Genomic DNA, 44,683 nt, shown 5'->3' with positions numbered 1-44,683 from the left:
AGAGTTTCTAGAACTTAAACGATAATATCAACATTTTAAAACATAGCCTCCCGAACTGAAGGAAGTTTTAAATCAGTGTAAAAATCAACACTGATTTAAAACAGAGCCTAATATAAAAAAACAAGGCCTCACCCTGAATGGCACACCATATTCAGTATCTCCACTTTTAATATATAAAATAATTGAGGAAATCATCTCTTTGTGAGCCGATTTCTTTTAATTATAAGTTTATAAAAAATTCAGCAAGGCTGAATTTTTACCCTAGCTTTTTAATTTTTAATTTTTAATCATTAGCTTATTCTTATCTATTTCTCTTTAAAGTAACTTTATCTTCATTGTGCAACAAGTCTCATACCTAAACAAAAGTAGCTTACGCCACACTTATCCTTCAGAGAATAGTTATATTTCTGCAACTAGATATCTAGTTATTATCAAAAACTTCCTTAAGCGTGCTACTTATATCTTTATCTACGTAAAATAAAAAGCTATGCTATAAACATTTCTGCCTATAGCATAGCTTTTTATCTTATAACTACTTTGTTTTAAAACAGAGCCTTTTTATACTGAAGCTATTTCAGTTACATCATAGCCAGCATCTTCTACTGCAAATTTTATATCTCCATCTTTAACTTCTTCTGAAGCTTCTATTAAAGCATTCTTATTTTCAAGGCTGACTTCCACATTAGAAACTCCTTTAACTTCCTTTAAAGCTTCTGTAACATGCTTTACGCAATGTCCACAGCTCATGCCTTCAATTGATATTTTCTTTTTCATATAAATCCCTCCAAATTAATTATTATATATATTAATAGGGTTTAAACCCTCTTAATCTCAATGCATTTAAAAGTACTGATACGGAGCTGAAGCTCATGGCTGCTGCTCCAATCATAGGACTTAGAAGGGGACCTCCAAATAAATATAATATCCCCATAGCAACAGGTATACCCAAAGTATTATACCCGAAGGCCCAGAAAAGATTTTCTTTAATATTTTTTATAGTCTGTCTGCTGAGCTTTACTGCAGTTATAACATCCATTATGTTGCTTCGCATAAGAACTATGTCTGCAGATTCCATAGCTACATCTGTGCCTGAGCCAATTGCTATTCCTATATCAGCTTGAGCTAGAGCAGGTGCGTCATTAATTCCATCCCCCACCATAGCTACCACTTTTCCTTCCTGCTGAAGCTTCTTCACTTCTTCTGCCTTATCCTTAGGAAGCACTTCAGATAGAACTCTGTCTATTCCCACCTGTTTTGCAATGGCTTCTGCTGTCTTTCTATTATCTCCAGTTATCATTGCTACTTCTATCCCCATATCATGAAGCTTTTTAACGGCTTCCTTGCTGCTCTCTTTTAAAGTATCAGCTACAGCTATTATTCCAGCAAGTTTACCTGCCAGCGCCACGTACATAGGTGTCTTTCCTTCGCCTGCTAGCTTTTCTGATATTTCATCTAAGCTAGAAATATCTATTTGTTTTTCAAGCATTAATTTTCTATTTCCTAGCAGCACAGAAGAATTTTCCAAAATGGTTTCTATACCATGTCCAGGTATTGCCTTAAAGGAATCCATCTTTAGAAGTTCAATATCTCTTTCCTCTGCCCCTCTAACTATAGCTTCACCCAATGGATGTTCAGAACCCTTTTCAGCAGAAGCAGCAAGCTTAAGAAGATATTCTTCCCCTATATCTCCATTTGCCACTATATCTGTAACTTTTGGTTTTCCTTCGGTAAGCGTACCTGTTTTATCAAACACGATAGTCTGAAGCTTGTGGCTCGTCTCCAAAGCTCCTCCACTCTTAAAAAGTACTCCATATTCTGCGCCTTTTCCTGTGCCTACCATTATAGCTGTAGGTGTGGCTAATCCAAGAGCACAAGGACACGCTATTACAAGCACAGATATAAATATTTTAAGAACAAAGGTAGTATTCTCCCCATAGAGATACCAAGCTAAAGATGAAAGTATAGCTAGGGTTATTACTGCAGGCACAAAATATCCAGATATTATGTCAGCCATCTTTGCGATAGGAGCCTTAGAACCCTGGGCTTCTTCAACAAGTCTTATTATCTGAGAAAGCGCAGTGTCTTTTCCTACTTTTGTGGCCTTATAAACAATGCTTCCATTCTTATTTATACTTGCTCCAATAACTTTATCTCCAGGAACCTTTTCCACTGGTATGCTTTCACCAGTTAACATGGATTCATCTATTGATGTGTTTCCTGCTAAAACCTCTCCATCTACAGGAAGCTTTTCTCCAGGTTTAACTACCACCATATCTCCAACTTCAACTTCATCTATGGAAATTTCTATTTCCTTTTCATCCCTCATTATCCTAGCAGTCTTAGGAGAAAGTCCCATAAGCTTTTTTATAGCATCAGAAGTTTTTCCTTTTGTAACAGACTCAAGATATTTGCCAAGAGATATTAGAGTTATTATCACTCCAGCAGATTCAAAATATAGATTATATGCGTATTCCTGGTGTCCAATAATTATTTCATAAACCCCAAAACTGCTATATATAAATGCTGCTGCTGTACCTATTGCTATCAAGGAATCCATATTAGGACTAAGCTTTGCCAAAGCTCTAAAACCTACTGTAAAGAATTTTCTCCCTGCAATAAGTATCGGTATAACCAACACAAATTGCAAAACTGCAAAATTAATAGGATTTTCCATTGGATCTATTATCATAGGAAGGCTAAAGCCTAATTTTTCTCCAAGCATATGCGCCATGGATACAGCCAGAAGCGGAACAGCAAATATAAGTGCAATGATAAATTGCCTCCATTTCTTTTTTATAGCCGCTTCTTTCCTATCTTTATCTGAATCCTCTACCATTTCCTCTTCAATAGCCTTATATCCGGCTTTATCTATAGCTTTTTTAATGTCAGCTATTCTGACCTTTGAGGGTTCATATTTTATGTTCATTTTTTCTGTAGCTAAATTCACATTAGCTTCAACGACTCCATCAAGCTTTTTAGCAGCTCTTTCTACTGCTCTAACACAAGCGGCACAGGTCATACCTTCTATTTTCATGATTTTTTCTTTTGCTTCACTAATAGCTTTATATCCTGCTTTTTCTACCGCTATTTTTATTTTTTCTTCATCAACCTTTGAGTCATCATAGGTTATATTAAGCTTTTCAGTGGCTAAATTCACCGCAGCCTCTGAAACTCCATCAATTCTTTTAGTAGCCCTCTCCACCGCTCTAACACAAGCAGCACAGGTCATACCTTCTATTTTAAAAACTTTACTGGACAAAACTTATCCCCCCATTCTATATTAAACAAATATTATTTATCCATTATCTTTCCTAGAAGCTCTATTATTTCATCAACTTTTTCCTCTCCATTACCGGTAGAAAATGCATCTTTTACGCAATGCCCTATATGCTGTTTTAGAATAAGTAAGTTAGCTTTTTTTAACAAAGCCTGAGCGGCTATTATCTGATTGGACACATCCACACAATATCTTCCATCCTCGATCATTTTTATTATTCCCTCTATTTGACCTTTAGAAGTCTTAAGTGCTTGCACAGCTTTTTGTTTTTCCTCATTCATTTTTTCACCTCCCATACACCCCGTGGGGGTATCGCAGTTTTATTATATACCTATTGATAATAATTTTCAATAGGTTTTGATATTTTTTCTTTAGCTATATACTAACTCCTACTTATGTAGTTTTTATGAAGAAAGTTATTATAAATTTACTTCCTGCATTCTCCTCACTTTCAACTTCTATCTTTGCTGAATGAAGCTCTAAAATATCTTTTACCAGTGATAGACCTATACCCTTTCCCTGAATTTTTCCTTTGCTTTTATCTCCTCTATATAAATAATCAAATATATGCGGAATTTCTTCCTTGCTTATTCCTATGCCTGTATCCTTAAATTCTACAGCTACTGTTTTATTATCACCTATTACCTTAACCTCTATACTTCCTTCGCTTCTATTAAATTTTACAGCATTGCTCATAACATTTATAAGTACCTGCTTTATTTTCTTTCTGTCACCTACAATATAATCTTCTTCACATTGATTTTCATATAAAAGTTTTAAATTATTTTTTTGCATAATCCCTCTAAACTCATCCATTACTTCTTGAGTTAATTTTCCTATAGAAAACTCAGTCATATCTAATTTAATACTTTCAATTTCGAATTCTTTTAGCATATTCAAGTCATTCACAAGGTTTCCAAACCGTATAACTTCATTATTTAAATCAATTAATTTATTTTTGGATATAGGTATAATATCATCTATCATAGCTTCTAGGTTGTTTTGCAGCACATTCAGCGGAGTTCTTAATTCATGAGATATCTCTGAAACTAATCTTTTTCGGATTAAGGATATATGATTCAATTTTCTTGATAATGTATCCATGCTATTTTTCAAATTATTAATTTCTATTATGGAAATGCGCTCACTTTTATCTTCAACAAATTCTCCTCTAGCTAATTTCACAGATTTATTTGCCATTTCCTTTATAGGAGTAGAAAATTGCTTTACTAGATACATAGCTATTATAAAAGTTATGACAAGAGATACAAAGGTACTTATAATTATGCTTCTATTTATGGCTGTCTCAAAGCTTTTATCTTCAGCTGTCAAAATTATAGAAGAATACTGTCCTATCTGCACGTATCCAACAATTACATTATTATATTTTATAGGATATTCTTTAGATTCATAAATTCCTTCTTCAGCTCCATGAGCTTTTTTCATAGAATTTATATCCTTAAGTATATCCTTTGGATTCATCCCCCAAATAGTACTTCTGCTGGCATCTAATAATGTAACACAAAAATTTCCCATGTAAGCTTCATGCTCTACTTCTAGCCCTGTATTTTCATCCCATTTACCATTCTTAACATATATATCTCTTAAATAATTTACTATCCTTTCGTCTCTTTTAGCCTGATTTTCCTTTATATATGTATTAAAGCGCTCTTTTACAGCCACATTTACAAGTATAAAAACCAGTATTAAAGCCAAAGTAACGCAGGAAAGCATCATTACGCTTAGCCTTTTTCTTATAGTATGCACATTAAGCACCCCCAAATTTATAGCCTGTTTTATATACCGTAATTACATATTTAGGCTCCTTGCTATTTTCTTCTATCTTTTTTCTTAAATTTTTTATATGAACATCTATTGTTCTGTCAAATCCATCAAAATCCATTCCAAAAACTTTTTCAATAAGCTTTTCTCTTGATAGGACTACGCCTTTGTTTATAGCCAATTCATACAATATATTAAACTCATTAGGGGTTAAATCCACTCTATTGCCTCTTACCTCTACCACTTTTCTATCATTATCTATTATTAAATTTCCACTATCGAAAATAAGTTGATTTTCATATGCCTTGTTAATTCTTCGAAATACAGCATTTACTCTGGCTACTATTTCTCTTGGGCTAAAGGGTTTTATTAAATATTCATCCGCACCGATATTAAACCCTTCTACTCGATCCTCCAGAGAGCTTTTAGCAGTCAAAATAAATATATGGGCATTTGAGATTTTGCGTATTTCTCTGCACACTTCTTCTCCAGATATCCCTGGCAGCATAAGATCCAATATTATAAGCTGAAAATCCAACCTTTTGAATATCTCAAGACCTTCTTCTCCTCTAGTAGCTTTCATTACATTGTATCCTTCTTTAACAAGATAAGCTTCCATGATATCAAGCACATTTTTTTCATCTTCTATGATAAGAATATTTTTCATTACATCCTCCATGCAGCTATTTATAAAAATTATTAGCTTAATAATCTTTTCAATTCACCATTTATAATTATATAAAATAAATATAAATTTATTGTGAAGAATTCAACATTTCATCATATTTTTATAATTTCCTTTATGAATTTCAAAATTTTTATGAAATATTTATAAAATATATCTTGCATTTTTCAGCATGATTGTATGCTTTTTTGCAATATATATTGCAAAAAATAAGATAATACAAATCAACTTCTTATACTAGTGAATTTTTCATTTTTAAATCTTGCATTTTTTGCAATTTAGCACTATTATTTATATAGGGGCATAAAAAAAATTGTAAGGGGTTATAACATGGAAAAATCATTATTTAAAAAATTAATTTTGCCAAAAGAATTAGAAGAAATTTTAGCTTCAAAAGAAGTTATCTTAGCTGAAAGCCGAGAAGATCTTCTTGATATTGCTATGGGGAGAAATAAAGCTAATATTCACGAAGTTGGCTATGATACACCTGGAAAGGGTTATGTTGTAGAAGCTACAGTAGTAAGATGTAAAAATGGATTATCTGTAAATTACATTGATCCATACATGAGAAGAAGAGATCCTGATTGCATGGTTATATCCGATGACAAGCCTACAGACAAACCTACTTTTAAAAATAGATTTGGAAAAGATTTTTGTGATTTAAGAAATGCTACTTTTGACTGGCTTAATGGTCAAGATGAATTGCTGCTTATACCTTTTATGTCTGGAGGAGACGATGATGGCTATCCATCTCTTTTAGTTGCTCCAGCAAATGCTGGTTTCTTTGCTGCAGCTTTAGGAGATTTGCAAGGATTTATTCCAAGAAGCAAGATTCCTTATGACTTTAAACCTAGAGCTATACTATACTTGGCACCGCCTTTTAGACACACTGAATTTAATGGTAGGCAGGTAGTTGTGCATAATAGATTGGACAAAATGCATGAACTCTTCTGCTATAACCTTTACCCAGGACCAAGTGCTAAAAAAGGAATTTATGGTGTTCTTTTAAACATAGGAGAAGAGGAAGAATGGACTACTCTCCATGCTTCTGCGGTTAAGATCACTACTCCTTATGAAAACCAATTTACTATAATGCATGAAGGTGCCAGCGGCGGCGGAAAAAGCGAAATGACAGAACAATTCCACAGGGAACCTGATGGCAGATTGCTTATTGCAAAAAATATAATTACTGATGAAAAATTTTATATGGATATAAAAGAAGCTTGTGAACTTCAACCAGTTACAGATGATATGGCTCTAGCTCTTCCTTCACTTCAAAACGGAAACAAACTTGTTGTTAAAGATGCTGAAAATGGATGGTTTTTAAGAATAGATCATATAAATGAATATGGAACAGCTCCTGATATTGAGAAAATGACTATTTATCCAAAGAAGCCTTTAATATTCCTTAATATTGACGGTAAACCTGAAGCTACCTGTTTGATATGGGAGCATACTCTAGATGCACCTGGCAAACCTTGCCCAAATCCTAGAGTAATACTTCCTAGAAACTTTATAGATAATATAGTAAATGAGCCGGTAGAAATTGATATAAGAAGCTTTGGTGTAAGGACTCCTCCTAGCACTAGAGAAAATCCTAACTACGGTATAATGGGTGTATTTCATATACTTCCTCCTGCTTTGGCTTGGCTTTGGAGAATGGTGGCACCTAGAGGACATGCAAATCCAAGCGTAACAAGTTCCGATGGTATGGCAAGTGAAGGTGTAGGTTCTTATTGGCCCTTTGCTACAGGAAGAATGGTAGATCAGGCTAATCTTCTATTGAAGCAAATAATCAATACGCCTGCCACCAAATATATTCTTATACCTAACCAAAATATAGGAGCTTATAAAGTTGGATTCATGGGACAATGGATAGCTAGAGAGTATCTTTCTAGAAGAGGTAACTTCCATTTTAAGAAAGAACCTTTAGTTTCTTCTAGATGTCCACTTCTAGGCTACGCTCTTGAATCTTTAAAAATCGACGGTCAGTCAGTTCCTAAGTCGTTACTGCAAGTGGATTTGCAGGAAGAAAATGGTGTTGAGGGTTACGATGCCGGCGCAGATATATTAAAAGATTTCTTCAAGAGAGAGCTTGAGAAATTCTTAGTTCCAGATTTAGATCCTTTAGGAAGAAAAATAATAGAAGTATGTTTAAGAGATGGATCTCTTCAGGAATATGCTGATTTGATACCCTAAAAAGGGCAGTGACAAAAAGATTATTTATTTTAAGATATTAAGATAAGGCTGGTAAGAGATAAATTTCAATTAAGAAGTAAAAATTAACAAGTAATAATTATTGAGGAAATCGGCTCTTTATTAGCCGATTTCTTTTAATTTATTTTATATCCTTGTACTGTTTAGCATAATTTCTCTTCATGTTGTATTCAAATTTTTTAGCATAAATGCTGGCAAATTCCTCTGGTGTTACATGAAATCTATTAAGTGCATCTATATAATACATCATAACATCTCCCATTTCTTCAATGAAATGTTCCCTTATCTCTGGAACATTCATTATATCCTCTTCGCCCTTTTTTTTAATTATAGCAATTGCTTCACCTAATTCCTCAATCATATAAAGGATAGAATAATGTGCATACTCTGGCTCCATGGGAGACCACTTTTCCTTGTGTTTTTCCCACAGCTCCATTGACATCTTTTGCATTTCAGATATTTTTAAGTCTTGCAATTTATAGCCCCCTAACATTTATTATATAGCTTCTTTAGCCGGTTTTATAACCGAATGTCTAAGCCATTTTCCGCTTTTGAACCTCATGAGATACAATATTCCTCTGACAAGCCAATCTATAAACATACCCATCCATACTCCTAGTAGGCCAAGCTTTAAAGGAACTCCTAAAAGATATCCCATAGTTATTCTGAAAGCCCACATACCAATCATTGTAGTTACCATGGTATATTTAGCGTCTCCAGCGCCCTTTAAGCCAGCTGGCATTACGAAAGCTATGGACCATATAGGTATGCATAATGAATTTGCAATAACAACAATACTTGATAATTTTATTATGTCATGATTGTTAGTATATAAAGCTGATACTGTTCCCGATAATGGAATCATAATAAATCCGACAATAACTAATAGAACCGTAGCTAGCTTCACTATATAATTCAATACTTCGCTGGCTTCTTTCTTGCTTCCCCTTCCCATTTTTTGACCTACCAGAGCAGTGGCCGCTGTGCATAAAGAATTGCCAGGTACATTCACTAGATTCGCTATGGAGCTTGCTATGGAATTAGCAGCAATAGCCGTTGTTCCCATATCTACAATAAATATCTGAGTTATTAGTTTTCCGCCATTAAATAAAAGTGATTCTACACTAGCTGGAATTCCAACACTAAATATTGGTCTTAAAAGTTCCCTATCAAATCTAAATTCTCTTATTTTATTAAGCTTTATTATCTTAGAGCCTCTTATTAAAATTATTAAAATTATGATTCCTCCAGTAATTCTAGCTATGGCTATTCCCAAAGCTGCCCCAGTTATGCCCATGTTAAACACGTTTATAAATAAAAATGTAAATATAACATTTATAAAATTCATAAAAATAGTTATTTTCATAGGAGTTTTAGTATCACCAGCTCCTCTAAGTATTCCATTAGACACTAAATCTATCGTTATTAGAGGGTAAGTTAAAAGCGTTATGCCAAGATATATGTGGGTATCACTTATTATCTTTTTATCTGCTTGCCCAAAAAGTACAGATATCAATTGAGATTTAAATATCCACATAGCTATCGTTATTACAAATGATATAAGAAGCCCTGAAAAAAGCGCCTGTTTCATGGCGTCATTAGCTTTTTTTACATTCTTTTGTCCTATATATTGAGCAACTACCACCGTGCCTCCTACTGCTAAAGCAGAAAAAAAGGCTATAAATATATTATTAACTGAATCCACCATTCCCGTGGCGGAAACTGCTTCTTTTCCAATATGGCCAGCCATCATAGTATTAATTGTACCTAAAGATATTACAAATAATTGCTCAGCAAATATTGGTAAAGTAAGTTTAAAAACATCTTCCCTAATCCATTTCATAAAATATTCCTCAACTCCAAATAAAAATATGCTTTTTCTTTTGTAAAATTGCATAGTAATAATTATACACCTAATTATGTATTTATCAAACTTCGGTATTTGTTATCATGTCCTTAAAAAATCATGTTTACTACAATAAACTCCATGAAAGCAGGCGTATATTTTAAAAATATATTTAAGTTATTTCCTTTGTTTTTCAAAGGTAATTAAATTTGAATAGTTAACTGCCCACTTGCATAAGTCGTTCAAAATTGGCAGTAAACTTTTTCCATAGTCAGTAAGAGAATATTCTACTTTAGGTGGTATCTGTGTATAAACATACCTGTTAACTAATTTACTTTCTTCTAAAAATCTAAGTTGTTGAGTTAACATTTTATGAGATATATTAGGCATAATTTTTTTCAGTTCATTAAATCTCATAGTTTTGCTCCCCAAATGCCATATTATTACAGACTTCCATTTTCCTTCCAAAATATCTAAAGTTAATTCCATTGAACAATTATATTCAACACCATTTAATTCTAACATTTGCAACCTCTTCTCCTAAATTTTCTAACTATCAAGTATATAACTAGTAACTACGTTACTAAAAAGTACGTACTTGTTAATAATAAGTTTATGGTATAAATTATATTTTATCATAATACTTGCAAATTTATATAATAAAAAAATATAATTAGCGGTTATTTAACTGACTGCAAACTTATTATACGAGGAGTGAAATTAATGAATTTAATTGACGTTAACGAATCTAAATGTGCCAAATGTGGAATTTGTGTAAGTGTGTGCCCCAGCAGCGTTTTATATATGGATAAAAGCGGGCCTAAAGTGACTTCCACAAGCAACTGTATTGCTTGTGGACAATGTGTTGCAGTATGTCCTCATGAAGCATTAGATAATGTTAAAACACCTGCAGCTAATCAAACTTCTATAGAAAATTTTTCAGTAATAGATTCTAAAACTGCAGAATATTTCCTTAGGTCTCGGCATTCAATCCGATGTTACAAAAATATATCCGTTCCTAGAGAAAAACTATTAGAATTAGTTAATATTGCTCACTATGCACCTACGGCAAGCAATAGCCAAGGCATTTCTTATATTATTGTTGAAAGTGAAAGCATACTAAAAACTGCAAGCAGAATTGTATTTGAATGGATGGAAAGCCAAATTGAAAATCCATCTCACTGGAGTTTTCCAAGGCATGTTGAAAACTATAAAGCTACTGGTATAGACACCATATTACGAAATGCTCCAAATCTTATTTTAGCTACAGCTCCAAAAAACTTCAAAAACGGGAGAGAAAATACTATTTCTCAACTTACTTACGCCGAGTTATATGCAACAAGTATTGGATTAGGTACATGCTGGGCGGGATTATTTGAAATGTGTGCCTTCTCAAATTATTCACCATTGCTTTCTCTCTTTAACATACCTGAAGACAGGGGTATTACAGGCACTATTATGGTTGGATATCCAAAATATAAATTTAAAAAAATTGTAGATAGAAATCAATTAGATGTTTCCTTTATTGGCTAGTAATCTTGGATTAAATATATAACTTTTGAATAATATTAATTCTACTATCCAAAAAATAGGGTACTGGTTTTCCAGTGCCTATTTTTATTAAAGGTTTTGTTTTAAATCAGTGTTGATTTTTACACTTATTTAAAACTTCATTCAGTTCGGGGGCTATGTTTTAAAATGTTGATATTATCGTTTGAGTTCTTTTACGAAATACGCCTTTATCAACATCCTTTTAAAACATAGCCTTATTAAAAGTTCAGTTTCAGATCCATCAAAGTCTTTATCAATATTCTTTTAAAGCATAACCTTATCAGAAAGCAAAATTTCCATTTTCAAATATCTTTATTTCTTTTCCATCTTCAGTGATTCCAGTTATATTCAAATCTTGACTGCCTATCATAAAATCCTCATGCTGAAGAGAATTGTTAACTCCAGCTTTTTCTAATTCCTCATTAGTCATGTTGTCTCCATTCTTAAGACAAGTTGGATAAGCTTTACCAATAGCTAAATGACAAGCTGCATTTTCATCGAATAGTGTATTATAAAATAATATCTTTGAATTCGATATAGGAGAATCATAGGGCACTAAAGCTACTTCACCAAGATAATGACTTCCTTCATCAGTATCAATCAGTTCTTTCAGCACATCATAGCCCTTTTCTGCAGCAGAGTCAATTATCCTTCCATCCTTGAAGGTAAAAGAAAAGTTCTCAACTAAATTTCCATTTAAATTAAGAGGTTTTGTACTTACCACTTTACCATTAACTCCATTCTTTAATGGCAGCGTAAATATTTCTTCTGTAGGTATATTAGGTATAAACTCCAATCCGTTTTCATTGGTTGAAGAAGCTCCAATCCATATATGATCCTTGGGAAGCTCTATTTTAAGATCTGTTCCTATAGAATTTTTATATATAAGATATTTTAGTTTATAGCTATGTAATATTTCTATTCTTTTCTTTAGATTTCTCTTATGTTCTTCCCAAGCAGCTACAGGGTCTTTCTCCGTTGCTCTTGTTGTTTTAAATATTGCTTCCCATAGCTTTTCTACAGCTTCATCCCTATCTGAATCGGCAAAAACTTTTTTAGCCCAAGCTTCTGTAGGTATGGATACAACGCACCAGCTATTTTTATCACTCATAACTCTTTCATAATACTCTACTAAAGCTTTACCTCTAGCTTTCGAAGCTCTAGCGATCCTTTCACTGCTGATACCCTTCATAAGCTCTGGATCCTCTGAAAAAACACTTAAAAATGCAGCGCCCTTTTTAGCGTAAGATACAAGCATTTGCTTTGACCATTCCGGAAATTCATCAAATATTTCATCCTTACCATATAGATATTTGATTCTAGAAGATACTCCATCATTCCATACTATTTGAACTTCTCTAGCTCCAGCCTTATAAGCTATTTCTGAAAGCATTCTAGTAAATTCTGCACACTCTATTGGAGAATTTATTATCAAAATTTGGTTATCTTGTACATTAATACCAGATTTTATAACTAATTCTGCATACTTTTTTAGATTTTCTTTATCCATAAATTTATCCTCCTTAACTATATCCTCTTAAACAAAGTTGTAATCCATTCATTGCTCTGTGCCTTTTTGGCACATTTATAACCATATTCAGCTATCTTATTGAACACCTCATCATAGCTCCATTCCACAAGTCCAGAAACTAATAGATGACCCTGATTTTTCATAACAGAATTGATGAAATTCATAGCCTGCAATGTTTCTTCTCCACCTATATTGATAAAAACATTGTCAAACTTTTCATCCATTTTAAATTCATTATATATAACATCCGCTTCCATAACTTCTATGTCACTAATGTTATTTAAATTAGCATTATACGTCACTTCTTCCTTAACATCACGAATATCAATAGCCTTTATGCTTTCAGCTCCCTTGATAGCTGCAGCTATGCTTAGTATTCCAGATCCAGTTCCTAAATCCAATATATTTTGTTCATGAAAATCCATATCAAGAATTGTCCTTAAGCAATCTTGTGTAGTTTCGTGAATGCCTGTACCAAACGATCCTTGAGACTCAAATTTTATTATCTTTTCTGATTGTAAGCTTTCTTTAGGATTCGCTATAATCCATCCATTTTTAAGATCTATGGTCTCAAAAGGCTGCTGCCAATTTTTTTGTTCTATAATTTTATAAGTTATCCCATCATTTATAGATAGTTCTCTTGAAATTTTATCAGCATAAAATTCAGCATTTTCATTATCTGTTTCTATAAAAACGCTTAAACTCGCGTTTACGTTAACCTTTTCATAATAACCGTATCCGTTATTATCTTTAGTTACTTCAATAGGAGCACTATAGCACACATTGTAGTAATCCATGGCTGCCAGCTTCTCAGTTATATTATCTGCCTCTTCTGACTTAACAGGTATAATTATTTCAATCATACTAATTCCTTTCATTAACATACTAATGATTATAATTTTATATCTTTTATTATAACCAAAATACACGTTAAGGTGCAAATAAATTTAACTATTCTACTATTTTTTTATGTAGTTTTCTTTAATATATGAAAAAAGCCGCAAACTCTATACTTTTTTATATTATTATGAATTTACAGCCTTATATTGAATTTTCCTTATAGCAAAATACACATCTTTACCGCTCTAATATAAAATATGTTTCAAAATATATCAATAGTAGCTTTTACTTTAGAAAGCTTCTCCATAAATTTAATAGTAATATATGCAATCACACAGTATAATGTTCCTAAAATAAATTCTCTAAATATATAGTAATTTACTTTACTATAATCTAAAGCCGCATTTTCTATAATATATTTAGCAGCTTTTAATGCGTTGGTTAATGGTAACACATTGCTTATATATCTGAGAATCAGCGGTAATTTTTCCGTAGGAAAATTTATGCCGCATAAGCACATAAGTAAATTTGAACAAAGATTTAAAAGCAAATTAATATCTCTTGTAACAAGTCCTATTGCACCTATAAACATTCCCATGGAGCAGGCAGTAAATATAGCACATATAAGGCACAACAGCAAATAGGGTATTGCTGTTGCTGAAATTCTTAAATTAAATAGAAGCACTCCTGTACATATGCCCACTAAAACCATGAAAAAGGCATTAACAATATAAAAGGATCCTTTTGTAAATACGAGTTTATAAGTGCTTGAAGGGGATGCTAACAATAGCTTTAATGTATCATAGCTTCTTTCCGTAATTAAATTATTCCCTACTCCAAAAAATGCATCATAATAACATAATACCATGGCATTTCCTAAAACATATACAGTTATATCTCTGTCCCCATAGGCATACTTAGCCATAAGAGAAAAACATATAACCTGAAGAATAGGATTTACCACTTGAAGCAATATATAAACTTGAGGTCGTAAAAATCCAAATAATCCTTTAAAGGAATAAAATCCGTTTCTATATGCTCTTTTTAATTCCTCCATTTAACTCACCCCCAAGGATGCATCGATTCTAGTTTTTCTATCTATGCATTTAAATAAAGCTCTGCTTATTACAGCATATATCATGCATATAATGCATAATACAGCTATCTTCATATAAAAATTATGCAAATCACTTATGCCAAGAGAACTTTCCTTCAAGATTTCAGTGGACCAGGATGGTGATAATATATAGCTTATGGGTCTTATGAAGGATGGCAGCATATCTATAGGAAAGACAAAGCCGCATAAAATATACATTGGAAACTCCATACAATTCATAAGTGCTCTAGCATTTTTAGATAGAGTAAATACGGGCGAAATAAGCATTGATATGCTTATAAATGAAAGTATCATCAAAATAAAACTTAAAACAAATAAAAAAACATGCTTTATATATAAATTCTGATTAAAAAACACCTTAGTAAAAGCTATGCTTATGACTATCCCTGATAATCCAAGAAAAGTATTAGCTAAAACTTTTCCTATAATTATTGATGTAAACTTAGAGGGACAGCAAAAAAGTGTTTCTAAAGTTCCCATGTACCTTTCTCTTTCTATGTCTCCTGCCGAAGAAAAGCATATTGCACTCCAAAGAGTACTTAATCCGCTGCCTAGTATAACATAGTTAGCATAATTTGCATGCTTTGAATCTTTATACATCATACACATTATGAATGTAAATATTATAGGCTGCACAATTATGCAGAATTTAAAAGTAGCTCTCGAAAAGGATTGAGAAAGATGCAACTTAAAGGTAGAATAAATCACTCTTATCTCACTCATTTCTATCACCTCCTATAAGCTTTATATACACATCTTCCAAAGTGCCTTCATCGCTCTTAAGATACTTTATCTTAAGCCTGTCCAAAGTATCTACATCTATTATCTTTCCATGATTAATAAGTGCAATTCTATCGCAAAGCTCCTCTGCTTCCTGCATATAGTGAGTAGTTAAAAGAATAGTCTTTCCATGCTTTTTTAGATTTAATATTATATTTCTTAAGTCTTTAGCTCCGACTGGATCCAAGCCTAAGGTAGGTTCATCTAGAAATAATATTTTTGGATCATTTATAAGTCCTCTGGCTATTTGCAATCTTTGTTTCATTCCCTTAGAGAAGCCCTCAACTTTTTCTTCTTCCCTTCCCTTTAAGCCAACTAAATCTAAAAGCATTTCTATTCTATTCTTCAATATTTTTTCAGAAACCTTATATAAATCTCCGAAGTACATTAAATTTTCATAAGCTGAAAGTCTCCAATAAAGTCCTCTTTCTCCTCCAAATATAAAGTTTATATTTGGACGTATAAATTTTTCTTGTCCAAAGCAGTTATATCCGAATATTTTAGCTTCTCCCTTAGAGGGAGCTAACAGAGTAGTCAATATTTTTATAGTTGTAGTCTTCCCTGCACCGTTTGGACCTAAAAGTCCAAATATCTCACCTTCTTTTACACTAAAGGATATATCATTCACTGCTTGTATTACTTTTTTCTTAGTCATGCTCAAGGTTCCTTTATAATCTCTAAATAAATTGTTTACCTGTATTACCTCACTCATGAGTATCCCCCTTATAATATAATCAACTAATTAGACATTAATCTAATTAGTTGATTATATTATAAAACCAGTTTTATTTGCTGTCAACTTTTAGTATTTTCTTAATTCTAACCAGCATCCTATATTTATGCGTACTTTCTTCAATAGCATAATACTTTTTATGATATAATTAATTCAATATGCATGTTTTATGATATAGGAGATTAAGTATATGAATGATAACATAAAAGTTATAGTAGAGAAGGTAAGAATAGAAGGGAATGGAGTGATAATCCTCACTGGTCCTTCAGGCTGTGGCAAAGGTGAAATAGGGTCAGCTCTGTGTAAATTTTTATCTCTTCCTAAGGAAAGGCATTTATCCATGGGCAGCATTCTGCGCCAAACCATAATTAATGCAGAAAAAGATGAAAAATTTAAAACTGCTTTATCTGAAAAATATAATATCAGTGATTCTATAAGTATTTTTGATATGGAAAATAATAAAAATGAAATAATTACAAAAGCGGAAAAACATAAAGCTACTATTAAAAGTTCTCTTAGCTTAAAAGATAATTTTATATCACAGTTTCACTGGCTGAAATATTGTGTTAAAAATGGGCTTTTAATTCCTGATGAATGGACGATAAAAATCATAAATGCTATGCTTGAAAATTCTTCTGAGTTTCATAAAGGTATATTTATCCTTGATGGATATCCTAGAACTGTAACCGCTGCAGAAGAACTTTTAAACAGTCTAAATACTTTAAATATACCCGTAATAAAAGTCCTTCATCTATTTATAACAAAAGAGGAAATGAAAATAAGAGCATTAAACAGGAACCGAATGGATGATACTTTAGATTGTCTTGAAAGACGATATCAATTTTATATAGAAAAGGTTCAACCTAGCATAGATTATATGAAAAAGCGCTTAGGTACTGATAAAATATCGCTAATAGATGCCCATCAACCTATAATTAATCAAAATAATAAAATAGATATAAAAGCATCCATTAATCAAGTAGTATTAAGTGTGATGGAAACCTTAGGGCTTCCTAAATTTTTATTTGATCTTCAGGAATTTTAGCATTTCTAGTAAACATAGTGCTAAAAAACTTCATAAATTTATCCACTGCATTAGAATTTATACTGTAGTATTTCGAATTTTTAACTCTTTCTTCATTTATAAAACCTATTTCTTTAAATTGGTCTATATGATGGGAAATAGTAGGAGTGCTAACTTTCAAAGCTTCCGCTAGCTCTTTTCCCATCATGGCGCCATTCTTCGATAACAGCTCCACTATTTCAAATCTAGTATCGTCTGAAATCACTTTTAATATTTTAGTAATCTGCTCTTTTGTCATTTCCTCTTTTATTAATAGATTCGAATAAATTAACACTTGATTTTTGCTAAAAAATCTCATAGCTTTTCTATTAATAAATTTGCTTGGAACAAAATAATATTCCTCATAAGGTCCTCTATTTTTAAATTTTTTTCCCATGATAAGCTGAGAAGTTTCTATAGGACTTAACTTTGATAAATGCTGTTCAATAATATAATAATCCTCATAGCTTGACTTTTCCATTTCCTTATATTTTTCTTTAAAAGCTTCTGTATAAAGTAGATCCAAGCAGTGGAGATATTCTTTTTTAAATAATTCAGTATCATAAAACAAGCTTCTGAAGGCTATATAGCTGTCACTAACATAACTGTATTCTTCATATACTTCTGCTAACTTCTCTTCATCTTGCATGCATTCACGAAGACGGTCTTTCGGTATGACTTCGCCATAAAATTTATATAAAAAATGATCTTTATCTAAATTAGATACATACTCACTAAAAATGGATAGATCATTAAAAGCCTTGCACTCCTCTAAGAACTCCAGCATTCTATAATCATTAAAATTAGTATATGTTATCATATCACTTAAAAACCTATGATTTTTCTTTATATCCTCTATATATTTTTCATTGTATATATTATATTTATCTTCAAATTTATCTTTTTCAAAAATTGACGTTAAAATGGCAACTAAATCTACTATCAGCGAAGATGTGAAATAGCAATTATCTTGGTTGGCAATATTTTTCATTCTTTCATTTCTCCTCAATATTTTCTTACTGCTAATTATATCATCACGGATAAAAATCACAATAAAAAAACAGCTAGAAGGGGGGACAACTAACTGTTTTTCTATGTATTTATTTCGTTTATCGGGGGGTTCATTTCCTTGCTATGTTTATATATTAATATTTAATTGTGTCATATTGTTGTCAATATTGAAACCTATTTGTTAATAAATCATTAATCCAAGAATAGCACTGATTAAGCTCCTCTTCTGTAATAATTTCTGACTTATGTTCAAACATTATAAGTGCATTGCTGCATTCCTGTTTTATTATTTTCATATATTCCTCTATTGGACCCCAACCCTCTTCTACCTTTAGTGAAGGCAGTGCCGGAAAATGACTGTTTTCTAAATTTCCATTAACCTTTACATTCCATAGATGAATAACCTTAGTGTATTTTGCAAAACGCTTAATTATATTAATTTCATCAAACTCATTATCTATTTTATGCTGAAGATGAAGCCTTCCTGTATCCAAACATATTTTTATACTTTGGTATTTATCCAGTAAATTTTCAAGAAAATTATCCTGTTGAACATATTTATTTAATGCGTCAAATTCAAGAACAGGAGTAAATTTGTATTGTATACTTTTTTCTGAAAGCCATTTAAATAAAGCTTCACTGTCACTTTTGAACCTATCAAAAGAATAGTCCTTCTCATAGACATATTCACTCTTATCAGCAAATCTCCAATTGGTCATATCAAAAGCTTCTTTTATGATAACAGGCTTAGGATAATGAATAAGCACATAGGCTGGATTAATTTGTTTATTTTCAATATATCTAAATTCTTCCTCCATGTATTCATAAGCTTTTTTTCTTACAGCCTTATCTAAAGAAAAGAATTGAGGATCTCTAAATCTAGCTATTCCGCTCCTTAATGGAAAATGTATGCCTATTTTAAAGGAATTCTGCTCTGCTTCTCTGCAAAGTATATCTATTTGTGCTTCATCTACAAACTGACAAACTTGTACACCATAAAAGCCTTTTCTAAAGTCTCTTTTGAATTTCTGAAAATTATACTTTCCATCCATACCTATCATAAAATTATTCATAAGAATCACCTCATTTATAATTACGATTCTTTTTTAATAATCGTTGCTTTTTACACTGATTTAAAGTTGCCTTCAGTGAAGGGCCTATATCAACATTCTTTTAAGACATAGCCTTTTCAAAGCAATAAAATTTCCCTTTTCTAAAATTAACTAGTCCTGCTTTTTCAAAACCAACCTTCTCATACAAACTGCAGGATATTGAATTTTCAGTAAAGGCATCCAATCTCATGAAATTATAATTATTTTCAATCGCAAAGCTTTCCGCAAAACTAATAAGAGCTTTTGCAACTCCCCTTCCCTGCGCCTTAGGATGAACACATAATCTATGAATAACAAGCGGCTTTCCTTCTGTATATCTCCATTTTAAATCAAAGTACTCTTTATCTTGAAATTCATTCAGCACTATGATTCCTTTTATATCTTCTTCCGCTGCCACATAAAGATTTTGTTTTTTTATATCTTCCTCAATAACTTCTTTATTAGGATAAATATCATCCCATTGATTTATATTTTTATCATTCAAATCCTTCACTGCAGCTTTGATTAAATCCATTATCGTATCTGCTTCTTCCAATCTAGCTTTTCTTATCATACTTCTTCTCCTTTTATATCAAACATACTTTTTCATTAATTCAATATTGCCATTTAAAAAGCGTAATATTCCATGTTAAATTTGTATTTATTCAATAATTTGCAAATAATTTCTTATCACTGTCTTTGCTAAGCAGCTTGCAGAATCAACTATTCTAACTTCTGTTTTAACCTTATCTGTAACCGCATTTAAATCTGTACAAGCTATTATAATACTTTCTATACCCTCTTCTTTTACTTCATCTAAAATTTCTTTCCATATTTCAATATTTTCAGGATTGTCTCTGTTTAGTTTTATACTTTGAATAAGCCTATCTATTGTAATTTGCCATTGATTGCTGAATATAAAATCATGTCCAGAAGTTATTATTTCCTTTTGATAAATTTGTGCTTTAAAAGTCGAAGCTGTAGAAAACAAAGTTACTCTTTTAGATTTCTTAGGCAAGCTATTTAAGGTTTCTGTAACTATATTTAGTAACGGTATGCTGATTGAGTTCTCTAATTCTTTAAAGTATATGTGAGCAGAGTTGCAAGGCATAGCTATGAAGGCTGCTCCAGTTTCCTCCAGCTTTTTTAATCCTTTTATTATAGTTTTTTTCATAAGCTCATCATCAATTGGCCTGTCTACATAAAATGGTGTAGGCAGAGAATATATCATCATAGGCGGAAATTCTTCATCGTATACAGCCCCATATTGATATTGGCATTCATCCACTACCAAGTCTATAAAAGGAGCTGTAGACCTTGGCCCCATACCTGCTAAAATTCCAATTAAACCATTTTTCATCCTGATTCACCCCAATTTATTATTTTTGCGATAAATAAATTTGTACTCATGTTTTAAGCTATTGATTTCCTATAAATTATTATTACTATTTTACCATAAAACTGCAAAACCTATTAATTAATAATTTTTAAACAGAATATATTTTTAATTCAGCAAAAATAAAAAGGAAGATAATTATCTCCCTACTATCAGAATAAAGTTATTTGTCTCTGTTTTAAATCAGTGTTGATTTTTACACTGATTTAAAACATTCCTTTTGCGGGTCAGGATATGTTTTAAAATGTTGATATTATCTTTGGAGTTCTAGAAACTCTTAGGAATTGCGACTTATAATTGGCGTAATTTTGCCCAGGAAGGGCAAAGCCATTTTAGTGCTAGGACGGCACATTAAAATGGGTAGCCAATTATAATAAAGCAAGCCTTAGAGTTTCTTACATGGGTTCTGAAAGAAACCATGCCTAGACGACCAAAGCCTATATCAACATTCTCTTAAAACATATCCAATTATTTTATTTTCTTACATTCTTTTATTGTTACAAACAATGTGACTTCTTTTCCATTGTCAAAATAGTTTTCTTTCCTATTTAATAGGTCTACAGTTACATTTTTTTCCATAACCTGCACGTAATATCGTATTACATTCCCTAATACCACATTATCTTTTATGCTTCCTGAAAAATATAATATATTTTCTCCATCTTCATCTATAGCTTCATCGCACATAGAAATTGTTTCAGGTCTAACAGCAAAAATTTCTCCTTGAAGCCCCCTATTTGCCAATTTAATAATTTCTTCTTTGGTGAATATGTTATAATTTCCAATAAACTCTGCCACAAATTTGCTTTCGGGACTTGTATATATTTCCTTTGAAGTTCCCATTTGAGCTATATGACCTTTATCCATTATAAATATTCTATCTGATATAATTAAGGCTTCTTCTTGATCATGAGTTACAAAAATTGTGGTTATGTTAAGCTTTTTTTGTATCTCTCTGATCTGCATCCTTAAACTTTTTCTTATCTTTGCATCTAAAGCGCTGAGAGGTTCATCCAGCAATAATATCTTAGGTTCCATAACTAAAGCTCTCGCAAGTGCTACCCTCTGCTGCTGTCCTCCTGAAAGCTCATGAGGATATGCCTTATCCTTACCTGAAAGCTCCACCAGTTCTAGCATTTTAGCTATCTTACTTTCGGCTTCTTCCTTGGGCACCTTTTTCATTTTTAATCCAAAACCTATATTTTCTCTAACTGTCATGTTAGGAAATAGCGCATAGGATTGAAAAACCATGCTGATATTTCTATCCTTAGGGCTTAATCTGCTGATGTCCTTATCTTCTATGTATATCTCTCCGCTATTTATATCCTCTAAGCCTGATATACATCTTAAAAGAGTAGTCTTTCCGCAGCCGCTTGGACCAAGCAAAGTTATAAACTCCCCTTTTTCTATTGTAAAATTTATATTTTCAAATACCTTGGATTTACCGTAGCTCTTTTCTAATTTATTTACTTTTACAAAACTCATCATTATCCTCCTACCTAGTTTTAGTTACAAGCTTGTTTATCTTTGTGCTGACAAAAGATAATATTAAAACGCATACGAAATAAATTATTACCACTGCACTGCTTATGCTTCCGCTGTTTCCTTGCATGTTATATAGATATATCTGTACAGTTTCATAGGCTCCTCCTGCTAAAATATTAGTGAGAGCAAATTCTCCAAATATTATAGAAAAAGATAAAAGTGCAGAGACAGTGACCCCTTTAATCATATTTGGAAGTATGACATGTATAAAAGCCTGGAATCTATTAGCATTCAAAATCTCAGCAGCTTCCATAAGCTTTACTGCGTCCACTGTTCTCAAGCTGTTTCTTATACCTTGGAACATATAAGGTAATATCAGTACAAAAAAAGCTCCTATAAGTATCCATATGGTACCAGATATAACTATTGGGCCTGAAGAATATATCTTTATTAGTCCTACTGCATACACCACAGCAGGAACAGTAAAAGGAATTATTGATAATACGCTTATGATTTTTTCAAACTTTTTAAAATACACTGCAACAATAAATACCGTAGGTATCATAATCACTATGCTTATAAGCAAAGTTAATATGCTTACGGCAAAGGATCTTTCTATGGATTGCAAAAATCTTGTATCTGAAAACAGTGTGGTATACCACTTTAAGGTCAATCCCTCCGGCAATATGGTAGCCTGCCAGGTTTTTGCTATAGAAAATACAAAAGTAGCTACTAGAGGAATAAACAGATATATAAGTATTATTGCTGAAATTATATAATATTTTATTTTACCTTTTTTCATTAGCTCATCCTCCTCTTGCTAGAAATAAACTCATTTACTAAATTAGTGAATACTACTATAGCTCCAAGCATTATTCCTAAGGCAGATGCTAATTCTGGATTTAGATACATATCGCCTGATATCAACGCAGCAATCCTTATAGACAGCAAATTATAATTTCCGCTGGTAAGTGCTACGGCTGTAGAGTAAGCTCCCATAGCATTAGCAAAAAGTATGCTGAAAGTACCAAGTATACTGGGAAGCACCAGTGGAATCCCTATGTATCGCCAAAACTTTAATTTTGAAGCTCCTAAAACAGTAGCAGCTTCCTTCCATTCACCCTTTAAAGCATCATAAGAAGGATACAGGAGCAGAATTCCTAAAGGAATTTGAAAATATATATATGACATAATTAAACCAGTAACAGAATATAAATTAAAATTTCCTAAAAAGCTGATTCCAAATCTTTTTCCGATAAGAGTCATGATTCCATTGTTTCCAAGCAATATCATAAAAGCAAAAGCAAGAGGTATTCCAGCAAAATTTGAAGTCATATTTGAAAGCATTAAAACTCTTTCTTTTATTTTATTTGATAATCTGCTTATGGAATAAGAACCTATCACCGCCACAATTATTCCAACAAAACTAGAATAGAATGATATCTTTAAGCTGTTGGTGAAGCCTTGAATATAAAATTTATTTGTAAATATAGTTCTATACTGAAGAAAAGTAAAATTTCCTTCACTGTTTTTAAAGCTCCCTAAGACTACCGAAATTAATGGTAATATTTCAAAGCCTATTACTAAAATAACAAAAGGTAATAAGAAAAGAAGCATAAGTTTATTTTTTTTGATTTCCATTTTATTTCTCCCTTTAAACACCTATCATAGTAAAATTAAAAATTATATCTAACAAACTATTTTAAAAAGGAGTAGACAGAGTTTAAAACTCTGTCTCATCCTCCTATTTATAGCTCAGCAGAAGATAGATACCTTATTTAACGTTTATAAGAACTTTTTCCTGCCAATCCTGAGGTAATTGTGCGCTAGTTTTTTCCCAAGCGCTGTAATCTTTTATATTTTTAACATTACTATATTGAGAATCAGGCAGCATATTAGTTTTAACATCATCAGGCAGTTTTACATTGCTTCTTATAGGTCTTGCATAACCCTTAGCTAAATTTATTTGTCCTGCATCACTAAGTATATATTCTCTGGCTAATTTTGCTGCGTTTGGATCTGGAGCATATTTATTTATTATTGAGACATAAGCGCTCATAAGGCTTCCATCCGATGGTATACATACATCAAAATCATCTTTATTAATTTTATCTCTATAACCCAACGCATTAAAATCCCACATTATTGCTACTGCAACTTCGCCTTTTTGCATATTAGCAATATCTGCTTTTACCATGGAAAGTCTTCCCTGCTTAGCAATCTTAGCAAAGTAGTCTAGTCCAGGCTGTATATTAGTTTCACTTCCTCCATTAGCCATAGCTGCTGCCAAAACAGTAGATTGAGCCTGAGCTTCCTTAGTTACATCTCCTATGGATATCTTGTAGTCTCCATTTAATAAATCAGCCCAGCTTTTAGGAGGATTTTTTACTAATTTTTTATTAGTTATGATAGCTATGGTTCCAGTATATTCTCCTACCCAATTACCATCTTTATCTTTTGCCCAGCTAGGTACATCATTCCAGTATGTAGTCTTATAAGGCTGAGTTACACCTTTTGATATTGCAATGGACCCAAAATTTATTCCTACATCACCAATATCCGCAGTAGGGTTATTTTTTTCTGATAAGAACTTGCTTATTTCTTCTGCACTGGACATATCTGTATCTGTATGACTTATTCCATATTGGCTTTTTATTCCGTCCCAAGTATCCTTCCAATCAGCCCAAGAATCAGGCATTCCAACACTGACTACTTTTCCTTCTTTTTTAGCTGCTGCTGTAATCTCTTCTATTGATTTTTCATTATTCCCAGCATTGCTAGCATTAACGTTTTTGCTGCTGCATCCGCCCATGGTAAATAAAATGCTCATGCTTACTGCAGCTAATACCAATACCTTTGCAATTTTCATTTTTTTCATGCTTCAATCCCCCAATTTAATAAAACTTTGCTTTATTTCCTTCAACAATTTCAGTTTACTTCTCTTGTGTAAATTTCATATTTATTCCACGTAAATTTTATGTTATGTTGTTGAATTTGTTTGTTTCTATTTGTTTTTCTTTGTTTTCATAAGGGTATTGCAATAGCAAGTTGTATTTTAAAGCGGAATCTAAAAGTATCATTACAAAAAATATTGAATATTATTAATATGGAACTAATTTTAGGAGAGCTTACATGCATATACTTTCTATAATATTGTTTGCATTAACTTCTAATATTGATAATTTCACAGTTGGTATTGCCTATGGTATTAAAAAAATTAAGGTAGGTACAATAAGTAATTTGCTCATTGCTTTTATAACAGCTTTAGGTACATTTATCTCAATGTCTTTAGGATTAGTAATAAATAATTTTATTTCTAATGATGTGTCTAATATATTGGGTTCCTTGATTCTTATATTTATAGGTTTGTGGTTTGTTAAAGACTTTTTTACTAATAAAAGCTTGAATACTTCAAATAATAATCAATTCATAACTCTTTTAAGCGATCCAGAAAAGGCCGATATGGATAATTCAGGTTATATAGATATAAAAGAGTCTCTTACTTTAGCTTTTTCCTTAGCTATAAACAATCTTGGTCTTGGAATAGGTGCCAGCATAACAGGTTTGAACGCTGTTGCAGCTAGCATAAGTGCCTTTGTTTTCAGCATTTTAACCATTTCCTTGGGAAGCCTGATAGGTAACAGCTATCTTTCAAGGCTTTTCGGCAAATATGCTTCCTTGATATCCGGCTTAGTAATTATTATATTAGGAATTTATGAAATAATAATATAGGGAGAATTAAAATTCTCCCTATCTAATCTGCAGTAATCCATTTTACATCCTTATAATTTAATTTTTCTTCCCATTCTATTGGATAGGCTTCGTCGCACACTATAACATCTATATCATCTAATTTTGCTATCTGAAAATAATTTCTAACTCCAATTTTCGAATGATCTGACAGCACTATTACCTGCTTCACATTTTCAATTATTTTTTTAGACAGCATGCACTCATTAGGTTCATATCCAGTTATACCATAATCTATAGATATGCCTCCTATTGCTATAAAAGCTTTATCTATATAAAAGTTTTCCATAAATTTTTCAGATATACTGCCAGATACAGATAGCTGCTTGGTGTTTATTTCTCCGCCAATGAAAAGTATCTTTCCTGTAAATATACCTTTATTTATATAATCCACAAGCTCTGTTAGAACTGCAATCGAATTAGTTAAAATAGTTAAATTTTTCTTTCCTGCTAAATGCTTTATTATCTGAAGCGTAGTTGTGCCTACATCTATAGCTATCACTTCATTATCGTAAATAAGTTCTGCCGCTTTTTGCCCTATTTTTCTTTTCTCTTCCAGATAGCGAATACTTCTTTCATAATAGGGAGGCTCTTCCTTTTCAAAAGAGATTTTAACTGCTCCTCCATATACCTTTTTAAGCTTATTTTCTTTCTCCAATTCTTCCAAATGTCTTCGTATCGTCTCCGTAGATACTTTTAATTCTTCCGCTAAACTATTTACTTTAACCTTTCCTTTGGTATCTAGGACATGTAATATGTATTTTTTTCTTTCCTCGCCCACAAGAGACATGTTCTTATCCCTCCTTGTACAGGTTCTAATCTATATTCAGCATTTTTTCTGATTTATTAATTTCTAGAAGTTTGCATATAAGAGGTGCTATTTCTAATTGACTGTATTCATTCTTAAAGAGCTCTTTATTAATATTTTTCTTTACTATCCAAAGCGGAACTGTTCTTTCATCCTCTTCTATGCCATTGTGAAGCCCCAAGAAATCCATGCCATGATCAGCGGTAATTATAACATAATACCCAAGTTCTATCCATAAAGGAACCAAACTTCCAAGTATATTATCTATCTCTATAATTTTTCCTCTATATTCTCTGGAATCGCATCCATGTGCATGTCCAACATAGTCTACGCCCATTGGATGTATGAATAAGAAATCTGGATCATGCTTTTTCCTAAGCTGCTCTCCATCTAAAAACAAATGACTATCGGGGTAAGCATCATCAAAATAGAATCTTCCATATTGAATATTTGCATTCTCATCCTCCTGATCTCTATCCTCTAAAGGATTGAAGGGAGCTTTATTGTATAATTCGCTTACCCAATGATAGGCAGCTGCAGCAGTAGTCAAGCTATTTTCTCTTGCCAAATCAAAAACACTTTTTTCATGGGATCTTCTAACTATTTGATTATTGAATATTCCGTTCACAGAGCAGGGTGTGCCTGTCAATATTGTTTCATAAAGCGGTCTAGATAGCGTTGGAAGCTCTGTCTTAATTCTATAGCCTATAGCTAAATTACTATCTGTAAGATGCTTCATAATTCCCATAGCAGAGCTTCCTATTTTATAATTTAATGCATCTACCAGTATCATTATAACTTTATTTCCCATTTCATCCACCTACTTTGTTTTTATTTGTTGTTACACATAATAATGATAGCATTAGTTGCATATTTATTCCATGTATTTTTATGTTTTGTTGTTGTATTTAGTTGTTTGTGTTTGCGTTTTACTTAATCCACTAAGCTTATTCCTAATTTCTTATAAAAATCAAAGTCTATGTCATGAGATAGTGGAAGATTATTATCATTTCTGAATTTTATCACATAGTGTTTCATACCTTCTCCATATATTCCATCTATGGTATATGGATAATATCCTTGATCTTTCATTCTCCTTTGAACTTCATATACATCAGCTCCTCGATATCCCGGAGTTAAAATCCTCATGCCTTTTTCAAAAGGACCATTGGTACCTGCATATATAGCCACAGGCATTCCATTGGTTACATACTTATACAGCTCCTCTATATCCTTATTAAACATCCTTATGCATCCATGAGAAGCCTCGCTGCCTATGCTATTAGGCCTATTAGTGCCATGAATACCATACTTTCCCCAGGGCACGTTAATTCCTATCCATCTGGTTCCAAACCCCTCTCCCCATTTTCCCATGCTCACTACCTTCCAGCTTCCTACCGGTGATGGAGTTGATGATTTTCCGCTAGCTATACTATATCGTTTTAATATTTGATTTGAGCTTTTATCAATTAGATATAGTCTTTCATCATTTAAATCAACCAATATTGAAAGACTGTTATTTTTAGATGCTGCAGAACTTATCCGCAAATTATAAAATGGAAATTTAAAAATTATAAATAACATAATAAGTATCATTGCTGCTCTTTTTAATTTATTCAATCTCTTCACCCCAAATTGCCGTATTTAACTCTTTACTTTAGTTATGTTTTAATCCATGCTTTTTATACATAATAAAAAGAGATGATTTAAATCTCATCTCTTTCTCAACACTTTACAGTACTTTAATATCATTATTCCAAACTATAATTTTATTCTTTCCCTTATTTTTAGCTGCACTGTTAGCTTTTTCAGCTTTCAATATAATATCTTCCATAGAGTCGCCGTCCAAAGGATAATTTGATATGCCTATAGAAATAGTAGTCGGATATATATAATCTTTAGTCTGCTTTTGAACCTCTTCCTTAATTATATTTGCTTTTTCCAATGCTTCCTTTTTCTCCATTCCTGATAAAACAATTAAAAATTCATCTCCGCAAAGCCAGCGAAAAACTCTGTCCTCAGTTCTTATAGAATTTCCTATGATTTCACTAAGCTTCCTGATCATATCATTCCCAGATTCATAGCTTATTTTGTTATATCTTCTAAGATCATCACCATCTACAAATAACAAGCTAAATTTTAACTTAGTATTTTCATATTGTTCAATCAGTTTTTGTATATAAAGCTTCGCTGATCTATGATTTGGCAGTCCAGAAATATCATCTGTTAATGCCAAATCTCGAATATCATTATAACAAGAAAGACTTTTTCTAACATTAGTCATAAAATTGTATATCATATGTTTTATAACTCTCTCCGAATTATATATATCTTCTTTTTCTTTAGACTTAGCCAATAAACTGTTAATTAATATAAAGTAAAAATCTTCTACAGATTCAAGTTCCTTATCATATTCTATAGTCAGGCTATTTATTTTAAAATATTTATAACCTAAATTAATCATGCCTCTTTTAAATTGATCTTCCAGCTGTTCCTTTATGTAATCATCCCTTATATTTAAATAACTCGGTAACGGAATTAAAAAATCATTAGCACCAAATCTAAAGGAACATATTTTATCATTTTCAGACATAATCTTAGCTATTGCTTGTATCAATATTCTTATACATGAATCCCCGATATCAATACCATAATTTTCATTTATATCTGTTAGATTAAATATATTGCATACAATAAATTTCCCTTTGCTGCCAAATATCTTCTTAATATCTTCTTTCATAAAATCAAAAAAATTAGGTAATCCTTTGATTTTTTCTTTGTATAATTGTTTTTCTAAAAACAGATTATCCACTCTTATCCCTCTTTGCCCCATTTTTTACATTAATTGTATAAATCAAATTAGTATAATTGTAAATATTTTTTAAGTATAAGTCAACTAAAATAAATATCTTTGTAATATATTTATCAATGTATCCATCTCAAAAGGCTTAGTAATATAATCATCCATTCCTGCTTCTACACACATTTCCTTGTTTGCCAAAAGGAAATAAGCAGTCATAGCAACTATTGGAGTGTGCTTTTTTTTATTTTTTTCTTTATGCCGAATTATTTTTGTAATCTCAAATCCATCTAGCTCCGGCATTTGAATATCCATTAGTATAAGATCCACATCTTGATTTTCTAATACATTCAAAGCCTGTTTTCCACTATATGCACATATAAATTCGCATCCTATTTCCTTTATCATATCACATATTATTCTTAAGCTAATCTCATTATTTTCAATAATAAGAATTTTTTTATTTTCTCCTATTGATAGATCAATTGATATTTCCTTATCATATATTCTTTCATCACTGCCTTTATAATAATCCAGCAAAAAGTCTGCAGTAAAATAAAAGGTACTTCCATGCTGTTCTTTACTTTCAAACCATATATTGCCGTTCATTAATTTTACTAATTCCTTTGAAATAGCAAGTCCAAGTCCCGAACCCAAATATTTTTTATCATAAGACATATCTTGCTGGGTGAACTTATTAAATATATCCTTTTTAAATTCTTCTTTAATACCTATACCAGTATCAGCAATAGAAAATTCTAATGTTAACCTATCATTAAGCTGAGCTATTTTTTTTGCAGATAGTGTTATAGCTCCTCTTTCTGTAAACTTTATAGCGTTATTAATTATATTTAATAATATTTGATGAAGCTTTACTTCATCTCCAAGGAGATATTCATCAATCAATGGATCAAGCATGTATATAGGCTTTAAATCTTTACTTGTACACATTGCTGATAACTCTGCAGTAACCTTTTCCAAAAATTTTTTCAAATTAAAAGGTCTCATGTCCAACTCATATTTTCCTGCTTCTATTTTTGATATATCTAGTACACTGTTTATAACATCTAAAAGCAATCTTGAGGAATTTTTTAATATTTTTACATATTGCCTTTGATTTTCATTAAGTTCTGTGATGCTAAGTAAATCTATAATCCCAATTATACCATTCATAGGTGTCCTAATTTCATGACTAACACTGTCCAAAAATTGGTTTTTTGCTAAATTAGCTCTGTCTGCCTCATCTTTAGCTTTCTCCAGCTCAATAAAATTCTGTCTTAATTCCTCTTCTGCCGCGGTAAGTTCCTCATACACTGTGCTAAGTTCCTCATATTTTTCTTTTAGTGCTTTTTCTTGCTGCATTTTTTCTGTTATATCTCTTGCTATGATTGATGTACCTATAATTTTCTTATCCATATTATAAATAGGAGATATCCCTAATGATACATTTATAATCTTCCCATCCTTACCTACCCTTAAAGTCTCATATTTTTCCATTCCAATACCATTAATGACTCTACGTAATATCAAGTCAACATCTCGTACATTTTCTTTTGGTATTATAGTAGAAACATGTTTGCCAACAATTTCCTCAATACTGTACCCATATAATTTCTCCGCTCCCTTATTCCATGCCGTAATAATTCCATTTAAATCTTCGCTCAATATAGCATCTTCTGAAGACTCAACAATGGCAGCAAGATTTCTAAATTCAGCTTCACTTTGCAATCTGTGAGTTATGTCTCTTATTATACTTATAAGCATCTTTCCAGAACCTGTGTTAATTCCTACAGAATTTACTTCCACAGGAAATTTTGATCCGTCTTTTTTACAATGAAAAGTAGTAAATTGTATCCCTTCTATTTTTGCTATTTCAAATTGATTTTCCACGAATTCATCTTGCTTGTAATATCTTATCTGAAAAATATTCATATTCATAAGCTCTTCTTTAGAATAGCCATATACAGTAATCGCCTGATTATTTGCTTCAATAATTTTCCCATTAGAATCCATTAGAAGTATTATATCATTTGCCTTCTCAAAAGCAGTTTTATAAATTTCAAGCTTCACTCCAAAATCATTATCATTAGTTTTTTTCAATCTTAAAAACCTCCACTTCATTTTCTAATAGTGGTTTACTAAAATAATAGCCTTGAATTATATTTCCGCCGAGTTCCTGCAATAGTTCCAATTGTTCTTTTGTTTCAACTCCCTCGGCTATAATCTTGTATCCCAAGGCTTTAGATAAATCAATAATAGTCTTTACTACCGCTTTGCTGCTTTCACTTGTTATTTTATCAATAAATGATTTATCTATTTTTAATGTATTAATAGGCAGCACGGTTAAATAAGTCAGGGAAGAATATCCTGTTCCAAAATCATCCACAGCTACCTTTATTCCTTTTTCTATGGCTTGATTTAAAACTTCAGCTCTATAATGATGAAGATCTATTAAAGTTCCTTCAGTAATTTCAATTTCTAATAAAGAAGGCTCCACTGAATTTTCCTTGCATATTTCTAGAAATTTATCTATGAAATTTTTTCTTTTAATTTGTATGGGCGATATATTTACAGACATTATACCAAAATCAATACCTTGGCTTTTTAGATAATTAATCTTTTTGCACACAGTCCTCAATATCCATTCTCCTATTTTTAATATGGTTCCAGAGCTTTCAGCTATAGGAATAAACTCAGCAGGAGAAACAAAGCCAAGCTTACTGCTATTCCACCTTATTAAAGATTCAAAGCCTATTATTTTTTTATTGACACTGTCAATTTGCGGTTGATACATCATATATAATTCACCATTTTCTACGGCTAGCTTCAGCTCTTGTTCAATCATCAATTTTCTATAATATTCTTCAGCCATAGACTTATGAAAAAAAGTAATAGTGTTTTTCCCATTAAGTTTTGATTGATACATAGCCAAATCTGAATATTTGTACAATTCAAACTCTTTAACAGAATCATCAGGAAATATGGCTATACCAAAACTTGCAGTAATATATATCTGCTTTCCTTTAATTTCAAAAGGATACTTAAAATAATAAATTATTTCATAACATATATTGCTTATATCTTTTATGTCCTTTATATTGTTAATAAGTATTATAAATTCATCTGCTCCTAGTCTATGTACATTTCCAATGCCTCTTACCAAGGTTGTTAATAATTTAGAAAATACTTTTAATAGCAAGTCTCCATAATCATGACCATAAGTGTCGTTAATCAATTTAAAATCATCTATATCTATACATATCAAAGCTCCTCCTTGATGACTTGCTTGAGCTTTTTCCAATGTTTTTTTTAAGTTATTCATGAACAATACCCTATTTGGCAGCTCCGTTAAAGAGTCATAATAAGCTAAATATTCTATTTCCTCTTCTAATTTTTTATTGTAGGTCACATCTGTTAAGGCTCCTGACATTAATTCTAGCTCACCCTGAAAATTTCTTATGGTATTCCCTTTAATTAGTATCCATCTTAGCTTCCCTTTTCTGGTGACAATTCTAAATTCACTTAGATAAACAGTACCGTTACCACTTATAAATGAATTCAAATCCAGCTTAACATTCATTTTGTCTTCACTGATAACAACCCCATCAATAAATTCAAACAAACTATTAAATTCACTCAAATTCTTTTCAAGCATATCTTGAGCATTAGAAGAAAAAAACATATTCTCATCCTTTAAATTCCATTCCCAAACAGCTATATTCGCTCCATTTAGCGCTCTTATATATTTTTGATCATTATCACCTAGCTTCATATTGCACTTCCTTATGTATCAATTACTATGATTTTCAAAATATAGGATTCCCTCAGAATATTTCTTGATAAACTCATTGTTTAATAGAATTTTTAAAATTATATTAGCAAACTTATTATTGAGCAGGTTAAATAGATTAGTCACAAGTGAAATATATACAATAATGTTACAATTTTTTCTTTATTTTTTGAATTTATTGTACTTTTTTATAATTTTATCATAATAATGATTAATATTCAATTTATATCATAATTTTAAAATATACCACTTAATTTATTATTTTTTAGCATGGTTTTAAATCGGTGTTGATTTTTATACTGATTTAAAACTTCATTCAGTTCGATAGGCTATGTTTTTAATTTTGTAATAAAAAAAGCCATAAGAAATTAAATTTTCTCATGACCTTTTTTATAGTTCTGTTTTAAATCAGTGCTGGCTTTTACACTGGTTTAAAACATTTTTTATAAAATATAAGTTTTAAAGCTAAATTCTTTCAATAACCATTGCAGTTCCTTGTCCACCACCTATACATAAGGTAGCAAGACCAGTTTTTAAATCTCTTTTCTCTAAAGCATGCAGTAATGTAACAATTAATCTTGCTCCAGTAGCTCCTATAGGATGTCCCAGTGCAATAGCTCCTCCATTTATATTTACTTTATTTATATCAAAGTTTAAATCCTTTGCTACGGCTAAACTCTGAGACGCATAAGCTTCATTTGCCTCAATCAAATCTAAATCTTCTACTTTTAAATTCGTTTTTTCTAATGCAGCTTTTGTAGCATAAAAAGCTCCATATCCCATTATTGCTGGATCTAATCCTGCTGATCCATAGGAAAGTATCTTAGCTCTAGGTTTTATTCCTAATTCTTTAGCTTTATCTGCACTCATTATAATTAGTGCTGCTGCACCATCATTTAACCCTGATGAATTTCCTGCAGTTACTGTACCATTTTCCTTAAATATTGGTTTTAGCTTCTTTAATGCCTCAATAGTGTTTCCGAATCTAGGAAATTCATCCGTATCAAACACTATTTCTCCCTTTTTCGTTTTTATTGTTACAGGAACTATCTCATCTACAAACTGTCCTGACTTTATAGCTTCTTCTGCCTTCTGCTGAGATAAAAGAGAAAATTCATCCTGTTCTTCTCTGCTAATCTTCCATTGCTCTGCTACATTTTCCGCCGTAATTCCCATATGATAGTCATTAAAAGCATCCCATAGTCCGTCTTTTAACATTTCATCCACAGCTGCAGCATTTCCCATTCTATATCCCCATCTAGCTGAATCTAGCAGAAAAGGTGCTCTTGACATATTTTCCATGCCTCCTGCTACTATCACATCAGCGTCACCTGCTTTTATAATCTGTGCTGCTAAGCTTATACTTCTAAGCCCAGATCCGCAGACCTTATTGACAGTCATGGCTGGTATTTCCACAGGAAGTCCTGCTTTTACAGCTGCCTGCCTTGCAGGGTTTTGTCCTAATCCTGCTTGCAATACATTTCCAAAGATAACCTCATTAATCAGCGTTGCCTCTATTCCAGCTCTTTTCACAGCTTCCTTTATTGCTATTGCACCTAAATCTACAGCGGGTACATCCTTTAATGTTTTTCCGTAAGCTCCTATAGCCGTTCTAACTGCGCTAACTATGACTACTTCTCTCATTTACAATTCCTCCTTATTATCCTCATATATATCAATAAGATCCTTTTGCATCCTTCTTAATGCGTCTATTTCTTTACTTATTCTGTAATATACTAAATGTCCTTCATAAACAGCAAATTCTTTATTAGCTAAAACTTGTGCTTTATCTTCTGGTATTCCTGAAAATTTTAATACATTAGTAAAAATTAATGTAAGTTTTTTCATAGACTTAGCATAATATTCTGCAATATCAGGTTCTGAAAAAGCTATTTCTAAGCCAAGAACTGCAAAAGGGCATCCCATATGTTTATTCTGTTCCGCACCTGATATCATTTGATTTGTTAATTCAATAACAAATTCATTCCAATTTTTATTTTTAGATATTTCCAATATCCATTGACTTATTTCCTTTTCGAAGTAGGCTGCCACCTCTATGGCTAAATTTTTTTTGCTGGAAAAGTGAAAATAAAAGGATCCCTTAGGCAAACCGGCATAGCCTAAAATATCGTTTATACCTGTTGCATTATAGCCATTTTTCAAGAATAGATCTGCAGCGCATTCTATAAGTTTATATTTTGACTGTTCACCTTTGGTATTTTTTATCACCCTATCACCTCCAATTTTTTATTTAATTTTCCTTACAATTAAATAATAGACCAGTCTGTCTATTTTGTCAATAATATTGTTAAAAAATATACAATCTATTTAATTAATTTATTAAAGCTATTATCATATTTAATATATAAATGGTATAATATAGTATATAATTTCTATTTTTCATTGCTTCTATTGGCACAGGAGGTATTCAAATGTATATACATATAAGTGCAACTGCCATATTTGTTTCTGGCTTTGTTCTTGGCGTTATAGTTGCTTTATTTATTATATCCTTATTCAAAAAACATTGAATTAAGAAATTGCACAATTGTATTAAAATGCTTAACCAATTATGCAATCTCTGATATACTCATTCCTTAAAATAAGCATTAATTTCTATTTTAAAGCTTCCTTAAGCGCTTTTATTTTTTCTACCAAAATATTATACTCTTTATCTAAAGCTTTAATATCATCTTTTTTCGATGGAGCAGACAATCTTCCTATAATTTCCGACATGCGATTTTGGAGTATTAATATTTCATTTTTTATGTGCTTATTATCCTCATGAGAGCTTTTATCTTTTCTCGCTAAATATTCATCATATCTACCCTTAAAATTTATAATTTTATTATTTTCTATAACCATTATTTCATCAGCTATAGACTCAATAAACCGCCTATCATGAGAAACAAACAACAGAGTTCCGCCATATTCCTTCAGGGCGCTCTCCACCGCCTGCAATGAAGCTATATCCATATAATTAGTTGGTTCATCTAGTATTAGCATATTAATATCACTTAGCAAAATTTTTGCCAAAGAAACTTTAACTTTCTCGCCTCCGCTTAGCACAGAAACATTTTTGTAAATATCTTCTCTCTTAAATAGAAGCCTAGATAATAGTATTCTAGAAAATGTTTCATCATATATGCTATCCTTCATAACATTTTCGATTATGCTTAGCTCTTCATCCAAAATACTCATATCCTGGCTGAAATATCCTATTTTTGCCTTTTGGGTGATTTTTATAGCGAAATCATTATTCATAATCATCTTTATTAAAGTACTTTTTCCACATCCATTACTCCCAATGAGCGCCACCTTGCTGCCATTATATATTTTAAATTCTGCATTATCAAAAATAATCTTATTATTAAACTTTTTTCTTATATTATAGCCTTCTAGAATAATCCTACTATAGAGCTTGCTTTCTTCTGAAATATCTACATTAATGTTTTCTTTAACCTTAGGTTTTTCTTTTATTTCTAAATTTTCTATTCGCTTTTCTACATTTTTTACTGCTCTTTCTATTGTAGCCTTAGCTTTTTGTCCTCCCATCTTATGAAGCCTGGCTTCAGAATTGCCCATTCTTTTGGGAGTTTTTCTTATGCTTTTAACTTTCTGCTTAGATTCTAATATAACATCCTCAAGGCGTTTCTTTTCTTTTATATATTCCTCATATTCAAATTCATTTCTTTTTAATTCCTCAGCTTTCTGACTATAATATTCACTAAAATTGCCATTATATATTTTTACCTTTCCATCTTCCAGTTCCCAAATTTTATTGCATACCTTATCTAGAAAATCTCTGTCATGTGAAATAATCACTAATGCTCCTTTATACTCAGCGAAAATTTTTTCTATAAGTTCTATGCCTTCAATATCCAAGTTACTTGTGGGTTCATCAGCGAATAACAAATCAGTATTATCAGAAAAAGCCTCAGCTAATTTAAATCTGGTCTTTTCTCCTCCACTCATATTTTCTTTCCATAGACTTGGAGCACCGAATTTTGAGGACATTCTGCTATTAATGCTTTTATTTTCAGGTTCCTCCAGCTGTGATACATAGGAAGCTTTTCCATATAGTTTAACTATTCCTTCATCAGCCTGATTTCTTTGATTTATTATATTTGTCAATGTGGTTTTCCCTGCACCATTTACCCCTACTATACCTATTCTATCTTCTGAATATATCTTTAAACTCTCTATTTCTAATATTTTTCTATTTCCAAAATACTTTTTTATATTCTTACACTCCATTAAAAGCATAAAAAAATCTCCTCCTTTTTTCTCCGGAGAAGATAGCTTCTTACAACTGCCTATAATATAAATTTAAATAGACATAGAAACTAAAAGTAACTAATAAAACATCAATTACATCAACAAAATTTCTACATAAATTTAAATTTTAAGTTCTCTTTTAAATCAGTGTTGATTTTTACACTTCTTTAAAACATTCCTTTATATTAAATACAGGTAAAATATACGCAGCTATAAAAATGCTATCCATTCTCAAAATAATAAAATTCATACGACGATAATCATCGCTATAAAGTTTTTAATTAAACCTCATTTATGATTTTAAATAATTTTGAAGCGAATTACATTCTCATTTCTGCAAATACCTTACCCTTTCTTTAAATTCCATCTAAAACAAATTATATAAATTAATTGTTACATATAACCAATTTAATTGATTACAATATCAAAATATCATTAATTAAAATCAATGTCAATATAAAATATTTTCATCCAATCTATACCTTAAATTTATCTATGGAATTTTGAAGTTTAATTGATAATTCTGCAAGATTATTTATAGCTTCTCCAACCTGCTGTATGGATGCAGTCTCCTCTTCTGAGGCTGCTGCAACCTCCTCTGTGCTAGATGCATTTTCTTCAATAATATTTACAATATTTTCTAATGATTTCTCCACGGATGATGCATTAGCATTAATGGTTTTTGTCTCCTCTGAAACTTTCTTTATATTGTCAGCCACTTGAGAAACTGAGTTTTTGATAAGCTTGAAAGCCTCATCCGTAAGCTTGAGCGCATCAGTTTGGTTTTTTACGGATTCCTTTGTATCAGCAGCTTCCTCAACTGCTTTTTTTATATAATTCTGTACTTCTGCCATAATTGAACTTATCTTTTTTGTGGAATTCTGTGATTGCTCTGCCAAATTTTTAACTTCGTTTGCTACAACACTAAATCCCTTACCAGCTTCACCTGCTCTGGCAGCTTCTATGGAAGCATTTAAAGCTAAAAGATTTGTTTGTTCTCCAATTGAATTTATAAACTCTACTACCTCCCCTATTTCTTCTGACTTTGAAGATAGCCCCAAAATAACTTCTGTAACATTATCTGCTTTGTATTTTGTACTATCCATTTTATCGCTTTGAGTTTGTAAACTGGCTATTCCATTGTTAACTGAAAGCATTGCTTCATCAGCAAGTTTATTTATGTGAGAAGTATTTTTTGCTATATTGTTTATACTGGATACAACACTTTTAAGCGAATTATTGCTATCTTCAACTAATTCGGATTGTTTTTGCGAGCCTTCTGCCACAGCTACAATTGTTTGAGATACTTCTTCAGCTGTCCTATTAACATCCTGGGAAGCGCTCTTTATTTCATTGGAGGAAGCTGCTACTACATGACTTGTATTTTTAGCTTCAGAAATTACATTTTTTATTTTACTAATAAATATATTAAACCGTTCTATTAAATCTCCAAGCTCATCTTTTCTATATGGTTTTCCTTCAACTGTAAGATCTCCATCTTCAGCTTTTTCCATTAACCATTTAATTTCTTCTATGAATTTAGTAATACTCTTATAGGTGGATATTATGAGTATAGTAAATATTATAGTTAAAACAATTCCTATTATTACTACTATTACAAGACTTCTTATGAAATTTTTAAAATCATTGTCTGCCTGCAGCATGGCATTTTTACTCTGCATTTTTGCCTTATCCTGTATTTGCTTTACCAAGGTATCCATATCGTCTGTAGGCTTTCTATCTATACCTTTAACAAGAGTATCAACTATATTGTAGCTTTCCTTATTATTTACATCATAACTTTTAATTGCAGTGCTATATTTATCAAACAGCTCTTTTAAAGTATTCGATAAATTGTCCACAGAAGATGTATCTAAACCTTCTTTAGACATATCTGATTTCAGTTTTTCCAATTCAGCTTGCACATTATCATTATCATCAGAAAACTGCTTATAGTATTTTGCAAAATCTTGTGAGTTATTACCTCTCAGAAGAGTGTCCTTCCATTCCTGAACCTGCTTTTTGAAATATACTTGAGCTTGTCTAGCTTCATCTACCAAATTTATATATTCATTGGCTGTCTGCAATCTCTCCTTTGAATTTTTATCAAAATTTCTAAATGTAATCCAGGAAAATGTGCTTATGCTTAATATTAAAATTATTACAAAAGCTATCAATCCATAAAGCTTACTGCCTATCCCTTTGTTATTCTTCAAATTTTTCTCTCCTTTTAATTATATTATTCCGTTTTAAATCAGTGCTGATTTTTACACTGATTTAAAACATTCCTTTAGTGCGGGCATGCTATTTTTTAAAACATAGCCAATTATCATTAGTATTTTAACATCATCAGCTCATAAATTTCAACGTTTTTAAAAATTTATTTAATATAATTAATATGTATATAAAATATAAGTTTTAATATCTTTTTATATTGTAAATGTATTATTTATACATTAATATTAGATTGTTTTATGTAACTTTAAAAAGGATTTTGTATGTTTATGTAGAAATATTATTACGTAACAAATCTTAATATCTATTTTATATGGAGGAATTGCTATGTCTATAAAAAAATCTGATTTAGAAAGTTTCAAAGCTTTTGCAGAAATGCAAGTGAATCTAATTCCAAGTGGCATAATCTATCTAATAATTGAAGAGGATACTTTTGTATGGAAGGCCGCTTCCCAGGAATTTGATTTAGATATTTTTGATGTAGGCGTAAAAATTAATAGTAAAAGCGCTACTCTTCGAGCAATTAAAGAAAATAGAACAGTCACGGAAAAATTTCCTAGATCCTTATATGGAATTAGATTAACTGTTACCTCTACCCCTGTTGTAAATGAAGATAACAAAGCTATAGGTGCAGTATCTGTGGTGCTTCCAAATCTTCATCCAGTTGCTGCTGCTTTTAACAAATTTGCTCCAATGCTTTCAGATATGTTTCCGGAAGGTGCTTTTATATACATGAGCGATTTAGAAAAAATCGCCTATAGACAAGCTTCAAAAAAGTTTGATATTCCATCGATACCAATCGGATATCAACTAAAAGAAAATGATAATGCTACAAAAGTAATAAATACAAAAGAACCTCAAATAACCGAATTTGATGCCAGTAAATGGCAAGTTCCAACCCTTTTTATAACCTATCCTATTTTTGATGAAGAAAATGAAAATGAATTAGTTGCAACTTTTGGTATCGTATTACCAAAAAGTAATTCTTTTAAATTGCGTAAAATGGCAGATGATATAAACAACACCATAACAAATATATCTTCAGCTATTCAACAATTAGCTTCTTCAGCCTCAGAAATTCACTCAAATGAAATTAGGCTTAACTCCTACATAAAAGAAATTTATACATTATCTGAAGAAATTAATTCTGTATCCTTGCTTATAAAACAAATTTCTGATCAAACAAATATGCTAGGCCTTAATGCGTCAATTGAAGCTGCACGAGTTGGCGAGTTAGGAAAAGGGTTTAGTGTAGTAGCTAAAGAAGTAAGAAAACTTGCCGAACAATCAAGAAACTCCGTACCTAAAATCAAAGATTTAACAAATAAAATTAATGAAAAAATAGATTATATAGTAAGCGAAAGTAATTCAGTTTTGGATTCTAGCGGCGAGCAAGCTTCTGCTTCCGAAGAAATAACTGCCAGCATAGAAGAGATAACTTCTCTAATAGCTGAGTTAGATAAAATAGCACAAACAGTATAATTGATAAGGTATGAAACAAGTAATAAAATGCACTGCAAACATAAAAGTTAAGTCAGTGCATTTTTATTTGTTCTGCTTTTGTCATAATATGCATCATTGTTTAGCTCAGTTTTTTCTTATATTTCTATTATAATTACTATGTAAAAACATCTATTACATAATTTATTGACACAATATAGCTAATTTATGTAATAATATAGTTATACAAAAAAAATCACAGGGAGATGAATACGTGAAATTTGTAAAAAAACTTTTATTTCACCGAGCTACATTTGTATTTTACTCTATAGCAATACAACTTTTAGTTTTAATATGGGTGATTTTCAAGTTTAAAGAATATTTCGTCCTATTTTATGGTCTTAGTATTGTTGTAAGTTTTTTTGTAATACTATTAATTTTAAATAATAAAAGTAATCCCGCTTATAAAATAGCATGGATTATTCCTATACTGCTTTTTCCTATTTTTGGTGGATTATTTTACATATTCTTTGGACGAAATAAGCTAAATAGATTAACTAAGAAAAAAATGAAAAGTATCTCCTCTAAAAGTAATGAAGCATTATGCTTCAATGATAATATTTTAGAGGAAATCCAAAGCAAAAGTAAAACTGCGGTAAATCAATCAAGATACATTCATAATTATGCTAATTGCCCTCCATATATAAATACCTCAACAAAATATCTTTCTTCGGGTGAGGAGGCTTTTGAAAAATTAAAGGAAGAGTTAAAAAATGCTAAGCATTTTATTTTTCTAGAATATTTTATTATAAATGATGGTATTGTTTGGAATAGCATACTTGATATATTGATAGATAAGGTTAAAGCTGGTGTAGATGTTAGGTTAATCTATGATGACGTTGGCTGTCTTTTAACTTTGCCCCATAGATACTATAAAAAATTAGAGCGTTTGGGAATCAAATGCTGCGTTTTCAATCCATTAATTCCTCTTTTATCCTTTAGATTAAATAATCGCGATCATCGTAAAATAGCCATAATTGATGGATACACCGGATTTACAGGAGGAATGAATTTAGCGGATGAATACATAAATGCCATAGAAAAATACGGTCATTGGAAAGATAGTGCTATCATGTTAAAAGGTGAAGCTGTGTGGAGCCTTACAGTAATCTTCTTGTCAATGTGGGACTATCTTAAGGGCATATCTGAAGATTTTAGCAAATTCAGAAATGAAGCTGCATTTAGTGATAGTATATGTCCAGATGGCTATGTTCAGCCTTTTGCCGATAATCCTTTAGATGATGAGCCTGTGGGAGAAATAGTTTATCTTAATATGATCAATAAAGCAAAAAAATATATTTATATTACTACTCCATATTTAATTATTGGTAATGAAATGACAATAGCTTTGACTTCTGCAGCTAAGAGCGGAGTTGATGTTAGAATCATAACCCCTCACATTCCTGATAAAAGATTAGTGCATTCCGTTACTAGATCATTTTACCGAATACTTGTAGAAAGCGGCGTAAAGATATATGAATATACTCCTGGTTTCATGCACTCCAAAATTTACGTTGCCGATGATGCTTATGGTGTAGTTGGCACCATAAACATGGACTTTAGGAGCCTATATTTGCATTTTGAATGTGGTATTTGGTTATATGAAAATAGCTGCATTCCAGCAATGAAAGCAGACTTTCTTAAAACTTTAGATAAATGTAGACAAATTACCCTTGAAGATATAAAATCTTTAAAATGGTATAAGGTACTAATTCGTTTGGTGCTTAGAGTTTTCGCTCCATTGATGTAAGTTATAAATTATGCTTAGAATATTTAAATATTTTAAGATTAAACTATTATTAATAAAAAAAGTATTATACGAGGAGGAATAATCATGAGCAAAATATTATATATTAAAGCAAATGCCCGTCCTAATGGTACGTCTAGAACCTATAAGATTTCTGAAGGTTTTATACACAAGTATAAAGAGCTTCATCCACAGGATGAAATAATAACTCTAGATTTATATAATGAAGGAATAAACTTTCTCCCTCAAGGAGAGTTAAGTGATCTTCATATGCCTGCACCTGGAGAAGGCAGAAATCATCCCATACTAAAATACGCTTTTCAATTTGTGGAAGCGGATAAATACGTAATAGCAGAGCCTTTATGGAACTTAAGTATTCCTGCTATATTAAAGGCATATATAGATTATATATGCGTTACTGGAATTACCTTTAAATATACCGCTGAAGGACCTGTAGGTTTGTGTAAAGGGAAAAAAGCCATTAACATCACTTCAAGAGGAGGCGCATATTCCTCCGAGCCAATGTCAGGCTTTGAGATGGGAGACAGATACCTAAGAACAATTTTAGGTTTTTTAGGCATTACAGATTTTACAACTGTTGCTGCTGAAGGATTAGATGTAGTTGGCAGCGATGTGGATGATATTGTTGAAAAAGCCACAAAAGAAGCTGAAGAAAAAGCCAAAAGCTTTTAATAGGATATTTCAAACTATACTAAAAAATGTTGATATTACCTTGGAGTTCTCTAGGTCATATCAACATTCTTTTAAAGCATAGCCTTTTTAAAGCAATTTTCCTTGTTTAATAAAATTATTAAATTGCTTTCCTCTTATAGTTTTTATGATATAATAAGCCAATATTATGAATCCTATTGTTTCAGGTAAATAATAGAATGGATCTGTGATGAGCCTTATTATATCATTATTTAGCCAATTTCCTTCCGGTCTTTCAGGAAACTTCCATCCGTAATAAGGCCAAAATAATATCTTAGTATAAAGCCACATACTATCTAAAATTAAATGAATGCTGCTGCTTATTCCTAATAATAATATTCTATTTTTTCTTTCCTTTAAGAGCCTAAATAATCCTATCAATATCAAAATTAAAGAAAATAGCAGAGTATGACCGAATATACGGCTATTGTGAAAGGTGCTTCTAAATAAAAACGCTCCTATAGGTTTATCTATTATATCTGGCAATATTGATCCCACCAGTACGATTCTATAATCTATCAATGGCTTACTTTCTCTATCCTCATTTTTATTAAATATGCTTTCATAAACTTTAAAAGCCCCTGTAGTTATACCCAAATGTCCAAAAAATATCATCTGTTTCTCCTTCCCTCTTATGTAATTCTAATGCAAAGTGTATA

39 protein-coding genes are annotated in these 44,683 nt (G+C 31.4%); 7 read left to right on the top strand and 32 right to left on the bottom strand.

Annotated elements, in window-relative coordinates:
* Positions 1-558 precede the first annotated feature (558 nt).
* The 5 genes from IAI10_RS05065 to IAI10_RS05045 all read right to left on the bottom strand — a co-directional run bounded on the left by IAI10_RS05065 (position 559) and on the right by IAI10_RS05045 (position 5,726).
* Positions 559-774 (bottom strand): copper ion binding protein, encoded by a 216-nt coding sequence (locus IAI10_RS05065; RefSeq protein ID WP_315672196.1) that lies wholly within the window; start codon positions 772-774, stop codon positions 559-561.
* A 31-nt stretch (positions 775-805) separates the two neighbouring features.
* Positions 806-3,259, bottom strand: coding sequence for a heavy metal translocating P-type ATPase (locus tag IAI10_RS05060; protein WP_315672195.1), 2,454 nt, complete (start codon positions 3,257-3,259; stop codon positions 806-808).
* A gap of 32 nt (positions 3,260-3,291) precedes the next feature.
* Positions 3,292-3,558, bottom strand: coding sequence for a metal-sensing transcriptional repressor (locus IAI10_RS05055; RefSeq protein ID WP_315672194.1), 267 nt, complete (start codon positions 3,556-3,558; stop codon positions 3,292-3,294).
* A 112-nt stretch (positions 3,559-3,670) separates the two neighbouring features.
* Positions 3,671-5,044 (bottom strand): HAMP domain-containing sensor histidine kinase, encoded by a 1,374-nt coding sequence (locus IAI10_RS05050; protein ID WP_315672193.1) that lies wholly within the window; start codon positions 5,042-5,044, stop codon positions 3,671-3,673.
* Position 5,045: 1 nt separating this feature from the next.
* Positions 5,046-5,726 carry a response regulator transcription factor gene (locus IAI10_RS05045; protein WP_315672192.1) on the bottom strand — a complete coding sequence of 227 codons (681 nt, stop codon included), beginning with the start codon at positions 5,724-5,726 and terminating at the stop codon, positions 5,046-5,048.
* Between the two features lie 348 nt (positions 5,727-6,074).
* Between IAI10_RS05045 and IAI10_RS05040 the strand changes: the two genes are divergently transcribed.
* Positions 6,075-7,943 (top strand): DUF4914 family protein, encoded by a 1,869-nt coding sequence (locus tag IAI10_RS05040; protein WP_315672191.1) that lies wholly within the window; start codon positions 6,075-6,077, stop codon positions 7,941-7,943.
* Between the two features lie 139 nt (positions 7,944-8,082).
* On the opposite strand, the gene IAI10_RS05035 is transcribed toward IAI10_RS05040, so the two are convergent.
* The 3 genes from IAI10_RS05035 to IAI10_RS05025 all read right to left on the bottom strand — a co-directional run bounded on the left by IAI10_RS05035 (position 8,083) and on the right by IAI10_RS05025 (position 10,332).
* Positions 8,083-8,436 carry a MazG nucleotide pyrophosphohydrolase domain-containing protein gene (locus tag IAI10_RS05035; protein WP_315672190.1) on the bottom strand — a complete coding sequence of 118 codons (354 nt, stop codon included), beginning with the start codon at positions 8,434-8,436 and terminating at the stop codon, positions 8,083-8,085.
* A gap of 21 nt (positions 8,437-8,457) precedes the next feature.
* On the bottom strand, positions 8,458-9,804 hold the full coding sequence (locus tag IAI10_RS05030) for an MATE family efflux transporter (RefSeq protein ID WP_315672189.1): 1,347 nt from the start codon (positions 9,802-9,804) through the stop codon (positions 8,458-8,460).
* 180 nt (positions 9,805-9,984) lie between these two features.
* Positions 9,985-10,332, bottom strand: coding sequence for a helix-turn-helix domain-containing protein (locus IAI10_RS05025; RefSeq protein WP_315672188.1), 348 nt, complete (start codon positions 10,330-10,332; stop codon positions 9,985-9,987).
* A gap of 198 nt (positions 10,333-10,530) precedes the next feature.
* On the opposite strand from IAI10_RS05025, the gene IAI10_RS05020 reads away from it, so the two are divergent.
* Complete coding sequence (locus IAI10_RS05020) at positions 10,531-11,340, top strand: nitroreductase family protein (RefSeq protein ID WP_315672187.1); 810 nt, start codon at positions 10,531-10,533, stop codon at positions 11,338-11,340.
* A 298-nt stretch (positions 11,341-11,638) separates the two neighbouring features.
* Here IAI10_RS05020 and IAI10_RS05015 read toward each other — a convergent pair whose 3' ends face one another.
* From IAI10_RS05015 to IAI10_RS04995, 5 genes are all read right to left on the bottom strand, one after another.
* Positions 11,639-12,868: an aminopeptidase gene (locus tag IAI10_RS05015; protein WP_315672186.1), complete on the bottom strand. Its 1,230-nt coding sequence runs from the start codon at positions 12,866-12,868 to the stop codon at positions 11,639-11,641.
* Positions 12,869-12,885: 17 nt separating this feature from the next.
* Positions 12,886-13,752, bottom strand: a complete 867-nt coding sequence (locus IAI10_RS05010) for a 50S ribosomal protein L11 methyltransferase (protein WP_315672185.1) — start codon at positions 13,750-13,752, stop codon at positions 12,886-12,888.
* Between the two features lie 239 nt (positions 13,753-13,991).
* On the bottom strand, positions 13,992-14,786 hold the full coding sequence (locus tag IAI10_RS05005; RefSeq protein ID WP_315672184.1) for an ABC transporter permease: 795 nt from the start codon (positions 14,784-14,786) through the stop codon (positions 13,992-13,994).
* Positions 14,787-15,569 carry an ABC transporter permease gene (locus tag IAI10_RS05000; protein ID WP_315672183.1) on the bottom strand — a complete coding sequence of 261 codons (783 nt, stop codon included), beginning with the start codon at positions 15,567-15,569 and terminating at the stop codon, positions 14,787-14,789.
* Positions 15,562-16,338, bottom strand: coding sequence for an ABC transporter ATP-binding protein (locus IAI10_RS04995; protein ID WP_315672182.1), 777 nt, complete (start codon positions 16,336-16,338; stop codon positions 15,562-15,564). The genes IAI10_RS05000 and IAI10_RS04995 overlap by 8 nt, the downstream gene beginning before the upstream one ends.
* Positions 16,339-16,549: 211 nt before the next feature.
* Between IAI10_RS04995 and IAI10_RS04990 the strand changes: the two genes are divergently transcribed.
* Positions 16,550-17,404, top strand: coding sequence for a nucleoside monophosphate kinase (locus IAI10_RS04990; protein WP_315672181.1), 855 nt, complete (start codon positions 16,550-16,552; stop codon positions 17,402-17,404).
* Here IAI10_RS04990 and IAI10_RS04985 read toward each other — a convergent pair.
* The 8 genes from IAI10_RS04985 to IAI10_RS04950 form a co-directional block, all read right to left on the bottom strand.
* A complete protein-coding gene (locus IAI10_RS04985) occupies positions 17,373-18,413 on the bottom strand; it encodes a metalloregulator ArsR/SmtB family transcription factor (RefSeq protein WP_315672180.1) in 1,041 nt (346 codons plus the stop codon). The genes IAI10_RS04990 and IAI10_RS04985 overlap by 32 nt on opposite strands.
* 181 nt (positions 18,414-18,594) lie before the next feature.
* A complete protein-coding gene (locus tag IAI10_RS04980; RefSeq protein ID WP_315672179.1) occupies positions 18,595-19,506 on the bottom strand; it encodes a sugar phosphate isomerase/epimerase in 912 nt (303 codons plus the stop codon).
* Between the two features lie 100 nt (positions 19,507-19,606).
* Positions 19,607-20,098 carry a GNAT family N-acetyltransferase gene (locus tag IAI10_RS04975; protein WP_315672178.1) on the bottom strand — a complete coding sequence of 164 codons (492 nt, stop codon included), beginning with the start codon at positions 20,096-20,098 and terminating at the stop codon, positions 19,607-19,609.
* An 87-nt stretch (positions 20,099-20,185) separates the two neighbouring features.
* Positions 20,186-20,884: an amino acid racemase gene (locus IAI10_RS04970; protein WP_315672177.1), complete on the bottom strand. Its 699-nt coding sequence runs from the start codon at positions 20,882-20,884 to the stop codon at positions 20,186-20,188.
* 504 nt (positions 20,885-21,388) lie between these two features.
* On the bottom strand, positions 21,389-22,405 hold the full coding sequence (locus IAI10_RS04965; protein ID WP_315672176.1) for an ABC transporter ATP-binding protein: 1,017 nt from the start codon (positions 22,403-22,405) through the stop codon (positions 21,389-21,391).
* Positions 22,406-22,415: 10 nt separating this feature from the next.
* A complete protein-coding gene (locus IAI10_RS04960; RefSeq protein WP_315672175.1) occupies positions 22,416-23,207 on the bottom strand; it encodes an ABC transporter permease subunit in 792 nt (263 codons plus the stop codon).
* On the bottom strand, positions 23,207-24,046 hold the full coding sequence (locus IAI10_RS04955) for an ABC transporter permease subunit (protein ID WP_315672174.1): 840 nt from the start codon (positions 24,044-24,046) through the stop codon (positions 23,207-23,209). The genes IAI10_RS04960 and IAI10_RS04955 overlap by 1 nt, the downstream gene beginning before the upstream one ends.
* A 133-nt stretch (positions 24,047-24,179) precedes the next feature.
* Complete coding sequence (locus IAI10_RS04950; RefSeq protein WP_315672173.1) at positions 24,180-25,283, bottom strand: ABC transporter substrate-binding protein; 1,104 nt, start codon at positions 25,281-25,283, stop codon at positions 24,180-24,182.
* Positions 25,284-25,537: 254 nt separating this feature from the next.
* Between IAI10_RS04950 and ytaF the strand changes: the two genes are divergently transcribed.
* Positions 25,538-26,137 carry a sporulation membrane protein YtaF gene (gene ytaF, locus IAI10_RS04945; RefSeq protein WP_315672172.1) on the top strand — a complete coding sequence of 200 codons (600 nt, stop codon included), beginning with the start codon at positions 25,538-25,540 and terminating at the stop codon, positions 26,135-26,137.
* A gap of 22 nt (positions 26,138-26,159) precedes the next feature.
* Here ytaF and IAI10_RS04940 read toward each other — a convergent pair whose 3' ends face one another.
* The 10 genes from IAI10_RS04940 to IAI10_RS04895 form a co-directional block, all read right to left on the bottom strand.
* Entirely contained in the window at positions 26,160-26,945 is a 786-nt protein-coding gene (locus IAI10_RS04940) for a DeoR/GlpR family DNA-binding transcription regulator (RefSeq protein ID WP_315672171.1), read from the bottom strand.
* Positions 26,946-26,970: 25 nt separating this feature from the next.
* Positions 26,971-27,774 (bottom strand): alkaline phosphatase family protein, encoded by an 804-nt coding sequence (locus tag IAI10_RS04935; protein WP_315672170.1) that lies wholly within the window; start codon positions 27,772-27,774, stop codon positions 26,971-26,973.
* Between the two features lie 122 nt (positions 27,775-27,896).
* A complete protein-coding gene (locus IAI10_RS04930) occupies positions 27,897-28,583 on the bottom strand; it encodes a L,D-transpeptidase family protein (protein ID WP_315672169.1) in 687 nt (228 codons plus the stop codon).
* 112 nt (positions 28,584-28,695) lie between these two features.
* Complete coding sequence (locus IAI10_RS04925; RefSeq protein ID WP_315672168.1) at positions 28,696-29,775, bottom strand: diguanylate cyclase domain-containing protein; 1,080 nt, start codon at positions 29,773-29,775, stop codon at positions 28,696-28,698.
* Between the two features lie 84 nt (positions 29,776-29,859).
* Entirely contained in the window at positions 29,860-31,863 is a 2,004-nt protein-coding gene (locus IAI10_RS04920) for a PAS domain S-box protein (protein ID WP_315672167.1), read from the bottom strand.
* Positions 31,850-33,535 (bottom strand): EAL domain-containing protein, encoded by a 1,686-nt coding sequence (locus IAI10_RS04915; protein WP_315672166.1) that lies wholly within the window; start codon positions 33,533-33,535, stop codon positions 31,850-31,852. The genes IAI10_RS04920 and IAI10_RS04915 overlap by 14 nt, the downstream gene beginning before the upstream one ends.
* A gap of 483 nt (positions 33,536-34,018) precedes the next feature.
* On the bottom strand, positions 34,019-35,197 hold the full coding sequence (locus tag IAI10_RS04910; RefSeq protein WP_315672165.1) for an acetyl-CoA C-acetyltransferase: 1,179 nt from the start codon (positions 35,195-35,197) through the stop codon (positions 34,019-34,021).
* Positions 35,198-35,782, bottom strand: a complete 585-nt coding sequence (locus IAI10_RS04905; RefSeq protein ID WP_315672164.1) for a TetR/AcrR family transcriptional regulator — start codon at positions 35,780-35,782, stop codon at positions 35,198-35,200.
* Positions 35,783-36,169: 387 nt separating this feature from the next.
* Positions 36,170-37,819, bottom strand: a complete 1,650-nt coding sequence (abc-f, locus tag IAI10_RS04900; RefSeq protein ID WP_315672163.1) for a ribosomal protection-like ABC-F family protein — start codon at positions 37,817-37,819, stop codon at positions 36,170-36,172.
* Between the two features lie 488 nt (positions 37,820-38,307).
* Positions 38,308-40,047 (bottom strand): methyl-accepting chemotaxis protein, encoded by a 1,740-nt coding sequence (locus IAI10_RS04895; protein WP_315672162.1) that lies wholly within the window; start codon positions 40,045-40,047, stop codon positions 38,308-38,310.
* A 346-nt stretch (positions 40,048-40,393) separates the two neighbouring features.
* Here IAI10_RS04895 and IAI10_RS04890 point away from each other — a divergent pair, with 346 nt between their 5' ends.
* The 3 genes from IAI10_RS04890 (at position 40,394) to IAI10_RS04880 (ending at position 44,006) form a co-directional block, all read left to right on the top strand.
* The gene (locus IAI10_RS04890; protein WP_315672161.1) at positions 40,394-41,548 is read left to right on the top strand and encodes a methyl-accepting chemotaxis protein; all 1,155 of its coding nucleotides are present in this window, start codon (positions 40,394-40,396) and stop codon (positions 41,546-41,548) included.
* Positions 41,549-41,780: 232 nt separating this feature from the next.
* On the top strand, positions 41,781-43,316 hold the full coding sequence (gene cls, locus IAI10_RS04885) for a cardiolipin synthase (RefSeq protein WP_315672160.1): 1,536 nt from the start codon (positions 41,781-41,783) through the stop codon (positions 43,314-43,316).
* 84 nt (positions 43,317-43,400) lie between these two features.
* Positions 43,401-44,006, top strand: a complete 606-nt coding sequence (locus tag IAI10_RS04880; RefSeq protein WP_315672159.1) for an FMN-dependent NADH-azoreductase — start codon at positions 43,401-43,403, stop codon at positions 44,004-44,006.
* Positions 44,007-44,093: 87 nt separating this feature from the next.
* Here IAI10_RS04880 and IAI10_RS04875 read toward each other — a convergent pair whose 3' ends face one another.
* On the bottom strand, positions 44,094-44,639 hold the full coding sequence (locus IAI10_RS04875) for a metal-dependent hydrolase (protein WP_315672158.1): 546 nt from the start codon (positions 44,637-44,639) through the stop codon (positions 44,094-44,096).
* Between the last annotated feature and the right edge of the window lie 44 nt (positions 44,640-44,683).

The organism is Clostridium sp. 19966 (genome assembly GCF_032335695.1).
Classification (GTDB): Bacteria; Bacillota; Clostridia; order Clostridiales; family Clostridiaceae; genus JACTOJ01.
The sequence above is the reverse complement of the archived record's forward strand: the minus strand, read 5'-3'. Positions and strand labels throughout refer to the sequence as shown.

Coding starts and splice junctions, on each gene's coding strand:
- IAI10_RS05005 (WP_315672184.1), bottom strand. CDS start 14,786: ATGGAGGAATTAAAAAGAGCATATAGAAACGGATTTTATTCCTTTAAA.
- IAI10_RS04880 (WP_315672159.1), top strand. CDS start 43,401: ATGAGCAAAATATTATATATTAAAGCAAATGCCCGTCCTAATGGTACG.
- IAI10_RS04940 (WP_315672171.1), bottom strand. CDS start 26,945: ATGTCTCTTGTGGGCGAGGAAAGAAAAAAATACATATTACATGTCCTA.
- IAI10_RS04890 (WP_315672161.1), top strand. CDS start 40,394: ATGTCTATAAAAAAATCTGATTTAGAAAGTTTCAAAGCTTTTGCAGAA.
- IAI10_RS05040 (WP_315672191.1), top strand. CDS start 6,075: ATGGAAAAATCATTATTTAAAAAATTAATTTTGCCAAAAGAATTAGAA.
- IAI10_RS04960 (WP_315672175.1), bottom strand. CDS start 23,207: ATGAAAAAAGGTAAAATAAAATATTATATAATTTCAGCAATAATACTT.
- IAI10_RS04990 (WP_315672181.1), top strand. CDS start 16,550: ATGAATGATAACATAAAAGTTATAGTAGAGAAGGTAAGAATAGAAGGG.
- IAI10_RS04970 (WP_315672177.1), bottom strand. CDS start 20,884: ATGAAAAATGGTTTAATTGGAATTTTAGCAGGTATGGGGCCAAGGTCT.
- IAI10_RS05030 (WP_315672189.1), bottom strand. CDS start 9,804: ATGAAATGGATTAGGGAAGATGTTTTTAAACTTACTTTACCAATATTT.
- IAI10_RS04985 (WP_315672180.1), bottom strand. CDS start 18,413: ATGAAAAATATTGCCAACCAAGATAATTGCTATTTCACATCTTCGCTG.
- IAI10_RS05025 (WP_315672188.1), bottom strand. CDS start 10,332: ATGTTAGAATTAAATGGTGTTGAATATAATTGTTCAATGGAATTAACT.
- IAI10_RS04935 (WP_315672170.1), bottom strand. CDS start 27,774: ATGGGAAATAAAGTTATAATGATACTGGTAGATGCATTAAATTATAAA.
- IAI10_RS05000 (WP_315672183.1), bottom strand. CDS start 15,569: ATGAGTGAGATAAGAGTGATTTATTCTACCTTTAAGTTGCATCTTTCT.
- IAI10_RS04965 (WP_315672176.1), bottom strand. CDS start 22,405: ATGAGTTTTGTAAAAGTAAATAAATTAGAAAAGAGCTACGGTAAATCC.
- IAI10_RS04980 (WP_315672179.1), bottom strand. CDS start 19,506: ATGAATAATTTTATGATAGGTATGGATGGAAAGTATAATTTTCAGAAA.
- IAI10_RS05055 (WP_315672194.1), bottom strand. CDS start 3,558: ATGAATGAGGAAAAACAAAAAGCTGTGCAAGCACTTAAGACTTCTAAA.
- IAI10_RS04875 (WP_315672158.1), bottom strand. CDS start 44,639: ATGATATTTTTTGGACATTTGGGTATAACTACAGGGGCTTTTAAAGTT.
- IAI10_RS04975 (WP_315672178.1), bottom strand. CDS start 20,098: ATGATAAGAAAAGCTAGATTGGAAGAAGCAGATACGATAATGGATTTA.
- IAI10_RS05010 (WP_315672185.1), bottom strand. CDS start 13,752: ATGATTGAAATAATTATACCTGTTAAGTCAGAAGAGGCAGATAATATA.
- IAI10_RS04995 (WP_315672182.1), bottom strand. CDS start 16,338: ATGAGTGAGGTAATACAGGTAAACAATTTATTTAGAGATTATAAAGGA.
- IAI10_RS04910 (WP_315672165.1), bottom strand. CDS start 35,197: ATGAGAGAAGTAGTCATAGTTAGCGCAGTTAGAACGGCTATAGGAGCT.
- IAI10_RS04915 (WP_315672166.1), bottom strand. CDS start 33,535: ATGAAGCTAGGTGATAATGATCAAAAATATATAAGAGCGCTAAATGGA.
- ytaF (WP_315672172.1), top strand. CDS start 25,538: ATGCATATACTTTCTATAATATTGTTTGCATTAACTTCTAATATTGAT.
- IAI10_RS05015 (WP_315672186.1), bottom strand. CDS start 12,868: ATGGATAAAGAAAATCTAAAAAAGTATGCAGAATTAGTTATAAAATCT.
- IAI10_RS05045 (WP_315672192.1), bottom strand. CDS start 5,726: ATGAAAAATATTCTTATCATAGAAGATGAAAAAAATGTGCTTGATATC.
- IAI10_RS04955 (WP_315672174.1), bottom strand. CDS start 24,046: ATGGAAATCAAAAAAAATAAACTTATGCTTCTTTTCTTATTACCTTTT.
- IAI10_RS05020 (WP_315672187.1), top strand. CDS start 10,531: ATGAATTTAATTGACGTTAACGAATCTAAATGTGCCAAATGTGGAATT.
- abc-f (WP_315672163.1), bottom strand. CDS start 37,819: ATGCTTTTAATGGAGTGTAAGAATATAAAAAAGTATTTTGGAAATAGA.
- IAI10_RS04950 (WP_315672173.1), bottom strand. CDS start 25,283: ATGAAAAAAATGAAAATTGCAAAGGTATTGGTATTAGCTGCAGTAAGC.
- IAI10_RS05065 (WP_315672196.1), bottom strand. CDS start 774: ATGAAAAAGAAAATATCAATTGAAGGCATGAGCTGTGGACATTGCGTA.